The 54795-nt window shown below is 73.7% G+C and carries 51 protein-coding genes; 25 read left to right on the top strand and 26 right to left on the bottom strand.

Going from position 1 to position 54795, the window contains the following annotated elements:
- The 4 genes from ACFV61_RS06265 to ACFV61_RS06280 form a co-directional block, all read right to left on the bottom strand.
- The coding region (locus ACFV61_RS06265; protein ID WP_380490379.1) for an ADP-ribosylglycohydrolase family protein at window positions 1–208 on the bottom strand (208 nt) is incomplete at its 3' end.
- Window positions 209–283: 75 nt separating this feature from the next.
- Window positions 284–871, bottom strand: coding sequence for a TetR family transcriptional regulator (locus ACFV61_RS06270; protein WP_380337134.1), 588 nt, complete (start codon window positions 869–871; stop codon window positions 284–286).
- 75 nt (window positions 872–946) lie between these two features.
- On the bottom strand, window positions 947–1960 hold the full coding sequence (locus ACFV61_RS06275) for an aldo/keto reductase (protein WP_380490381.1): 1014 nt from the start codon (window positions 1958–1960) through the stop codon (window positions 947–949).
- A 125-nt stretch (window positions 1961–2085) separates the two neighbouring features.
- Window positions 2086–2952 (bottom strand): class I SAM-dependent methyltransferase, encoded by an 867-nt coding sequence (locus ACFV61_RS06280; protein WP_380490383.1) that lies wholly within the window; start codon window positions 2950–2952, stop codon window positions 2086–2088.
- Window positions 2953–3168: 216 nt separating this feature from the next.
- Between ACFV61_RS06280 and ACFV61_RS06285 the strand changes: the two genes are divergently transcribed.
- The 8 genes from ACFV61_RS06285 (at window position 3169) to paaE (ending at window position 11676) form a co-directional block, all read left to right on the top strand.
- Window positions 3169–4500, top strand: coding sequence for a sensor histidine kinase (locus ACFV61_RS06285; RefSeq protein ID WP_380490385.1), 1332 nt, complete (start codon window positions 3169–3171; stop codon window positions 4498–4500).
- The gene (locus tag ACFV61_RS06290; protein WP_380337123.1) at window positions 4497–5156 is read left to right on the top strand and encodes a response regulator; all 660 of its coding nucleotides are present in this window, start codon (window positions 4497–4499) and stop codon (window positions 5154–5156) included. The genes ACFV61_RS06285 and ACFV61_RS06290 overlap by 4 nt, the downstream gene beginning before the upstream one ends.
- A 764-nt stretch (window positions 5157–5920) precedes the next feature.
- Window positions 5921–7321, top strand: a complete 1401-nt coding sequence (locus ACFV61_RS06295; RefSeq protein WP_380490387.1) for a M20/M25/M40 family metallo-hydrolase — start codon at window positions 5921–5923, stop codon at window positions 7319–7321.
- Window positions 7322–7549: 228 nt separating this feature from the next.
- The gene (gene paaA / locus ACFV61_RS06300) at window positions 7550–8698 is read left to right on the top strand and encodes a 1,2-phenylacetyl-CoA epoxidase subunit PaaA (protein ID WP_380490389.1); all 1149 of its coding nucleotides are present in this window, start codon (window positions 7550–7552) and stop codon (window positions 8696–8698) included.
- Entirely contained in the window at window positions 8695–8988 is a 294-nt protein-coding gene (gene paaB / locus ACFV61_RS06305) for a 1,2-phenylacetyl-CoA epoxidase subunit PaaB (protein ID WP_030056311.1), read from the top strand. Before paaA ends, paaB begins: the two co-directional genes overlap by 4 nt.
- Window positions 8989–9001: 13 nt before the next feature.
- A complete protein-coding gene (paaC, locus tag ACFV61_RS06310; protein ID WP_380490391.1) occupies window positions 9002–9919 on the top strand; it encodes a 1,2-phenylacetyl-CoA epoxidase subunit PaaC in 918 nt (305 codons plus the stop codon).
- An 8-nt stretch (window positions 9920–9927) separates the two neighbouring features.
- The gene (gene paaD / locus ACFV61_RS06315) at window positions 9928–10485 is read left to right on the top strand and encodes a 1,2-phenylacetyl-CoA epoxidase subunit PaaD (RefSeq protein ID WP_380490393.1); all 558 of its coding nucleotides are present in this window, start codon (window positions 9928–9930) and stop codon (window positions 10483–10485) included.
- Window positions 10486–11676, top strand: coding sequence for a 1,2-phenylacetyl-CoA epoxidase subunit PaaE (gene paaE, locus ACFV61_RS06320; RefSeq protein ID WP_380490395.1), 1191 nt, complete (start codon window positions 10486–10488; stop codon window positions 11674–11676).
- 48 nt (window positions 11677–11724) lie between these two features.
- On the opposite strand, the gene ACFV61_RS06325 is transcribed toward paaE, so the two are convergent.
- Both ACFV61_RS06325 and ACFV61_RS06330 read right to left on the bottom strand, forming a co-directional pair.
- Window positions 11725–12834 carry an NAD(P)-binding domain-containing protein gene (locus tag ACFV61_RS06325; RefSeq protein WP_380490438.1) on the bottom strand — a complete coding sequence of 370 codons (1110 nt, stop codon included), beginning with the start codon at window positions 12832–12834 and terminating at the stop codon, window positions 11725–11727.
- A 182-nt stretch (window positions 12835–13016) separates the two neighbouring features.
- Entirely contained in the window at window positions 13017–13388 is a 372-nt protein-coding gene (locus ACFV61_RS06330; protein WP_063349920.1) for a YbjQ family protein, read from the bottom strand.
- A 122-nt stretch (window positions 13389–13510) separates the two neighbouring features.
- Here ACFV61_RS06330 and ACFV61_RS06335 point away from each other — a divergent pair, with 122 nt between their 5' ends.
- The 3 genes from ACFV61_RS06335 to ACFV61_RS06345 all read left to right on the top strand — a co-directional run bounded on the left by ACFV61_RS06335 (window position 13511) and on the right by ACFV61_RS06345 (window position 15893).
- The gene (locus ACFV61_RS06335; protein ID WP_063349921.1) at window positions 13511–14443 is read left to right on the top strand and encodes a hypothetical protein; all 933 of its coding nucleotides are present in this window, start codon (window positions 13511–13513) and stop codon (window positions 14441–14443) included.
- A gap of 98 nt (window positions 14444–14541) precedes the next feature.
- Complete coding sequence (locus tag ACFV61_RS06340) at window positions 14542–15036, top strand: hypothetical protein (RefSeq protein ID WP_208869117.1); 495 nt, start codon at window positions 14542–14544, stop codon at window positions 15034–15036.
- Between the two features lie 113 nt (window positions 15037–15149).
- On the top strand, window positions 15150–15893 hold the full coding sequence (locus ACFV61_RS06345) for an aminoacyl-tRNA hydrolase (RefSeq protein WP_063349922.1): 744 nt from the start codon (window positions 15150–15152) through the stop codon (window positions 15891–15893).
- Window positions 15894–16059: 166 nt separating this feature from the next.
- Here ACFV61_RS06345 and ACFV61_RS06350 read toward each other — a convergent pair whose 3' ends face one another.
- The gene (locus tag ACFV61_RS06350) at window positions 16060–16641 is read right to left on the bottom strand and encodes a DUF2269 domain-containing protein (protein ID WP_380424565.1); all 582 of its coding nucleotides are present in this window, start codon (window positions 16639–16641) and stop codon (window positions 16060–16062) included.
- Between the two features lie 98 nt (window positions 16642–16739).
- Window positions 16740–17513, bottom strand: coding sequence for an SDR family NAD(P)-dependent oxidoreductase (locus ACFV61_RS06355; RefSeq protein WP_380373124.1), 774 nt, complete (start codon window positions 17511–17513; stop codon window positions 16740–16742).
- 439 nt (window positions 17514–17952) lie between these two features.
- Here ACFV61_RS06355 and ACFV61_RS06360 point away from each other — a divergent pair, with 439 nt between their 5' ends.
- Genes ACFV61_RS06360 through ACFV61_RS06370 form a run of 3 tightly spaced genes read left to right on the top strand, consistent with a single transcriptional unit; the run spans window position 17953 to window position 20566 of the window.
- Window positions 17953–18693: a hypothetical protein gene (locus ACFV61_RS06360; RefSeq protein ID WP_380490398.1), complete on the top strand. Its 741-nt coding sequence runs from the start codon at window positions 17953–17955 to the stop codon at window positions 18691–18693.
- Window positions 18694–18728: 35 nt separating this feature from the next.
- On the top strand, window positions 18729–19907 hold the full coding sequence (locus ACFV61_RS06365; RefSeq protein WP_380490399.1) for a sensor histidine kinase: 1179 nt from the start codon (window positions 18729–18731) through the stop codon (window positions 19905–19907).
- Window positions 19904–20566 carry a response regulator transcription factor gene (locus ACFV61_RS06370; RefSeq protein WP_363366990.1) on the top strand — a complete coding sequence of 221 codons (663 nt, stop codon included), beginning with the start codon at window positions 19904–19906 and terminating at the stop codon, window positions 20564–20566. Before ACFV61_RS06365 ends, ACFV61_RS06370 begins: the two co-directional genes overlap by 4 nt.
- Window positions 20567–20694: 128 nt before the next feature.
- Here ACFV61_RS06370 and ACFV61_RS06375 read toward each other — a convergent pair whose 3' ends face one another.
- Genes ACFV61_RS06375 through ACFV61_RS06385 form a run of 3 tightly spaced genes read right to left on the bottom strand, consistent with a single transcriptional unit; the run spans window position 20695 to window position 23155 of the window.
- The gene (locus tag ACFV61_RS06375) at window positions 20695–21441 is read right to left on the bottom strand and encodes a hypothetical protein (protein WP_380490402.1); all 747 of its coding nucleotides are present in this window, start codon (window positions 21439–21441) and stop codon (window positions 20695–20697) included.
- A gap of 23 nt (window positions 21442–21464) precedes the next feature.
- Window positions 21465–22220 carry a hypothetical protein gene (locus ACFV61_RS06380; protein ID WP_380490404.1) on the bottom strand — a complete coding sequence of 252 codons (756 nt, stop codon included), beginning with the start codon at window positions 22218–22220 and terminating at the stop codon, window positions 21465–21467.
- Window positions 22217–23155, bottom strand: a complete 939-nt coding sequence (locus tag ACFV61_RS06385) for an ABC transporter ATP-binding protein (protein WP_380490406.1) — start codon at window positions 23153–23155, stop codon at window positions 22217–22219. The genes ACFV61_RS06380 and ACFV61_RS06385 overlap by 4 nt, the downstream gene beginning before the upstream one ends.
- Window positions 23156–23334: 179 nt before the next feature.
- Between ACFV61_RS06385 and ACFV61_RS06390 the strand changes: the two genes are divergently transcribed.
- Together ACFV61_RS06390 and ACFV61_RS06395 are read left to right on the top strand one after the other, a co-directional pair.
- On the top strand, window positions 23335–24546 hold the full coding sequence (locus tag ACFV61_RS06390; protein WP_380490408.1) for a sensor histidine kinase: 1212 nt from the start codon (window positions 23335–23337) through the stop codon (window positions 24544–24546).
- A 44-nt stretch (window positions 24547–24590) separates the two neighbouring features.
- Window positions 24591–25250: a response regulator gene (locus ACFV61_RS06395; protein ID WP_380490440.1), complete on the top strand. Its 660-nt coding sequence runs from the start codon at window positions 24591–24593 to the stop codon at window positions 25248–25250.
- A gap of 94 nt (window positions 25251–25344) precedes the next feature.
- Here the strand turns inward: ACFV61_RS06395 and ACFV61_RS06400 are convergent, their stop codons facing one another.
- The 3 genes from ACFV61_RS06400 to modA form a co-directional block, all read right to left on the bottom strand.
- The gene (locus tag ACFV61_RS06400) at window positions 25345–26475 is read right to left on the bottom strand and encodes an ABC transporter ATP-binding protein (RefSeq protein WP_380490410.1); all 1131 of its coding nucleotides are present in this window, start codon (window positions 26473–26475) and stop codon (window positions 25345–25347) included.
- A 64-nt stretch (window positions 26476–26539) separates the two neighbouring features.
- The gene (locus ACFV61_RS06405) at window positions 26540–27361 is read right to left on the bottom strand and encodes an ABC transporter permease (protein ID WP_380337236.1); all 822 of its coding nucleotides are present in this window, start codon (window positions 27359–27361) and stop codon (window positions 26540–26542) included.
- Window positions 27362–27432: 71 nt separating this feature from the next.
- A complete protein-coding gene (modA, locus tag ACFV61_RS06410) occupies window positions 27433–28287 on the bottom strand; it encodes a molybdate ABC transporter substrate-binding protein (protein WP_380490412.1) in 855 nt (284 codons plus the stop codon).
- A 151-nt stretch (window positions 28288–28438) separates the two neighbouring features.
- On the opposite strand from modA, the gene ACFV61_RS06415 reads away from it, so the two are divergent.
- Entirely contained in the window at window positions 28439–29308 is an 870-nt protein-coding gene (locus ACFV61_RS06415; RefSeq protein ID WP_380490414.1) for an RNA ligase (ATP), read from the top strand.
- Between the two features lie 133 nt (window positions 29309–29441).
- Complete coding sequence (locus tag ACFV61_RS06420; RefSeq protein ID WP_380490416.1) at window positions 29442–30833, top strand: cytochrome P450; 1392 nt, start codon at window positions 29442–29444, stop codon at window positions 30831–30833.
- A 194-nt stretch (window positions 30834–31027) separates the two neighbouring features.
- Here ACFV61_RS06420 and ACFV61_RS06425 read toward each other — a convergent pair whose 3' ends face one another.
- Window positions 31028–31408, bottom strand: coding sequence for a hypothetical protein (locus tag ACFV61_RS06425; RefSeq protein ID WP_380490418.1), 381 nt, complete (start codon window positions 31406–31408; stop codon window positions 31028–31030).
- A gap of 171 nt (window positions 31409–31579) precedes the next feature.
- Between ACFV61_RS06425 and ACFV61_RS06430 the strand changes: the two genes are divergently transcribed.
- Together ACFV61_RS06430 and ACFV61_RS06435 are read left to right on the top strand one after the other, a co-directional pair.
- Window positions 31580–32368 carry an RNA polymerase sigma factor gene (locus ACFV61_RS06430; protein ID WP_380490420.1) on the top strand — a complete coding sequence of 263 codons (789 nt, stop codon included), beginning with the start codon at window positions 31580–31582 and terminating at the stop codon, window positions 32366–32368.
- A gap of 45 nt (window positions 32369–32413) precedes the next feature.
- On the top strand, window positions 32414–33379 hold the full coding sequence (locus ACFV61_RS06435; RefSeq protein WP_063349937.1) for a hypothetical protein: 966 nt from the start codon (window positions 32414–32416) through the stop codon (window positions 33377–33379).
- Window positions 33380–33509: 130 nt separating this feature from the next.
- Here the strand turns inward: ACFV61_RS06435 and ACFV61_RS06440 are convergent, their stop codons facing one another.
- Window positions 33510–34913, bottom strand: a complete 1404-nt coding sequence (locus ACFV61_RS06440; protein ID WP_063349938.1) for a cation:dicarboxylate symporter family transporter — start codon at window positions 34911–34913, stop codon at window positions 33510–33512.
- Window positions 34914–35154: 241 nt separating this feature from the next.
- Here ACFV61_RS06440 and ACFV61_RS06445 point away from each other — a divergent pair, with 241 nt between their 5' ends.
- The 4 genes from ACFV61_RS06445 (at window position 35155) to ACFV61_RS06460 (ending at window position 41027) form a co-directional block, all read left to right on the top strand.
- On the top strand, window positions 35155–37035 hold the full coding sequence (locus tag ACFV61_RS06445) for an ATP-binding protein (protein ID WP_380490421.1): 1881 nt from the start codon (window positions 35155–35157) through the stop codon (window positions 37033–37035).
- Entirely contained in the window at window positions 37032–37772 is a 741-nt protein-coding gene (locus tag ACFV61_RS06450) for a response regulator (RefSeq protein WP_380490423.1), read from the top strand. Before ACFV61_RS06445 ends, ACFV61_RS06450 begins: the two co-directional genes overlap by 4 nt.
- A gap of 283 nt (window positions 37773–38055) precedes the next feature.
- Window positions 38056–39420 carry a diaminobutyrate--2-oxoglutarate transaminase gene (locus tag ACFV61_RS06455; protein ID WP_380490442.1) on the top strand — a complete coding sequence of 455 codons (1365 nt, stop codon included), beginning with the start codon at window positions 38056–38058 and terminating at the stop codon, window positions 39418–39420.
- Between the two features lie 143 nt (window positions 39421–39563).
- Entirely contained in the window at window positions 39564–41027 is a 1464-nt protein-coding gene (locus ACFV61_RS06460; protein ID WP_380490425.1) for a pyridoxal phosphate-dependent decarboxylase family protein, read from the top strand.
- A gap of 143 nt (window positions 41028–41170) precedes the next feature.
- Here ACFV61_RS06460 and ACFV61_RS06465 read toward each other — a convergent pair whose 3' ends face one another.
- From ACFV61_RS06465 to ACFV61_RS06510, 10 genes are all read right to left on the bottom strand, one after another.
- Window positions 41171–41968, bottom strand: coding sequence for an inositol monophosphatase family protein (locus tag ACFV61_RS06465; RefSeq protein ID WP_063351525.1), 798 nt, complete (start codon window positions 41966–41968; stop codon window positions 41171–41173).
- Between the two features lie 234 nt (window positions 41969–42202).
- Complete coding sequence (locus tag ACFV61_RS06470; RefSeq protein ID WP_380490427.1) at window positions 42203–43423, bottom strand: type III PLP-dependent enzyme; 1221 nt, start codon at window positions 43421–43423, stop codon at window positions 42203–42205.
- Entirely contained in the window at window positions 43420–45189 is a 1770-nt protein-coding gene (locus tag ACFV61_RS06475) for an IucA/IucC family protein (protein WP_380490428.1), read from the bottom strand. Before ACFV61_RS06475 ends, ACFV61_RS06470 begins: the two co-directional genes overlap by 4 nt.
- Window positions 45186–46406: an MFS transporter gene (locus ACFV61_RS06480; protein WP_380490430.1), complete on the bottom strand. Its 1221-nt coding sequence runs from the start codon at window positions 46404–46406 to the stop codon at window positions 45186–45188. Before ACFV61_RS06480 ends, ACFV61_RS06475 begins: the two co-directional genes overlap by 4 nt.
- Window positions 46403–48118: an IucA/IucC family protein gene (locus ACFV61_RS06485; protein ID WP_380490432.1), complete on the bottom strand. Its 1716-nt coding sequence runs from the start codon at window positions 48116–48118 to the stop codon at window positions 46403–46405. Before ACFV61_RS06485 ends, ACFV61_RS06480 begins: the two co-directional genes overlap by 4 nt.
- Window positions 48115–49323 (bottom strand): acetyl-CoA carboxylase biotin carboxylase subunit family protein, encoded by a 1209-nt coding sequence (locus tag ACFV61_RS06490; protein ID WP_380426656.1) that lies wholly within the window; start codon window positions 49321–49323, stop codon window positions 48115–48117. Before ACFV61_RS06490 ends, ACFV61_RS06485 begins: the two co-directional genes overlap by 4 nt.
- Before the next feature lie 241 nt (window positions 49324–49564).
- Entirely contained in the window at window positions 49565–50554 is a 990-nt protein-coding gene (locus tag ACFV61_RS06495) for an ABC transporter substrate-binding protein (RefSeq protein WP_380490434.1), read from the bottom strand.
- 83 nt (window positions 50555–50637) lie between these two features.
- The gene (locus ACFV61_RS06500; RefSeq protein WP_363367028.1) at window positions 50638–51480 is read right to left on the bottom strand and encodes an ABC transporter ATP-binding protein; all 843 of its coding nucleotides are present in this window, start codon (window positions 51478–51480) and stop codon (window positions 50638–50640) included.
- Window positions 51480–52514 carry an iron ABC transporter permease gene (locus ACFV61_RS06505; RefSeq protein WP_063349946.1) on the bottom strand — a complete coding sequence of 345 codons (1035 nt, stop codon included), beginning with the start codon at window positions 52512–52514 and terminating at the stop codon, window positions 51480–51482. Before ACFV61_RS06505 ends, ACFV61_RS06500 begins: the two co-directional genes overlap by 1 nt.
- The gene (locus ACFV61_RS06510) at window positions 52511–53488 is read right to left on the bottom strand and encodes a FecCD family ABC transporter permease (RefSeq protein ID WP_380490444.1); all 978 of its coding nucleotides are present in this window, start codon (window positions 53486–53488) and stop codon (window positions 52511–52513) included. The genes ACFV61_RS06505 and ACFV61_RS06510 overlap by 4 nt, the downstream gene beginning before the upstream one ends.
- Before the next feature lie 263 nt (window positions 53489–53751).
- Between ACFV61_RS06510 and ACFV61_RS06515 the strand changes: the two genes are divergently transcribed.
- Window positions 53752–54552: a (2Fe-2S)-binding protein gene (locus ACFV61_RS06515; protein WP_380490436.1), complete on the top strand. Its 801-nt coding sequence runs from the start codon at window positions 53752–53754 to the stop codon at window positions 54550–54552.
- Window positions 54553–54795 lie beyond the last annotated feature (243 nt).

The following is a 54795-nucleotide window of genomic DNA, read 5'->3' on the forward strand; positions in this document are numbered from 1 at the left end:
GGCGGACGAGGACCAGCGCCATCGCGGTGTCGTCGGTCCAGTGCCAGGGCGACGGGCGGAGCCGGCGGGCGGCCAGCGCGGCGGGCGCCTCGTCGAGCGGGGCCGAGAACCAGCGGTCGCCGAAGGCGTCGCCGAGGGCGAGCCCTTGCAGACTGTCCAGGGCCGGACGGGTCGGGCGGGGCGGAGGGGTCGGATGGGCCGGACGCATGTCGTCCTCCAGGTGAGATCAACCGTGCCCGGCCGTCGGTGCCCGGGTCAGGGGCGCCCGGGCGTCGGAGGTCCGTCACTTGGCGAGCAGGCCGCCGAGGATGAGCTTCCAGAGGGCCTCGAAACGGTCCTCGATGGTCGGCTCGGACCACGAGGACGCGTACGCCGGGTCGTGGAAGGGGCTGGTGGCGTCGAAGACGGCGCGGGCCGTGGAGAGGATGTGGGCGAGCTTGAACTCCTTCCTCTCCATGCCGTCCTGGACGATCTGGGCGATCTGGGTGACCAGGGTGTCGATGTGCGTCTCGACGATGCCGCTGTTCTCCTCGACCAGCACCATGTAGGTGGCGAACAGCTCCGGGTCATCCAGCGCCTTCTTCCGCTTGGCCGCGAACAGTGTCACCAGCCAGCGGTGCAGCTGCTCGACGGCCGAGCCGGGCTCGGTCGAGATGAAGGCGAGCTGGTGGTGCGCCTGGTCGAGCCAGCGCTGGGTGACCGCCTCGCGCAGCGCGGCCTTGCTCGGGAAGTGGCGGTAGACGCTGCTGTGGCTGACGCCGAGGATCCGGGCGACGTCCACGACGGTGGCCTTGGCCGGGCCGAACCGCCGGAGGACGTCCTCCGCCGCGATCAGGATCTGCTCGGCGGTGAGTGTGGTGTCCGTGGTCACGGGGAGGTCCGTCCTTAGGGTCGTGCGGTCGAGGGTGGTGCTGCCGTCCCCGGCCGTCGGGCCGGTTCGGGTTGGTCAGTGCTCGCTGTCCAGGTGTGCCATCTGGGCGGCAGCGTAGCGGTCGCCCGCTGCGGAGCCGGCGGGGACGGCCGCCTCGATGGCCGCGAGGTCGGCCGCGGTGAGATTGACGTCCAGCGCGCCCAGCGCTTCGGTGAGGCGGTCGCGGCGGCGGGCGCCGACCAGCGGAACGACGTCCTCCCCGCGCGAGGCGACCCAGGCGATGGCGACCTGGGCGACGCTCGCCCCCTTCGCGGCGGCCACCGCGCGCAGCGCCTCGACGAGCGCGAGGTTGTGGGCCAGGTTGTCGCCCTGGAAGCGCGGGCTGTGGCCACGGAAGTCGGTGCCGGCCAGGGCGCGGCCCTGGTCCCAGTGGCCGCTGAGCAGGCCGCGCGAGAGCACGCCGTAGGCGGTGATGCCGATGCCGAGCTCGCGGGCGGTGGGGAGGATGGCGTCCTCGATCGAGCGGGAGATCAGCGAGTACTCGATCTGCAGGTCGCTGATCGGGTGGACGGCGGCGGCGCGGCGCAGGGTGTCGGCGCCGACCTCCGACAGGCCGATGTGGCCGACGTAGCCGGCCTTCACCAGGTCCGCGATGGCGCCGACGGTCTCCTCGATCGGGACGTTCGGGTCCAGGCGGGCGGGGCGGTAGACGTCGATGTGGTCGGTGCGCAGGCGGCGCAGCGTGTAGGCGAGGGCGGTCTTGGTGGCGGCGGGGCTCGCGTTGTAGCCGAGCCACTGGCCGTCCGGGCCGCGCTGGGCGCCGAACTTCACGCTGATCTGCACGCTCTCGCGGGTGTGGCCGCGCAGGGCCTCGTGGATCAGCAGCTCGTTGTGGCCCATGCCGTAGAAGTCGCCGGTGTCGAGCAGGGTGACCCCGGCGTCGATCGCGGCGTGGATGGTGGCGATGCTCTCGGCCTCGTCGGCCGGGCCGTACAGGTCGGACATGCCCATGCAGCCGAGGCCGAGGGTGGAGGTGACCGGTCCGGAGTTGCCGAGGGTGCGCTGTGTGGGGCGGGAGGTCGTGGCCACGGGGACTCCAGGGGTGGGTGTGGCGATGGGTGGGGTGACCCGGAGTCCACTATGGCACGACAGCGAACAGATTTCAAAATCTGTTCGCTGTCGTCTGTTATCTGTTATCTGAAAGCTGTCGCCTGTTATCTGTCACCCGCCGACCCGATCGGCCGCCCGGCTGCGGTTCTCGTGCGAGAGGGTGCCTCGTCGGCTGCGGCCTCGCCTGCCGGGGGCTCTGGCGGCGAGGTCGGACCCCAGTCCTCCCGTCCGCCCGGTGCCCGGAGCAGGTAGGCGCGGGCCGGCGGCAGGTTGCGCCACACCGTGCGCTCGCCCAGCCCGTACGTCGCCTCGAACCGCCGCAGCAGTCGCACCACTGCCCGGTGGCGGGCGCTCTGCCGGGGCCCCGAGGACAGGGTGCGAGCCGTCGTCGTGCCGAGGTAGCCGAAGTACGTCAGCTCGCCCCCGGGCAGCAACAGCCGCAGGTAGAGGTCGAGGAGGCGGCGCACCTGGGCCGGCTCGAAGTTGGTGAACGGCAGGCCCGACACGATCACGTCGTACCGCTCGTCCGTCTCGCCGGCCCCGCCCGCTCGGCCCGTCTCGTTGGTCTTGTCCTGGGGCAGTTCCTCCACCCGGCAGGCCGACAGTCGCAGGGCGACGCCTGGGCGTCGTGCGGCCAGCACCGGGTCCTCCCGCAACCGGTCGGCGAAGCGCGGGTTCGCCTCGACGACGTGCAACCGGTCGCCCGGGAGCAGTACTTGGGCCAGCCGGCGGGTCACCACGCCCGTCCCGGCGCCGACTTCCAGCACCGAGATCGGCCGATTCGGGCGGCTCGTGGCCGGAACCGTCAGGGCGTTCACCAGGTCCTCGCCGCTCGGTGCCAGCGCGCCGGTGTCGTGGAAGGTGCGCAGGGCCTCGGCGAGGAACAGCAGGTGGTCCCCGGCGGATCGTGAACTACGCTGCGGGCCAAGGGAGTCGAGGTGGGGGCGGGGGCGGAGCTTTTCGGTGGTCATGCCGTCGACGCTAGGTAGCCTGGCCGCACCCCGAATCGGCCGACGAGCGACCCGTACCCCCGACGAAAGTCGAGGGCACGGGTACCTGGGAGAAGGGGGCGCCCGCCCGCCGCCCGCCCGTAGCATCGAGTCGAATCGAGCCGGACGGAGGGACGGGCGACGGACGGACGGAGAGGGCGCGGGGGGAGCCTGATGCGAGAAGACGGGAGCGGCCCGATGCGCACAGGCCTGCTGGGCTGGTACGGCCCGGACCGCCGGTTGTGGAGCGACACCCTGCTGCTGCTCGGCATCCTCGCGCTCACCGCCGAGGAGGGCCTCTCCCAGTGGGTCCACGCCGACGAGCCGTTGCGGCTGCCCCGGACGGTCGTGGCCGCTCTCGCCCCGCTCTCCCTGCTGTTCGCCCGTCGCTACCCGATGGCCTCCGCCGTCCTGCCGGTGCTCACCGGCGGCCTGTTCAACCGCGCCTTTCCCGGACTGTTCAGCGTCTACTACCTCGCCTCCCTCGGCCGGACCGGCCCGGCGGTGGCCGGCGGCGCCCTCATCGCAGTGGTGAGCGCGACCCGAGCCGACTCGCTGGTCGGCTGGGCGGGCACCACCGGATCCCAACTCCTCGTCCAGGCAGCGACCTTGTCCGTCGGCCTGTGGCTGCACGGCCGCCGGGTGCTGATCCGCACCCTGCACGAGCAGGTGGACGTGCTGCGCCGGGAGCGCGAGTTGCGCGCCGAACGGGCCCGGGCCGCCGAGCGGGCCCGGATCGCCCGGGAGATGCACGACGTGCTCGCCCACCGTCTCAGCCTGCTGGTGCTGCACGCCGGGGTGCTGCGCGACCAGGCCCTCGCCGGCACCGTCGCCGCCGACCCGGACCGGCTCACCCACCGCCTCGAACTGCTGCGCACCACCGCCGCCCACTCGCTCGACGACCTGCGCGACGTCCTCGGCGCCCTGCGGGCCGACCCGCCGACAGCACCGGCCGCCGAGGAGGTGCCGGCCGCACCGCCCCGGGCGGAGCGCGTCCCGGCGCCCGCGCTGCGCGATCTCACCGAACTCGTCGGCGAGGCCACTTCGGCCGGGCAGCAGGTCGAACTGGCCCTCGCCGGCGATCCGGAGACCGTCCCCACCACCCACCGGCTGGCCGTGCACCGTCTGGTCCAGGAGGCGCTGACCAACGCCCGCAAGTACGCGCACGCCGCGCCCGTCACCGTCCGGGTCCGTTACGGCGCCCCGGCCACCACCGTCGAGGTCCGCAACGGCCCGGGGGAGGCGTCGCCGAACGGGCCGGGCACCGGCGGCGGGTACGGTCTGGTGGGGCTCACCGAACGGGTCGACGCGCTCGGCGGCCACCTCGACGCGGGATCGGACGGCGGTGGCGGCTTCCGGCTCGCGGCCCGCCTGCCCGCACCGGAGCGCCCGCCGCAGACCGTGCCAGAACCCGTGCCAGGACCAGTGCCTGGGCCCGTCCCAGGACCGGGGCGCGACCCCGGATCCGGGCCTTCCTCGACCCCTGCTCCCTCCCCGACCCCGACCCCGAAGCCGAAGGACGACGCATGATCCGTACGATGGTGGTCGACGACGACGCGCTGGTGCGGCTCGGTCTCGTCGACCTGCTCGCCCAGGACCCGGCCCTCACCGTGGTCGCCGAGGCCACCGACGGACTGCAGGCCGTCGAACTCGCCCGCAGCCAGCGGATCGACGTGGCGCTCATGGACATCCGGATGCCCCGGCTCGACGGCATCGCCGCCACCAGGCGCCTGCGCGAACTGCCCGACGCCCCGCGCGTGATCGCGCTCACCACCTTCGATCTCGACGAGTACGTGTACCAGGCGCTCGCCGCCGGGGCCGACGGCTTCCTGCTCAAGGACACCCCGCCCGCCGAGATCGCGCGGGCCGTCCACGTCGTCGCCGCCGGCCAGGGGATGCTGCACCCGGCGGCCGCGCGGCGCCTGATCGACCGCTACCACCGCACCGGTGCGCCCCGGTCGGTCGCCGCCCGCAATCGGGTCGCCGGGCTGACGCCGCGCGAGACGGACGTGCTGCGCGAACTCGCCGACGGGCTCTCCAACGCGGAGATCGCGGGCGTCCTCGGGATGCGCGAGAGCACCGTGAAGGCGCACGTCAGCCGGATCCTGACCGGGCTGGGCGTCGGCAACCGGGTCCAGGCCGCGCTGCTCGCGCGCGATGCCGGGCTGGTCGAGGACGGCGCCTGAGTCGGAGCCTGCCAGCGGTGCCCTGAGTCGGCGCCCTGCAGTTGGTGCCGGGCAGTGCAGGGCAGTGCAGGGCGGTGCCGTCGTGGCTCGTGTGGTCGCTGGTCCTGCCGATGCCCGACGCCCGGTGGTGCGCACGGTGGCGGGTGGGGCGTCATGTCGTCCGGTGTTCACGCGAGTGTTCCCGGGGCGTCGGACCGGGCTCCCCCTGAGCCGGTCGCGTGCTCCCGGTTCGTACCGCGCGCTGAGCCGTTGTCACCCATCCGGCGTGGAAATCCCGCGCCTTGGCGGTTTGCGCTGCCGAACCCGGGCGGCGGGTCCATGGTGGAGATGGGCGCGATCCGGCGACCGCGCCCGCGCGCCGATCCAGGCCCGCGCGCCGCGCGCCCGCCGCTGTTCTCCGACGGGTGTCCGAGGTTGAGGGCCCGGTCCCGGCACGCTGGGAGCAGGGCCACCTCGCAGGAAGCCGAACGGTTCTTCTAGGCTCACATCTCGGCTTCCCTGCGGCGGTCCGGCCCGTTGCGCCCGCCGTCAGGAAGCCGCCGTCCACGGGGCCCCGGGCGGACCGGGGCCACCGGATCGAGCGAGGAGGACGTAATGCCAAGCACGCCGCCCAGCCGTTCCACCGCACTTGGGCCAGACGGTCCGTTCCGAAGGGCCGGGCACCATCCCGGTCGATCGGCGCGGTCCAGCCGGGCCTGGCAGCCGGGTTGGGGTGGCCGGCCGGTCCGGCCGCTGAATACCGGCAGCGGCCGCGGAGGCGAACGTTGAGTCCCCAGATCGTCGGGTCGCCCGCCGCGCCGAGTGCCGCCGCAGCCCCCGACGGTGACTCCGCCCCCGCGCCCGCCCCTGCCTCGGACCGCGCCCCCGTTGACCTCCCGGCCGCTGCTGACGGTGAGGCCCTCACCGCTACCACCAGCGCTACCACCACCGCTCATGCCACGGCCACAGCCACGGCCACCGTCACAGCCTCGGCCACCGCTGCCGCGACCGCCGCGCTCCCCGGCCTGCCGCAGGCCCTCAGTACTCGCGCCCGTACGCTGGCCGGGGCCGTCCGGCGCCGGTGCACGGACCTGGCCCGGATCGAGTCACCCAGCGGAGACGTACCCAGACTCGACGCTCTCGCCGAGGAGTTGAGCGCCGGGTTCAGTGCCACCGGTGCCACCGCGCGACGCGAGCCCGGGCCGGCCGGCGACCACCTCGTCCTGGATTGGGAGGGGCAGGACGAGACCCTGCCGCACCTGTTGATCGTCGGCCACCACGACACCGTCTGGCCGGTCGGCACCCTCGCCGACTGGCCGGTCACCGAGCAGGACGGTCTGCTCAGCGGCCCCGGCGTCGTCGACATGAAGGGCGGACTCGCCATCCTGGAAGGCGCGTTCGCCCTGCTCGCCGACCTCGGGCAGCGGCCGCACCGCGCCGTCCGGCTGGTCGTCGTCTCCGACGAGGAGGTCGGCAGTCCGGACGGACGGCGCCTGGTCGAGCGCCAGTTGCGCGGCGCGGCCGCGGTCCTGGGGCTCGAACCTCCGCACCCCGACGGCCGGTTGAAGACGGCCCGGCGCGGCAGCACCCGGGTCCGGCTCACCGTCACCGGGCGTGAGGCCCACGCGGGCAACGACGCCCACGACGGGGTGTCGGCGGTCGACGAACTCGTCGACCAGCTCGTCGTCGTCCGCGGCCTCGCGGGACAGCCGGGGACGGAGCTCAACGCCGGTCGGATCAGCGGGGGTTCGCGGGCCAACGTGGTCGCGGGCCGGGCCGAGGCCGAGCTCGGCCTGCGGTTCTCCACCGCCGAGGCACAGCGCCGTACGCTCGACAACCTGGCTCGGCTCACCGCGCTGCGCCCGGGGGCCAGGGTCCGGACCGAGGTGCTGTCCAGCCGCCCGGCGTGGCCCGAGCGCACCGGCAACCCGCTGCTGCGGCACGTTCGTTCACTCGCGGCGGTGCTCGGGCAGCAGCTGGACGGTGGACCGGCGGGCGGTGCGGGGGACACCAACCTGCCGGGCTCGCGCGGGCTGCCGACGCTGGACGGCTTCGGCGCGGTCGGTGCCGGCGCTCACGCCCGGCACGAGCACATCCGGCTCGACCAGCTGGCACCCCGGATCGCCCTGCTGGCCGCGCTCCTCGCCGTACCGCTGCCGAGGCTGCGCGACCGCACGGAGGGTTGAGCGGGCCGCCGACGGCCGGGGGCTATCGGCGAGCAGAGAGCAGAGAGTAGAAAACAGAGAACAGAAGACGGGTGACAAGTAACAGCTAACAGATAACAGCTAACAGATAATGAAATCTGTTAGCTGTTATCTGTTTGTCGCCCGCCCGCCGCCTGCGCCCACCGCCCACCGCCCGAAACCCCGCCCCTCGCCCACATCCCTTGCCATCCCTCCGTCTCGCCGCGCAGAATGGTGCCGACCGAACGGTCAGTCGGTTGGCGCCATGGGCGCCGGCGCGGGACACGAGAGGTGATCGTGGTGACAGCAGAGGTGGCCGAGGCGGTCCCCGCGCAGGCGCAGGAGGACCGGTTCGAGGCGGTCGTCGCCGCCGAGCAGCGGATCGAGCCCAGGGACTGGATGCCCGACGCCTACCGGGCCACGTTGATCCGCCAGATCGCCCAGCACGCCCACTCCGAGATCATCGGCATGCAGCCCGAGGGGAACTGGCTCACCCGCGCCCCCTCGCTGCGCCGCAAGGCGATCCTGCTCGCCAAGGCCCAGGACGAGGCCGGCCACGGCCTCTACCTCTACGCCGCCGCCGAGACCCTGGGTGTCGACCGCGCCGAGCTCACCGAGAAGCTGATCTCCGGCCGACAGAAGTACTCCTCGATCTTCAACTACCCGACCCTCACCTTCGCCGACGTCGGCGTGATCGGCTGGCTGGTCGACGGCGCCGCGATCTGCAACCAGGTCCCGCTCTGCCGCTGCAGCTACGGCCCGTACGCCCGCGCCATGGTGCGGATCTGCAAGGAGGAGTCGTTCCACCAGCGTCAGGGCTATGAGCTGCTGATGACACTGATGCGCGGTACCGAGGCGCAGCGCCGGATGGTCCAGGACGCGGTGGACCGCTGGTGGTGGCCGTCTCTGATGATGTTCGGGCCCCCGGACGCCGACTCGCCGAACACCGCCCGCTCGATGGCCTGGCGGATCAAGCGGCACACCAACGACGAGCTGCGCCAGCGCTTCGTCGACATGACCGTCCCGCAGGCCGAGCACCTGGGCGTCACGCTCCCGGACCCCGAGCTGCGCTGGAACGAGGAACGCGGCGGCTGGGACTTCGGCGAGCCGGACTGGTCCGAGCTGACCAGGGTCATCCACGGCCAGGGCCCGTGCAACACCCAGCGGGTCGAACGCCGCCGGACGGCGCACGAGGACGGTGCCTGGGTCCGTGAGGCGGCCGTCGCCTACGCGGCCAAGCGCCGCGCCGAACAGTCCGCCGAACCCGTGCTGCCCGAACCCGCGCTGCCCGGAGCCGGACAGAACGGAGCCGAACAGTCCGCCGGACCCGGGCAGCCCGGGCGTACGGGCGAGCCCACGGAACAGGAGAACGGAAAGTGACCGAGTCCAAGGCCGGCTGGCCGCTGTACGAGGTGTTCGTGCGCCCCCGACGCGGGCTGAACCACGTCCACGTCGGTTCGCTGCACGCGGCCGACGACCGGATGGCCCTGCTCGCCGCCCGCGACCTCTACACCCGCCGCAACGAGGGCGTCAGCCTCTGGGTGGTCCGCTCGGACGCGATCACCGCCTCCACCCCGGACGAGCGCGACCCGTTCTTCGAGCCCAGCGGGGACAAGGTCTACCGCCACCCGACCTTCTACGACATCCCCGAGGATGTCCCGCACATCTGACGGGGGAACCGCCATGCAGGACCACAGCACGCAGGCCGGCGCCGGCGCCGACCCCGACGACCACGTCTACCTCGGCCTCGCCGAAGCCGCGCCCGGCCCCGAAGGCGAGGGCCGCTGGGCGTACGGGACGGGCTTCGCCGACCCGCTGCTCGGCGTGGACACCGCCGTGCCCGCCGGGGTGGACGGCGCAGACCTCGCCGCCTACTGCCTGATGCTCGGCGACGACGCCCTGATCCTCTCCCAGCGCCTGATCGAGTGGTGCACCCGGGCGCCCGAGCTGGAGGAGGAGGTCGCGCTCGCCAACCTGGGCCTCGATCTGCTCGGCCAGGCCCGCCTGCTGCTCACCCGGGCCGGCCAGTCGGACGGCTCCGGCCGCACCGAGGACGACCTGGCGTACTGGCGGGAGGACCACGAGTTCCGCAACGTCCGGTTGGTCGAGGTCCCGAACGGCGACTTCGCCCACTCGGTCACCCGGCTGTTGCTGTTCGCCACCGCGCGGTGCGCGCTGTACGAGGCGTTGAGCGCGCACCCGGACCCGGTGCTGGCGGCGGTCGCCGCCCGGGGCGTCAAGGAGCTGGCGTACCACCGCGAGTACGCCACCGCCTGGACGCTTCGGCTCGGTGACGGCACGCCGTACTCCTCGGCGCGGATGCAGGCCGGGCTGGACGCGCTCTGGCCGCTGCTGGAGGAACTGTTCACGGCCCACCCGGTGGAGCTGCGGACGGGCGCCGATCCGGCGGCGCTGCGCGAACCGGTGCTGCGCTCGCTCGGCGCCGTGCTCGCCGAGGCCGGGCTGACCGTACCGGACGGGCAGCCGCTGGCCACCGTGCTCGGCCGGGCCGGCCGGGACGGCGTGCACACCGAGGCGCTCGGCCCGCTGCTCGCCGAATTCCAGGTGCTGGCCCGCGCGCACCCGGGGGCGACGTGGTGAGCGCGGCGGTGACGGAGCGCGGGACGGCCTGGGAGGTCGCGGCGGCCGTGCCGGACCCGGAGCTGCCCATGCTGACCCTGGCCGACCTGGGCGTGCTGGCCGAGGTGGAGGTGGACGACGGCGCGGTGACCGCCTGGCTGACCCCGACCTACTCGGGCTGCCCCGCCGTGGCCGAGATGGCCGCCGACGTGGACCGGCGGCTGCGCGCGGCCGGGTACCGGGACGTCCGGGTCCGGCTGCGGTTGGATCCGCCGTGGTCGACCGATCTGATCACGGCCGAGGGCCGCCGCAAACTCGCCGAGGCGGGCATCGCCCCGCCGCGGCCGACCTCCGCCGCCGGCGTGGCCGGCGCGGTCCCGCTCGTGCTCGGTCCCACCCGCACCACCGCCCCCGCCGCCGCTCTGGCCGGCACTGCCGCAGCCGCAGCCGCAGCCGCTCCCGTGCCCTGCCCGCGCTGCGGCGGCGTGGACACGGAGGAGCTGTCCCGCTTCGGTTCCACCGCCTGCAAGGCGCTCTGGCGCTGCCGCGCCTGCCGGGAGCCGTTCGAACGCGTCAAGGAGATCTGAATGCCCGCCGCTTCGCACGCCGCCTCCCCGGCCGACGCCGACGCCCCGGCCGACGCCGCCGCGCACGCTGACGCCGACGCCCCCGCTGAGGCCGCGGTCTCCACGGTGCGCCCCGCCCGCCGCCCGACCTTCCACCGGCTGCGGATCGAGCGGGTCGAGCGGCTCTGCGACGACGCCGTGGCGGTGACCTTCGCGGTGCCGGACGGGCTCGCGGTGGACTTCGCCTTCCGGCCGGGGCAGACCCTGACGCTGCGCAAGGTGGTGGACGGCGTCGACGAGCGCCGCTCGTACTCGATCTGCGCCCCCGTCGGCGGGCCGCTGCGGATCGCCGTCCGGGAGGTGCCCGGCGGGCTGTTCTCCCGGTGGCTGGTGCGGGACGCGGGGCCGGGCGAGGAGGTGGACGTGCTGACGCCGTCGGGCCTGTTCACCCCCGACCTCGGCGTTCCGGCCGAGCACGTGCTGCTCGCGGCCGGTTCCGGCATCACCCCGATGCTGTCGATCGCCGCGTCCGTCCTGGCCGCCGACCGCAGCTCCACCGTCACCCTGCTGTACGGCAACCGGCGCAGCGACACCGTGATGTTCGCGGACGAGCTGGCCGACCTGAAGGACCGCTACCTCGGCCGCTTCCAGCTGGTCCACGTCCTGTCCCGGGAGACCCGTGACGCGGAACTGCTCAGCGGGCGGCTGGACCCGGAGCGGGTGCGGGCGCTTCTGGCGGCGCTGGTGGATGCCGGGAGCGTCGGGCACTGGTGGCTGTGCGGCCCGTTCGGGATGGTCGTCGGGGCGAAGGAGTTGCTCGCCGGGCTGGGCGTGCCGGGCGAGCGCGTGCACCAGGAACTGTTCCACGCCGAGGACGAGCCGGTGTCCGAGCGCCCGGAGGACCGGGACGGCGCGGCGGGAGCGGCCGACGGCCCGCACAGCGAGGTCACCGTCGTCCTGGACGGGCGCGGCAGCACGCTCTCCCTGCCGTGCGACCGCTCGATCCTGGACGGCGCCCAGCGCTCCCGCCCCGACCTGCCGTTCGCCTGCAAGGGCGGGGTCTGCGGCACCTGCCGCGCGCTGGTCACCGAGGGCGAGGTCGAGATGCGCCGCAACTTCGCGCTGGAGGAGAAGGAGCTGGCTGCCGGCTACGTCCTCACCTGCCAGGCCCGCCCGCTCACCGACCGGGTGACGGTCGACTACGACCGCTGAGCGGCCGGCCGCCGCACCCTTCCCCTCCTGCTTCCCCTCCTGACTGCTTCAGACCACGGCCGGGGCGGGCAGCCTGGCCGGATCGCCGAGCAGGTGGACGAGGTCGCTGACGGCGGCGCGACCGGCCCGGTTGGCGCCGATGGTGCTGGCGGACGGGCCGTAGCCGACCAGGTGGACGCGAGGGTCGGCGGTGGCGCGGGTGCCGGTGAGCGCGATGCCGCCGCCGGGGGAGCGCAGCCCGAGCGGGGCCAGGTGGCCGACCTCCGGGCGGAAGCCGGTGGCCCACACGATCGCGTCCACCGTCAGCTCCTCCTCCCCCCAGGCGACGCCGTGCTCGGTGAGCCGGTCGAACATCGGGCGGCGGTGCAGCGCGCCCAGTTCCTCGGCACGCCGGTAGGCGACCGACGGGCCGAGCCCGGTGACGCTCACCACGCTGCGCACCGGCAGGCCCTGCCGGACCCGTTCCTCGACCTTGGCGACCACCGTGCGCCCGTACTCGGGGGTGAACGGCCCCTCGTGGTAGACGGGCGGGGTCCGGGTGACCCAGACCGTCTCGCCGACCGCCGCCACCTCGGACAGCACCTGGATCGCCGAAGCGCCCCCGCCCACCACCAGGACGCGCCGGCCGGCGAACTCCCCGGGGCCGCGGTAGTCGGCGTAGTGCAGTTGGCGACCGGCGAAGTGGCCCGGGTAGTGGGGCAGGAAGGGGCGGGTCCAGGTGCCGGTGGCGTTGATCAGCGCGCGGGTGGACCAGGTGCTGTGGTCGGTCTCGACCAGCAGCCGGGAGTCCGGGCGGTCCGACTCGGCGCGCACCGCGCGAACCGCGACGGGGCGTACGACCGGGAGCGCGTGCCTGGCCTCGTACGCCGCGAAGTACCCCGGTACGACCTCGCGCGCCGGGGCCTCGGGGTCGGGCGCGGGGAGTTCGGCGTCCGGGAGGTCATGGAAACCGTGCACGGTGGCCATCCGCAGGGACGGTGAGCGGTGTGCCCAGGCGCCGCCCGGCGCGGGGTTGGCGTCGAGCACGACGAAGCCGCCGTCGGCGTCCGCCCGGTAGGGGGCGAAGCCGCGGCGGTTGAGGTGGTAGGCGGCGGACAGTCCGGCCTGTCCGGCGCCCACCACCAGGACGTCCACCGCGAGGCCGTCCACCACCTCGATGTCCACTACCAGGGCGTCCGCGTGCCGCTGCCCGCCATTGGTTGCACCGTAAACAGTCACGCCGGTGAAACATTGGGGGTGCGGCGGGTGTTCCCGCGTCTGCGGGTGCTTGCGGTCCCGGGGTGCTTGCCGTCCCGCCGCGTGGCGCCCCGCGCGGGCGACGGGTCAGCTCGGGCGCCGGGTCAGGCGGCCGGGGAGATCACCGCTGCCGTGCCGTAGGCACAGACCTCGGTGCCGACGTCCGCCGCCTCCGTCACGTCGAAGCGCATCATCAGCACCGCGTTTCCGCCGCGCGCCTTGGTCTGCTCGATCAGCCGCTGCATCGCCTCGTTGCGGCTCTCGACCAGGGTCTTCGTCAGGCCCCGCAGCTCGCCGCCGATCAGCGACTTCAGTCCGGCGCCGATCTGGCTGCCGATGTGGCGGCTGCGCACGGTCAGCCCGAAGACCTCGCCGATCACATGATCGACCCGGAAGCCGGGGATGTCGTTGGTGGTTACGACCAGGACGTCGGCGTTCGGGCCCTGCCCGCCGCCGTACTCGTTGATGTCAGCCATGGGCCCATCCTGCCCTGTCGTACGTCCGAGTGATCGAGGCGGGGCCGGGCGATGGCCGAGAAGGGGTCCAGAAGCTGGTTCAGACCGGTGATCGGGCGGCCGAAAGGCCGTACCGTAGCCCCATGGGCGAGCGAAGCGATCATCCACAGGGGCCGGGCGCGGCGGAGGACTCCGGCGCGCAGGAGATCGAGGCGACGGTGGTGCTGGGCCTGCGGATCACCGACTGGCCGGCGCTGCGCGCCGCCGCGATCAGGGCCGTCGAGGAGCTGGTGTTCGAGGGCATCGACCCGGCCGGCCAGCGCCGTGAGCTGCTGCGCGAGGTCTCCGAGGACGCCAACGCGGCGCTCGGCGCACTGCTGCACCCGGACCGGCTGGTGGCCGCGATCCCCGGGGTCGAGGCGATCGGCGGCACGCTGGAGATCAGCGTCACCGAGGACTTCGCGCCGGACTTCGCCGAGCTGTTCCCGCTGGAGGGCGACGAGGACGAGGACGGCGGCGCCGGCGCGGACTGGACCCTCACCCCGCGCACCGCCTGCCTCCTGCACGCCCAGCTGATCGGCCTGGCCGACGCCGCCTACGACGACTTCGACGAGCACGGTGACGACCCGGTCGTCGACGGCGAGGACGCCGACTGGTCGCTCTACGCCCGCCTGCCCCAGCGCACCTGGCGGCTGCACCGGAACTGGCGCCGCGCCATGGCCCGGGCCCTCGACGACCTGGCCGACGACCTCGCGCTCGGTGAATGGCCGCTGCCGCGCTGTCTGGCCGAGGACATCGGGCTGCGGATGGCCCTGGTGGACGCCCGGGCCCTGCTCGGCGCGCAGCCCGAGTCGGTGGCCGACATGATGGGCGACCTGCCGGCCGACCTGTACGACTACGACTGGGACGGCTGCCACGACGAACTGTTCGGCGTCTACGGACCGGACGACGGCGACCCGGAGCTGGGCGCCGAGCAGCGCACCGAGGTGCTGCTGGCGGCCACGCACCCGGAGGGCTGGTTCCTGACGTACGAGGACGCGGAGGCGCGGGACCCGCAGCGCGGCTACCGGCGCTGACCGGCCGCCGGGCTGGTCCGGTCCGGTTTTCGGGCCGGGCTGGGGTGGTTCGAAAGGCTTTTCGGGCGCCGCGACGGGTGGGCGACTAGGCTGCGGGCATGTCCGATACGTCTGATGTGCGTGCGGGTCCGGCAGGCGGGGACGACCAGGTGTTCACCCGGATCGCGCTCGGCCTGGACGGCGTCCAGGCCGCCCAGCACGGGCGGACGGCCGAGGCGCGGGCCAGCTTCGAGGCGCTCTGGGCGGCGCTCGGCGAGCGGGGCGACGTCTTCCACCGCTGCGTCCTCGCCCACTACCTGGCCGACCTGCAGGACGATCCGCAGGACGAGCTGGAGTGGGACCGGCGGGCGCTGGCCGCCGCCGACTCGCTGACCGCCGAGCGCGCCCAGACCTACGAGTCCGCCCTCCAGGTGCGCGCGTTCTACCCCTCACTGCACCTCAACCTGGCCTCGGACCACCTCAAGCTCGGCGAGCCCGACCTCGCGCGCGAGCAGCTGGAACGCGCCGTGCGCAGCCTGGACGCGCTCCCCGAGGACGCCTACAGCGCGAGCATCCGGTCGGCCGTCGACGAACTGCGGCAGCGGCTGCGTTGAGCGGTGGTGTGCGGTGGTGTGCGGTGGCGGGGGCGGGGGTTGGCAGGGGCAGGGGCGTACGGGCCCCCGGCACCGCGTGATCACCGGGGTGGCGGGGCTGGCATGCTGGACGGGTGACTTCTCCGTTCGACACCCCTGCTCCCGCTCCCGCTTCCGACGACTCCCCGGCCCCGGCGGACCGTGACGCGCGGCCGCAGTACGTGCTGCCGCTGCTCGTCCGGCTGGAGAAGGCCACGCCGCCCGGGCGGACCGACGCGCTGGAGACCTCGGCCCGGGCGGTGCTCACCCTGCTGTCCGACTCGCGGGTGACCGACGCGGACGGCGAGTGGGCGGAGCGGGTCGAGGCCTGGGAGGACGCCCGGATCCGCAAGGTGGTCCGGCGGGCCCGGGGCGGGGAGTGGCGCCGGGCGGGCGAACTGCCGGGGATCACGGTGAGCGGACGGGAGGCCGAGGTGCGGGTGTTCCCGCCGGTGCCGTTGGACGGTTGGCCGAAGGACCTCGCCAAGCTCCAGGTCTCCGGGACGGACCTGGAGGAGACCGCCGAGGTCGGCGCCCCTGAGCCCGGGTTGCCGGTGCTGTGGCTCAACCCGGAGCTGGAGATGAGCGCGGGCAAGACGATGGCGCAGACCGGCCACGCCGCCCAGCTGGCCTGGTGGCGGCTGGACGAGGCGCAGCGCAAGGAGTGGGCCGAGGCCGGATTCGCGCTCGCGGTGCGGACGGCCCCGGCGGAGACGTGGGAGGCGCTGGTCGCCAGCGGTCTGCCGCTGGTCCGCGACGCGGGCTTCACCGAGATCGCGCCGGGTAGCTGCACGGTGATCGCGGACCACCCGGCATTGCGGGGGACTGCTGAGGTCTGAGGTCTGACGTCCGGGAGTCGACAGCTGGCGTCTGGCGTTTGACGGCAGACGGATAACAGCGAACAGCTGACAGATTTCGAAATCTGTCAGCTGTTCGCTTGGAGCGGCGCGTTCGCGCGGCATGGCTTTCTACCGCGGTATCCAGCGAGCTCGGCCCTGGCTTGGCTCACCCGCCACTGGGCCGTGACCGGGCATGGCGGCGTCCCGACGGTTTGGCGACGGAGAGCACGACGTTGGCGACGTACACCGACAGCGCGACGATCGGGATGATCACCAGGTTGTAGCGGGTGAATCCGAGGTGCATGTCCGCGATGGTGCCGGTGGGGTGCTGGTCCATCAGGTGGGCCGCTTCGTGCAGCCGGGCGGTGAGTTCGAAGATCGAGGCGGCGGTGGCGGCCAGGGTGAGCCAGAACTTGACGGCAACCCAGCGGTACCTGAACAGGCGCCAGGGGGTTCCGAGTGCGAGGAGCAGGCCGGTCAGCAGGGAGAGCAGGCTCAGCGGGAGGACCAGCGCGTCGCCGAGGAGCGGCATCGTCCGGTAGGCGCTGCGCAGGGTCTCCGCGCTGTCCGTCAGCAGCCCTGTCGCGCCGAGTGTGAGCAGGCAGAGCATCAGGCCCAGCCAGCTGATCGAGCTGATGATGTGCACGACCACCGCGCTCTTGCGGGCAGTCGGTGAGAGGCGGAAGTTCTTGGGCTGCCGGGTGCCCTGATGGGGCGTTGCCACGGAGGACGCGGCGGGGGTGGTCATACGGGGTCCTTCGGGAGGCGACGGGGGAGGGGGCCTGCGTCAGGCTCTCGTGGCGAGCGCCGTGGTCGCCGGCCTGCGGCTGCGGCCGGCCACCGGCGTCAGAGCATGATGCGCCCGCCGGCCACGTCGATCGTCTGGCCGGTCAGCCAGGACGACGACTCGGACGCGAGGAAGAGCGCGGCGTGAGCGACATCGGCGGGCACTCCTGCGCGGCCCAGCGGGAACTGCCTGACGATCAGCGGGAGCTTTTCGGCGGGTATGCGCCCCTGCTGGCTCTCCGTCATGATGAGGGACGGAGCGAGGCAGTTGACCCGCACGCCGTGCCGGCCCACCTCCTGTGCGACCTGGCGGGTGAACATCAGCACGCCTGCCTTGGCCGCCGCGTAGGAGGCGGCGGCACCGCCGGGAAGCCGCCCGGCGGTGGACGCCATGGTGATGATCGAACCGCCGCCGCGCTCGATCATGCCGGGCAGGAAGGTCTGTACGGCCAGGAAGGTGGTGGTCAGGTTCAGGTCGACCACCGAGTGCCAGTGCTCCAGGCTCATCTGCTCGATCGGCACCGGGTCGCCGCCTCCGCCGACGAACGCGCAGAGCACTTCGATCGGACCGACGGACTGCTCTGCCTGTGCACGCAGCCGTACGAGGTCGGCGGGATCGGTGCAGTCGGCAGTCATCGCGACCGCCGTTCCGCCTGCCGCGCGGATCTCGCCGACCGTCCGGTCGACGGCACTCCGGTCGCGGCCGACGACGGCTGCCTTGACACCGTTGGCGGACAGGGCTTTTGCCGTCTCGGCTCCGATGCCCCGGGATCCTCCGGTGACGAGGGCGGCCTTACCCGCGAGATCGGGATAGGTGGGCAGTGGCGTGGTCATCAGTGTGGCTCCGTGGATTCTCGATTGACGGTCAGTCAGTCGGCTGGCGGGCGGCGTGGCGCCGCCCGTGCCGACCCCAGAAATCCTCGTTGCCGCGCCCGCACGCCGTCGTCGCCCGAGCGGCGACCGTCGGGATACTCCCGCTGTCGTAGCGTTGCGTTTTGGTGGTACGACGCTGGGCGGAGGCTGAAGTGCCGGGCTCAGACCAGTTGCTGACACAGAACAAGGACAGTGCTCTCCCGGCGGCCGAGCCCTTGGCGCGACCCGCGGCTGAAGCACCAGGCCCGTGTGAGGGCGGCCGGTGATCCGGTACCTGCGCGGGCGTACGGCGGAAGCCTTCCTCCGGAGGACGCCCCGGCGCGGCCGGTGCGGTGAACTGAACCGCGCCGGACGTGGGCCTTCCAACCGGCGCCCGTCCCTTGCCTGGAGGCTGTCGACCTTGTCGTCCTTCACCTCGCCCCGTCGGTCGTCCGCGGGAGTGCTCAGCGGCATCCTGTACGTGCTCCTCTTCGTGGCCGGCCTCGTCATCAGCGGCATCACCGCGCCCTCCGGGCCGTTCGCCACCCCGTACTCCAGCGACGACGTGGTGCGCAAGTACCTGCTCGCCGATCCGGCGGCGCTGCACCGCTCGCTTCAGGTGGGAGCCCTGTTCCAACTGCTCTCGGCGCTGGCGCTGCTGGCGTTCGTCCCCTGGCTCACAGAGTTCGTGGGCCGCCACGGCACCCCGGTGCGGGCGGGTGTGGTCCGGGCGGCGGGCGGTGCGTCCGGGGTCCTGCTGGTGCTGTCCGCGAGCGTGGGTTGGGTCCTGTCGCTGCTGGGCACCGCCGCGGACCTGCCGGTGTCCCGCGCCCTCATGGACCTCGCCTTCATCACCGGCGCTGCGCCCGCGATCGGCACGCTCGGCGTGGTCCTGTGGCAGGTGTCGCGCACCGCGCTGATGAGCCGGGCGCTGCCCGCCTGGGTGGCCTGGTCCGGACTGGCCCTGTCCGCCGCGAGCATGTTGTCCCTGCTCTCGCTGGTCGCCGAGCCGGCCACGCTGCTGATCCCGGTCGGACGTTACGTCGGCTTCCTCTGGTTCGTCGCGGTGAGCCTGACGCTGTGGCGTCGGGACGGCGGCACCCCCTCCACGGGCCGGTCGGGTACTACGGTGGGAGTAGCTGCACCCGCACCCGCGAGCTGATGCCCGGGTGTGGCGCGCCGAACTAGCCTTCCGGCATGAACGAGTTACGCCCGTCGTGGAAGCCGCCGTGGAACCGATCCGGCCGGGCGGGCCTGCCCGTGCTCTCGTCGCTGGCCGTCGCCTGCTTCCAAGTGGCGGGCACGGTCGGCGCAGGACAGCGGCAGCCCGACCGCGTCCAGCTCGACGCCCTCGGCTACGTGCTGCTCCTGCTCGGCCCCGCCGCGCTGCTGCTGCGCCGCCGCCACCCGGCGGCGGTCATGGCCGGCACCACAGCGGTCACCATCGGCTACCTGTTCGCCGGGTACCCGTACGGCCCGGTCTTCGTCAGCCTTGGTGTGGCGTTCTTCGTCGTGGTCCAGTGCGGGCAACGGCGGGCGGCCTGGGCCTGCGGCGGCGCCTTCTACGTCGGTCAGCTGCTGATGAGCTACGCGATTCCGTACGACTGGCTGCGGGCCAAGAGCTGGCAGGCCAACGCCTGGCAGGAGTTGGGCGTCGCGGCGGTGCTGCTGCTCATCGCGACCGGTGCGGAACTGGCCCGGGTCCGTCGCGAGCAGTTCGCCGCCGCCGGAGCCGCCGCGGAGGAGGCACAGCGGCGCCGCGTCGACGAGGAGCGGCTGCGGATGGCCCGCGAGCTGCACGACATCCTGGCGCACAGCATCTCGTTGATCCACGTCCAGGCCGGGGTCGCGCTCGAACTCATCGACACCCGCCCGGAACAGGCCAGAAGCGCCCTGGCGACGATCAAGGCCGCCAGCAAGGAGGCCCTGGGCGAGGTCCGGCAGGTCCTCGGCACGCTGCGCGGACCGGGGGCCACCGCGCCGCGCACCCCCGCCCCCGGCCTGGACCGGCTGGACGAACTGGTCGACCAGGCCGGCCGGGCAGGCCTGACCGTCAGCGTCCGTTCCGAGGGCATCCCCGGGGAGGCGCCGACCGCCGTCCAGCGGGCCGCCTTCCGGATCGTCCAGGAAGCCCTGACCAATGTGATCCGCCACTCCGCGGCCCGGACGGCCACCGTGCTGCTCTCCCGGACGGCCGACGGCCTCACCGTGCAGATCGACGACCCGGGCCCGGTGGGCGGCGGCGACGCGGGCGGCTCGGGAGCCGGACTGATCGGGATGCGGGAGCGGGTCGCCACCTTCGGGGGCACCCTGGAGGCGGGCCCGTGCGACGCGGGCTTCCGAGTCCGGGCCCGCCTGACGAGAGGTGACTGGTGATCAGGGTGCTGCTGGTGGATGACCAGATGCTGGTCCGGGCCGGGTTCCGGGCGTTGCTCGACGCCCAGCCCGACGTCGAGGTGGTCGGCGAGGCCGGCGACGGCGAGCAGGCCCTGTGCCTCGCCGTCGAGCTGCGTCCCGACGTGGTGCTGATGGACATCCGGATGCCCCGCCTCGATGGTCTGGAGGCCACCCGGCGGATCGGGGCCGACCCGGAGCTCGGCGGGGTGCGGGTGGTCGTACTGACCACCTTCGAGCTCGACGAGTACGTCTTCGAGGCGTTGCGGTCCGGCGCGGCAGGGTTCCTCGTCAAGGACGCTGAGCCGGCCGAACTGCTCCGGGCGGTCCGGGTCGCTGCCGCAGGCGACGCGTTGCTCTCGCCGGGCGTCACCCGGCGCCTGATCGGAGAGTTCGCCGCCCGCTCGAAGGAGCCGCGGGCGGTCGGCCTTGAGATGCTCACCGAACGTGAACGCGAGGTGCTTGCCCTGGTCGGGCTCGGGCTCTCCAACGAGGACATCGCCCGCCGCCTGGTGGTCAGCCCGCTGACCGCCAAGACGCATGTCAGCCGCGCCATGGTCAAGCTCGGCGCCCGCGACCGCGCCCAACTGGTCGTCCTCGCCTACGAATCCGGCCTGGTCCGCCCCGGCTGGCTCGGGTGACGGATGACAGATGACAGCGAACAGATAACAGATAACAGAGTTCGAAATCTGTTATCTGTTCGCTGTTACTTGTTTGCTGTCATCTGTTTGTTGTCATCGGTTACCGGCCCGCCGCCCGCCGTCGGGCGTTACTCGCCGGAAGCCTGGTGTCGTCGGATCGCCCGCAGCCCGCCGTAGGCGGCAGCAGCCGTCCAGAGGGCCATGATCAGCAGGCCGGTCCAGTGGCCGTAGTGGATGCCGGCCTCGGTCCGGGTGTGCGTCGCGTACAGGCCGGCCCGGTCGGGCAGGAACTGGCCAGCCTCGCGGACGCCGGGGATGGCCGCCAGCCAGGTGGTGCCGAGGAACACCATCGGGCCGAGCAGGCCGAGCGCGGCGCTGAAGTTGCCCAGCATCGTGGTCAGTCCGAGGCAGAGCAGTACCAGCAGCGGGTGGTAGAGCACGCCGGCCACGAAGCTGCGGGCCAGGCCGGGGGTCGACCAGTCCAGTCCGACGGTGGCGTCGACGGCCAGGAACGAGCCCGCCGTCGACGCCAGCCCGAGCAGCAGGCCCAGCCCGGCGCCGAGCGTGAGCTTGGCGCCGTACAGCCGCGCGCGCCGGGGGGCGGCGATGAACGAGGTGCTGATCATGCGGGTGTTGAACTCCTGCCCGATCAGCAGGATCCCGAGGCAGGCCACGGCCACGTGCCCGAAGAGCAGCCCGTAGTAGATCCCGTTGGCCGGGTCCGTGTCGGGGGCCACGGTCTTGGGGTCGGAGGCGGCGCTGACGGCCGCGGTGACCCCGACGGTCAGGAGCAGGGCGACCAGCGGGGCGGCCCACTGGGAGGGCAGGGTGGTGAACTTGATCCGTTCGGCGCGCAGGGCGTGGGCCGCGCTCATTGTCATCTTCCCTTCGTTCGTGGTCACTTGGCGCGCCGCAGGGCGAGCAGGCCGCCGTAGGCCGCGGCGCCGGCCCACAGGGCCATGATCAGCAGTCCGGTCCAGTGCCCGTACGAGACCTGCGGGTCGTCGGCGTAGTGCAGTGCGTACTGGCCGGCCCGGTCGGGCAGGAACTGGGCCACCTGCCGCACCCCGGCCACGCCGCCGAGCAGCGGCGAGAGCAGGAAGACGACCGGTACCAGCAGTCCCATGGCGGCGGTGAGGTTGCCGAGCAGCGCGGTCGCTCCGAGGCAGAACACCACCAGCAGCACCGGGTAGAGCACGCCGGCGGTGGCGCTGCGGACGAAGGCGGGGCCGTCCCAGTCGCCGGGGACGGTGGCCGCGTACCCGGCGAAGGCGCCCGCCGTGCCCGCCGCGCCGACGCCGAGGCCGACCAGTGCGCCGAGCGTGAGCTTGGCGCCGTACAGCCGTCCGCGCCGGGGGACGGCGGTCAGCGAGACGTCGATCATGCGGGTGTTGAACTCCTGGCCGATCAGCAGGACCGCGAAGCAGACCAGCGCGGCCTGGCCGAAGTTGAGCCCGTAGAAGACGCCCACGCCGGGGTCGTCGGTGAGATTGTGCTCCGAGCCGCCGAGGGCCGCACCGATGGCCGTGGTGGTGCCCACGGTGAGCGCGAAGGCGAGCAGCGGGGTGATCCAGAGCGAGTGGAGCGTGGTGAGCTTGATCCGTTCGGCGTTGAAGGCGCACAGGTGGTGCCGGAGGGTCGAGCCGGGGTTCATGCGGTGGCCTCGGCGCGGTACTCGACGCTGTCGGCGGTCATCCGCATGAACGCCTCCTCCAGCGAGTCCTGTTGGACCGCGATCTCGTACAGGACCACGCCGTGTGCGGCGGCGAGCGCGGCGATCTGCTCGGGTTCGGCGCCGGTCACCTCCCAGGCGCCGTCGTCGGCCTCGGTCGCGGTGAGGTTGCCGGCGGCGTCCGACTGCTGGAGCAGGTCGCCGCCGAACAGGGCGGCGAGTTTGGCCGAGTTGACGGCCCGGACGCGGATCCTGGTCCGGCCGTGCTGGTCGATGAACTCGGCGGTGGCGGCGTCCGCGAGCAGGCGGCCACGGCCGATGACCACCAAGTGGTCGGCGGTGAGCGCCATTTCGGTCATCAGGTGGGACGACACCAGCACCGACCTGCCCTCGGCGGCCAGTTCGCGCAACAGGGTGCGGATCCAGCGGATGCCCTCCGGGTCGAGACCGTTGACCGGTTCGTCCAGCAGCAGCACCGGCGGGTCGCCGAGCAGCGCGGCGGCCACCCCGAGGCGCTGGCGCATGCCGAGGGAGAAGCCGCGGATCCGCCGTCCGGCGGCGTCCGTCAGGCCGACCTGGGCGAGCACCTCGTCCACCCGGCGCGGCGCCAGGCCGTTGCTCGCCGCGAGCCAGCGCAGGTGGCCGGCGGCGGTGCGGCCGCCGTGCAGGGCGTGGGCGTCCAGCAGGGCGCCCACCTGCCGCAGCGGCTGGGCGAGTTCGGCGTACCGGTGGCCGCCGACCAGGGCGCTTCCGGCGGTGGGGCGGTCCAGGCCGAGGATCAGGCGCATGGTGGTGCTCTTACCGGCGCCGTTCGGGCCGAGGAAGCCCGTCACCAGGCCGGGCCGGACCTCGAAGGACAGGTCGTCGACGACGCGCCGACCGTCGTACTCCTTGGTGAGGCCCTGGATCTCGATCACGGCCGCGCTCCCCTCTCGGTGCTCCGGTGCCGGGTCGTCCGGCTGGTGGTCACATTCGACCGGAGGGGGCCGTACCGGCGGATCCCGCCGGGGTCGGGAGCCGTCTCCCTCCCGGGAGGGAGACGGCGGCAGGCTCGCGGGGGAGCCAGGGCCGGCCGCTGAGCTGGCAGGATGGTGGAATGCCCAGGATCCTCGCGCCGCTGCTGGCCGGCGCCACGTACGCGCGCCTGCTGCACCTGCTGGTCGGGTGGATCTTCGCGGGCGTCATCCTGATGATCTACCCGGGGACGTACCACAAGGGCCTTGGCGAGATCGTGGTCGCGAGCGCCGCGGTGGACGTCACCCTGCTCGCCCTGGTCGCCCTCGTCCCCGCGACGCGGCGCGCCGAGGGGGTGCAGGCGCGGTTGCTGCTGCTGCCCGACCGTGAGGAGGACATCGCCGCCGAGTCCTCCGGCACCTGGGCGGACCGGCGGCGCACCGCCGGCTGGCTGATCGGGCGGGTCGTGCTCGGCTCGGTGGTGGGGTTCGCGACGGCCTTCGGCCTCACCAGCGGCTACGACCTGCTGACCGGACCGGACTCGTTCTGGTACCTCCCGCTCGCCCCGGTGCTGGTGGTCGGCTACGGCTGGCTGGTGGTGTCCGCCGGTCGCCTCCAACTCGCCATGGCCGTAAGGCTGCTGGGTCCTTCCCCGGCGGAGCGGCTAGCGGAGGCGGAGCTGCGGGCCGAACGGCTTCTGGAACGCAACAGGTTGGCCCGCGAGCTGCACGATTCCATCGGCCACGCACTTACGGTGACGGTCATTCAGGCGGGTGCCGCACGGGAGGTCGGGGACCAGGTGTTCACCGCCAAGGCGCTCGAAGTCATCGAGGAGACCGGCCGCCGGGCCATGGAGGACCTCGAACGCACCCTCGTCCTGCTCCGCGAGACGCCGGAGGGCGCGGCCGGCAGCGGAACGGCCACCGAACAGCCCGGCGTCGACCAGCTGCCCGCACTGTTCGACACCGCCCGGTCGGCCGGGAGCCCGGTCGAGGCGCGGATCGAGGTGTCGGCGGGGGCGCTGCCCGGGGTGCTCTCCCGCGAGTCCTACCGGATCGTCCAGGAGGGCGTCACCAACGCGCTCAAGTACGCGCCCGGCGAGCCGGTCAGCGTCCGGATCGCCGTTCAGGGAGGGCAGTTGGAGCTGCGCTGCGCCAATCGCTCGGCGGTCGGCGGAGCCCCGGCGCGCCTGGCGGGCGGTGCGGCGGGCAAGGGCGGCAAGGGCGGCAAGGGGCTGCGCGGCATCCGGGAACGCGCCACGCTGCTCGGCGGGGAGGCCACCGCCGGGGTGTCGGGCGACGGGGGCGGGGAGTGGGTGCTCGCCGTCCGGCTGCCCCTACGCTTGGGCTCGTGACGAACGATCCTGTGGGCGCCGGACCGGTGAGGGGCGCCGCCGGGATGATCGACATCCTGCTCGCCGACGACGAGGAACTGGTCCGGGCCGGGATGCGGGCCGTCCTGGAGGCGCAGGGGGGCCTGCGGGTGGTCGGTGAGGCCGCCGACGGCGCCGACGCGGTGGCGCTGGCCCGCGCGCTGCGCCCGCACGTCGTCCTGATGGACGTCCGGATGCCGGTGCTGGACGGCCTGGCGGCGACCCGCGAGCTCCTGCGCCCCGGTGCGCCGGGGGAGCAGCCGCCGAAGATCCTGGTCGTCACCACCTTCGAGAACGACGACTACGTCTACCAGGCGCTGCGCGCGGGCGCCGACGGCTTCCTGCTGAAGCGCTCCCGGGCGGCCGAGATCGCGCACGCGGTACGGCTGGTGGCGGCGGGCGAGTCACTGCTGTTCCCGGCCACGATCCGCCGCCTCGCGGCCGGCCACGGCAATCCCGCCGCCCGCGCGACCATGGACCGGGCGGCGCTGACCGAGCGCGAGGCACAGGTGCTGCGGCTGGTCGCGCGCGGCCTCAGCAACGGGGAGATCGCCGAGCTGCTGTTCCTCGGCGTGCAGACGGTGAAGACCCACGTCAGCAGTGTGCTGGCAAAGCTCGGGGCGCGGGACCGCACCCAGGCGGTGATCGCCGCGTACGAGTCGGGCTTCGTCGAGCCGTCGGAGTAGCGCACAGCGCGGCGGGCAGGAGTGGCGTACCGGGCCTGAGCGGCGTAGCGGGCAGGAGCTCGGCGGGGACGCGGGCGGCCCGGCGCTGTCGGGGTCAGGCCGGGTAGGCGTGGGTCTGGGTGGCCTTGACGGAGGCCCAGACCTCGGATCCGGGCGCCAGCCCCAGCTCGGCGACGGCGGCCGGGGTGAGGTCGGCGGCCATCGGCAGTTCGCCCGCGAGGTCGGCGCGTACCTGGTCGCCGTGCAGGTCCAGGCCGGTGACCTCGGCCTTCCACACGTTGCGCGCGCTGGACTGGGGCCGTTCGCGGTGCAGGGTCACGGCGGACGGCGGGAAGGCGACGAAGGCCGGGCCGGACAGCTCCTCGGTGGTGGCCAGGACCGTGCCGGCCGTGAGCGTGACCTGGTGGCCCTCGGCCACGCCCTGGTACAGGTTCAGTCCGACCAGGCGCGCGATGTAGTCGGTGCGCGGCCGCCGGGCGACCTCCGCCGGGCTGCCGGACTGCACCTCGTGCCCTCCCTCGATCACCACCAGCCGGTCGGCGAGCACCATCGCGTCCAGCGGGTCGTGCGTCACCAGCACCGCCACGGCCTCGAACTCGGCAAGATGGCGCCGCAGTTGGGCGCGCACGTCGAGCCGGGTGCGGGCGTCCAGGGCGGCCAGTGGCTCGTCCAGCAGCAGCAGCCGGGGGCGGACGGCCAGCGCCCGGGCCAGCGCCACCCGCTGGGCCTGGCCGCCGGAGAGGCTGCCGGGGCGTACGGAGGCGTGGTCGGCCAGGCCCATCCGCTCCAGCCAGCCGGCCGCCTCGGCCCGGGCGGCACGCTTGGGGCGGCCCTGGCAGCGCGGGCCGAAGGCGACGTTGTCGAGCGCGCTGAGGTGCGGGAAGAGCAGGTAGTCCTGGAACACCACGCCGACGGGACGTTCCTCGGCGGGGGTGTGCACGCGCTGCCCGGGCTCCTCCAACAGACGTCCGTCCAGGCGCAGGTGGCCGCCGGTGAGCGGGAGCAGCCCGGCGAGGGCGCGCAGGGCGGTGGACTTGCCGGCGCCGTTCGGGCCGAGCAGCGCGACCACCTCGCCGGGGGCGGCGGTGAGGGCGAGGTCGAGGGTGAACGCGGCGCGCTCCACCCGCAGCCGGGCGTCGAGGGCGGGTGCAGGCGCAGCCGCGGCGGTGGCGGTGGGGGCAGCGGGGTCAGCGGGGTCAGCGGGGTCGGTCGAGGAGGTGCTCATCGGGGCGGCGTCCAGGGGGTCGGGGCAGCGGTGGCCGGGTTCCGGCCCGGGGCTCGCAGGGCCGTCACGGGGTCGACATCCAGCGGTCGCGCAGGCCGACCAGGACCGCGACGGAGACCACCAGCAGGACCAGCGACAGCGCGATCGCCGCCTCGGGGTCCGATTCCATGGCGAGGTAGACGGCCAGTGGCATGGTCTGGGTGCGGCCCGGGAAGTTGCCCGCGAAGGTGATCGTGGCGCCGAACTCGCCGAGCGCCCGGGCCCAGGCGAGGACCGCCCCGGCGGCGATCCCCGGGGCGATCAGCGGCAGGGTCACCCGGCGGAACGCCGTCAGCCGGGAGGCGCCCAAGGTCGCGGCCGCCTCCTCGTAGCGGGGGTCGGCGGCGCGCAGCGCGCCCTCCACGCTGATCACCAGGAACGGCATCGCCACGAACGCCTCGGCGATCACCACCCCGGTCGTGGTGAACGGCAGCGTGATGCCGAAGGCCGAGTCCAGCCAGGAACCGACGATGCCGCGCCGCCCGAGGACCAGCAGCAGTGCCACGCCGCCGACCACCGGCGGCAGCACCAGCGGCAGGGTGACCAGGGCCCGGATCACCCGTCGGCCCGGCAGTTCGGTGCGGGCGAGCAGCCAGGCCAGTGGGACGCCGAGGACCAGCGAGACCGCCGTGGCCGCCGTCGCGCAGATCAGCGACAGGCGCAGGGCGTCCCAGACGGCGGCGCTGGTGAGCTGCTCGGACAGGCCGCTCCAAGGAGCCCGGACGAGCAGGCCGACCAGCGGCAGGATCAGGAACGCCAGCCCGAGTAGCGCCGGGAGCAGCAGCGTGACGGGGACGCGGTGGGTGCGCCGGCGCCGGCGTGGCAGGGCTTTCGCCGTTGCTGCCATGCCGGGCCCGGTGTCGGCGGTGCGTTCGGTGGTGCGCCCGGTGTCGCTGGTGCGCTTTGTGGTGCGGTCGCTCACGGCGCCTGGAAGCCCGCCGCGGTGAGCACCTGCTTGGCCTCGGGCGACTGGATGTACGCGACGAAGGCGGCGGCGCCGTCCTTGTTCGGGGCCTTGGCCAGGGCGGCGATCGGGTAGTCGTTCACGGCCTTGTCGGCCTCGGGGAAGTCCACGCTGTCGATCTTCCCGGCATCCGCCTTCACGTCGGTCTTGTACACGAGCGAGGCGTCGACCTCGCCGAGCTCGACCTTGGTCAGCGCGCCCTTGACGTCCTGCTCCAGGGTGACCGGGGTGAGGTTGACGTTGGCGGCCTTGAGCGCGGTCAGGGCGGCGGCGCCGCACGGCACCTCCTTTGCGCACAGCGCGACCTTCACGCCGGAGGCGGTGAGGTCGTTCAGGCCCGCGACGTGCTTGGGGTTGCCCTTGGGCACGGCGATGGTGAGCGTGTTCTTGACGAAGGTCTTCGGGTCGCCGCTCGCGCCGCCCGCGTCGGTCACGGTCTTCATGGTGGCCGGACTGGCGGCGGCGAACACGTCCGCCGGGGCGCCGGAGTTGATGCTGGTGGCGAGGCTGGAGCTGCCGCCGAAGTTGAACTTGACCTTGGCACCCGGGTTCGCGGCCTCGAACTTCTTGCCGAGGTCGGTGAACGTCTCCTTGAGCGAGGCGGCGGCGAAGACGGTGATGTCGCCGGTGGCCTTCGGGACGCTGCCGCCACCGGCCGCCGACGAGGCCGAGGAACCCGCCGCCGAAGCGGGCGAGGAGCCGCCGGACTTGCCACCGCCGTCGCTGCCGCAGGCGGTGGCCCCGAGGCTGAGGACGAGGGCCGCCGCGGCGGCGACGGCGAGTCTGCGGGTGGTCGTACGGGTGCTCATCGGGGCTTCCCCTCCAGGGCTCGCGCCGGAAGGGGCGCGGGGTGAGGCCGCAGGTGCGGCCATTACGGTGATCATAGTGCCGCAAATGCGAGTGATAAGTCCTCTGTCGCTTCGCACAGGCGGGGTGTGGCGGGGGTCTCCGCCCGGCTGTGTGAAGGCTCAAACGTGTAGGGACGGCGCCGGGGCGGGAGTGCTGCGCGGTGAGCTGTCCCAGGGCATCGTCTGCCTGCCGACCGCGCTCGCCGGTACCGACCTGGCGGACGCCGCCGGGCGCGGCGAGGACTTCGCCGAGCTGCTCGGAGTCGTCAAGTGGCAGCCCCCGGTACCGACCTCCATGAACGGCGACGTGCTGAGCGCGCCCGACCTGCTGCCCTGGGTGGACATCGAGAACCTCAAGCGCTACCCCGACGTCTTCGAGCCTGGCGAGCCCGTGGTGCTGACCGAGAAGCTGCACGGCAGTTGCTGCCTGATGACGTACACCGCCGCCACCGGCGAGGTCCAGGTGTCGTCCAAGGGCATCGGGGCGCAGGGGCTCTCACTCGTCGAGGACGAGCGCAACCTGTACTGGCGGGCCGTGCGCGCGTATGACCTCCCCGCCGTGGCGGCCCGACTGGCCGAGCGGCTCGGCGCCGAGCGGGTCGGCGTCTTCGGCGAGGTCTTCGGGGCCGGTGTGCAGGACCTGACGTACGGCGCCTCCGGCCGTGCCGAACTGCCCGGCTATGCCGTGTTCGACGTATCGGCTTTGGTGGACGGGCAGCTGAGGTGGTACTCCGCCGCCGAACTGCTCGACGGCGAACTGCCGTTGGTGCCCGAACTGTGGCGCGGGCCGTTCGACCCGGAGACGGTACTGGCCTTCGCCCAGGGCGAGGAGACCGTCTCGGGGCGTGAACTCCACCTGCGCGAAGGCGTGGTGGTCCGGCCGGTGACGGAGCGCTGGAGCCCGGTGGTCGGCGGACGGGCGATCGCCAAGGTGGTCGGTGACGCCTACCTGACGCGCAAGGGCGGCACCGAGTACGAGTGATCCCCGCCCCGCTCCGTCGCGCCCTCCCGTGCGCTCCCGCACGCTTTCGTTTCTTCGCGCGCGCCTTCGCGCCTTCCGTGACTGATGATTCGTCAGTTACGTTGATGGGTCGCCTGTGGAGAATGGAGTGCCGATGACCACCGCCACCGCCCTCATCCCCGGGCCGGCCGGAAACCCCCTGGTCGGGTCGCTGTTCGATCTCACCCGCCGCCCGCTGCGCACCTACCTCGCCGCCCACCGCGACCACGGGGACGTGGTCCGGTTCCGGGTCGGGCCGCCCGGGCTGCGGGTCGAGTTCTACGGGGTGTTCTCCCCGGAGGGTGTCCAGCAGGTACTGGGTAGCGAGGCCGCCAACTTCCGCAAGGAGAACGCCTTCTACGACGAGCTGCGAAGCAGCGTCGGCAACGGACTGCTGACCAGCCAGGACGGCGACTACCAGCGCCAGCGCCGGCTGGTCCAGCCGCTGTTCACCCGCCGCCGGGTGGACGGCTACGCGGGCGCTGCCGCCCAGGAGGCGCGGGCACTCACCGAGCGGTGGAACGCGATCCCGGTCGGGGTCGGGGTCGTGGACGCGGCGGAGGAGATGTCCCGGTTCGCGCTGCGCGCCGTCGCCCGGATCCTGTTCGGCGCGGACGTCGAGGAGGCGGTGGCGGTGGTGGACCGCAGCTTCCCGGTGCTCGGTGAGTACGTCTGGGACCGGGGCTTCGCGGCGATTCGCATCCCGCGCACCTGGCCGACCCCCTCGAACCGGCGCGGTGCCGAGGCCCAGCGCGCCCTGTACGCGGTCTGCGACCGGATCATCGCCGAGCGGGCCGCGCGCGGCGACCTGGACGAGGGCGCGGACGACCTGCTCACACTGCTCGGGCGCGCCCGCGGCGAGGACGGGGAGCAACTCGACCCGGCCGAACTCCGGGACCAGGTGCTGGTGTTCCTGCTCGCCGGGCACGAGACCACGGCCACCTCGCTGGCCTTCGCGCTGCACCTGCTGGCCACGCACCCCGAGCAGCGCAAGCTCGCCCAGCAGGAGGCGGAGACCGTGCTGGCCGGCCGGGAGCCGACCGCGGCGGACCTGGAGTCGCTGCCGTACATCACCCGGGTGCTGAAGGAGTCGATGCGGCTCTACCCGGCGGCGGCCCTGGTCGGGCGGAGGGCGGTCGCCGAGACGGTCATCGACGGGTACGTGATCCCGGCGGGTGCCCAGGTAGTCGTCTCGCCGCTGGTCACCCACCGGCACCCGGAGCACTGGCCGGACCCGGAACGCTTCGACCCCGACCGCTTCCTGCCCGAACAGGAGAAGGAGCGGCACCGCTACGCCTGGTACCCGTTCGGCGGCGGTCCGCGGGCGTGCATCGGGCAGCACTTCGCGATGCTGGAATCGGTGCTGAGCCTGGGCGTGCTGCTGCGGGACTTCGAGATGGAGGCGGTGGACGAGCGGGTGGCGCTCGCCCAGGGCATCACGCTCCGCGCGGCGAGCCCGATGCGGATCCGGGTGACGGCGCGGGGAGCCGCGGGGCTCGCCGGGTAACGGCTGACAGCCTGCAGCGTTCAGATTTCAGCGGACAGATAACAGAAGATGAAATCTGTTATCTGTCATCTGTTTGTTGTCATCTGTTCGCCGCCTCTCCGGGCATGCGACCGGCCGGCGCCCGCCGGGGTACGGACATGCAGCGGGGGCGCCGCCCCGGCGGGACGGCGCCCCTCATCGGTTCTGTCGGTGCCTCAGCCCCGGCTCTGGAACACGATCTTGGTCCAGCTGGAGCCCGGGCAGTTGCCCCAGACGTCCCAGGCCTGGGATCGGGCGCCGATCCACAGGCCGGTGGTGCTCGTGCCGTTGGCGCAGTAGGTGATGGTGCGCAGCTCGCCCGAGTAGACGTTGCAGTAGCCCACCCAGCGCCACCCGTAGTCTGCGGTGATGACGCAGTGGTAGGAGGCGGCGGCCACCTCGGGCGAGGCCCCGATGGCGCCGGCGGTGATGGTCTGGTCGGCGGCGGCGGCGGTGGGCGCGGCGGCGGCGGGCAGGGCGGTGGTGCCGAGCACGCCGAGGGCGGCTGCGGCGGCCATCCCGAACGTGGCGATCTTCCTGGCGATGCGACCTCGCATGGCGGTTTCTCCTCGCTCAACGGTACAGATCGGGCGGTGCGTCCCCGGCCGTCCGGATCCACGGGGTGAGTGAATTCCGGCTTCCTGTCCGGCTGATGACGTATTGCGCACGAATGACTGCGGACAGTGAGACGACGGCCTATGATGTGACCTGTGTCACAGGCTTTTTCGATGGGTCGTGACCTGCCCAACTGGGCTTTCGGAGTGCCGATTTCCGGGGAGAGCGGCATGGCGGAATGCGACGGTCGGTGTGGCGGCGGACGCGGGAGCGGAGGCGGGAAGGACTTCGGTCCGAGGCCCGCCGATCGTCAATCGGCCGATTTCAACCGGGTGTTCACGGAAATGCTGCCGAGGCTCCACCGGGCGGCCGCTTCGCTCACCGGCGGGCTCGCCGCCGGGGACGTGGTGCATGACGCGTATCTGCGGATCGCCCGCAGGCCGGAGCGGTTCCTGAGCCATCCGCAGCCCTACGCCTACGTGTTCACCACGATGGCGAACATCCTGCGCGACCAGTGGCGCCGGGAGCGGCGGAGGGTCGTGCTGCCCGATCCGTCCGAGACGGCCGAGCGGGAGCGGGACCGGCCGCCGGTCGAGTCGCCGTCGGGCGGGATGGTCGAGCTGCAGGCGCGCTGGGAGGTGCTCCGGCTGCTGGGCTGCCTGACCTCGAAGCAGGCCCGGGTGGTGGTGCTGGTGGATCTCGACGGCTACACCGTCGACGAGGCCGCCGAGCTGCTGGGCCTGCATCGCAGCACGCTGGCCGTCACCCGTCGCCGCGCCCACGGGAAGCTGCGCGCCGTCCTCGCGCGGGAGCGGGAACATGAGCGGGAGGGCGAGCGGGGCGATCGGCCGGGGCCCGCCCCCGCAGAGGCGCCCGGCGCGGCGCCCGGCGTGGGGTCCGATGAGGGGCCCGGCGCAGGCCCTGGGGCGGCGCCCGAAGCGGCTCCCGACGCACCGAGCTGACGCTAAGTCAGCTGATGCGCCACCCCGGCCCGTACGCTGAAAATCGTGATCACGTACGAGGACCACCGCCTCCGCGCCCTGGCTGACGACGGCCGCTGGCCCGAACTGCTGACCGCCTACCGGCAGGGCCGGGCGGCAGCCGTGGAGCGCGCCGGGGAGGAGCCCGCGGCGGCGCTGACCGCGCCGCTCGGCCACCTGATCGCCTACTCGGCGCCGCCGGAGCTGTCCGTCCGGCTGTTCGACCGGGACGGCGGCCCGGGCACGGTCGCGGGGGTCGCCGACCATGACGCCGGTCCGCTCTGGGAGGTGCTGGCGACTCGGCATTCCTGGCTGCGGCTGGCTCCGCTGCTCGTCCCGGCCCCGGTGCGCCGACTGGTCGCGCAGACCAGGGTGCTGCTCGGCGAGGACCTCTCGTACGGGGCCGAACCCGACCCGGAGGGCATGCCGCTGCTGCTGGCGCCCTGGGAGACGGCCGGATGGGACGAGGGGGCTCGGGTGCGCCAGTACCTGCCCTGCGGGGGCGCGCGCAGTGCGCTGCTGACCCTGCCGGCCAGCCGGGAGGGTCTGGGCGAGGTGGTGCTGCCCGCGCCGGGCGTACGGCTGGGCGGGCAGCGGGCGACCCGGGCGCTGGCCGCGCTGGCGGACTGGGCGGAGGTGGTCTGCGTCCGGGGCCCGGCGCCGCAGGCGGCCGCCCAACTGGCCCGTAGTTCCCGGGTCACCGGCGGGTACCTGCCGTTCGCGCTGGTCTACCCGGCGCTCGTGCAGGCCGCCGTCGTGGACCGCGGGCGGGGCTCGGCGCACGGACGGCTGGCGCTCTGGCGGGCGCTGGTCGCGATGGCCGGCGCGGAGGGTACGGACGGGCCGGACCGGGCGGAGGTCGACGCGCTGGTGGCCCGGATGCGCTGCTTCATCTGGCACGAGCCGGCCGCCGGGCTGCGCCATCTGCACGTCGCGCTGGAGGACCCGGCCTGTGGCCTGGCCTGGGCGGTGAGCGGCTCCGAGGACCTGTGAGGACCTGCGAGGACCTGCGAGGACCGGTGAGGGCCTGTGGCGAAGGCCCGCCGGACATGCGGAACCCCCGGTCCGGCGCCGTTTCCGGGGGAGGTGGTGGCGCCGGACCGGGGGCGTATGAGGGGGCCGCTCAGGCGGCCGCGGCCGTGCCGCTCCGGACGGGGTCGGCTTCCGGAGCCGCCGGGACGGCCTCGGGGGCCGCGATCGGCCCGCCGTGCGTGTCGACCAGGGTCCGCTCGTCGAACGGCTCCTCGCCGGCCAGCACCCGCTGGGCGCGGTCCGCGTCGAGTTCGCCGGTCCAGTGCCCGATCAGGACGGTGGCGACGGCGTTGCCCGCGAAGTTGGTGAGCGCGCGGGCCTCGGACATGAAGCGGTCGATGCCGACGATCAGGCCGACCCCGTCCACCAGAGCGGGCTTGTGCGACTGCAGTCCGCCGGCCAGGGTGGCCAGCCCGGCGCCGGTGACCCCGGCCGCGCCCTTGCTCGCGATCACCATGAACACCAGCAGCGAGAGCTGCTCGCCGATCGACATCGGCTTGTCCATCGCCTCGGAGATGAAGATCGACGACATGGTGAGGTAGATCGCGGTGCCGTCGAGGTTGAAGCTGTAGCCGGTCGGCACGGTGATGCCGACGACCGGGCGGCTCACGCCGAGGTGCTCCATCTTGGCGATCAGGCGGGGCAGCGCGCTCTCGGAGGAGGAGGTGGAGAGGATCAGCAGGAACTCGCGGCCCAGGTAGCGCAGCAGCGCGAACACGTTGACCCCGGCGACCAGTCGCAGCAGCGCGCCCAGGACGACGACGACGAACAGCACGCAGGTCGCGTAGAAGCCGATCATGATGACCGCGAGGCTCTTCAGCGCGGCCGTGCCGGTCGCTCCGACGACGGCGGCCATCGCCCCGAAGGCGCCGATCGGCGCGACCCACATGATCATCGACATGACCCGGAAGACCAGCCGCTGCACGTGCTCGATCCCGCGCAGCACCGGGGCACCGGCCGGGCCCATCGCCTGGAGGGCGAAGCCGGCGAGCAGTGCGACCAGCAGGGTCTGCAGCACCTTGCCCTCGGTGAGGGCCGAGAACGTGGTGGTGGGGATCATCCCGAGCAGGAAGTCGGTCGTCGACTGGGCGCCGCCGGCGACGGCCTGGGCGTGGCCGGACTTCGCGAGCGCGGCGGTCAGGTGCAGGCCGCCGCCGGGCTCCAGCAGGTTGCCGACGGCCAGACCGATGGCCAGCGCGACGGTCGACATGACGAGGAAGTAGCCGAGGGCGAGGCCGCCGACCTTGCCGACCTTGGCGGCCTTGGTCACCGAGCCGATGCCCAGCACGATGGTGCAGAAGATCACCGGGCTGATCATCATCTTGATCAGGTTGACGAAGCCGGTGCCGACCGGCTTCAACTCCACGGCGAAGCCGGGGGCGGCCAGCCCGACCACGATGCCCGCGACCACGGCGGCGATGACGGAGAGGTAGAGGTAGTGGGTCCGGTCCCTGCGTCTGGATCCCCCCGCCGGTGCGGCTCCAACGATCGACATCTGCGGCTCCTTCGCCGTGCGGTCCTGGCGGCCCCGGGTGGTGGGCCGCTCTGACTATCGGGCCTGGGCGTGACGGAGGTCACGTTTGCGTTCATAGAGTTCACGGCCGGGCGCGACCGGGCGCAGCCGGGCCGCGGGGGTGCGACTGGGCTGCGGGACGTTCGTCGACGGGCAGTCGACAGGCCGCCGACCGGTCGCGGGCCCCTGGGGGACCCCGGGGGCGTGGTGCACACTGGCAGGCATGTCCGTGCGCACCGCCCCCACGCCCCCGCGCCGACGGCTCCCGGCACCCCGCGGGCTGGTCCGCAGCTTGGCCGGGCAGCTCTTCGTCGTTCAGGTGGTCATCGTCGCCGCCGTGGTGGCGGGCGGCGCGGTGCTCGCGTACCTCTTCACCGCCGACCGGGCCGAGGACGCGGCCCGCCGCCAGGTCACCGCCGTCGCCCACGCCGTCGCCGACTCGCCGTCCGTGCGGGCCGCCGTCACCGCGCCGGACCCGACCGCGGTGCTCCAGCCGTACGTCGAGCAGGTGCGGGTGGACACCGGCGTCTCCTTCATCACCGTCATGGACACCGAGGGCGTGCGCTGGACCCACCCGCTGCCCGAGCAGATCGGCAAGCGCTTCCTCGGGCACATCGACTGGGCACTCGCGGGGGAGACCCGCAGCGAGACCTACACCGGCACGCTCGGACCGTCCGTGCGGGTGGTCACGCCGGTACTGGACGACCGGCACCAGGTGATCGCGCTGGTCAGCGCGGGCCTCACGGTGGAGTCCATCTCCGCGCAGTTGAGCGGCCCGCTGCTCGCCCTGGTCGGGGTGGCGGTGGCCGCGCTCGGGGTCGGCGGCGTGGGCACCTACCTCGCCAACTCCCGGCTGCGGCGGCACACCCACGGCATGGGGCCGGCCGAACTCAGCCACCTCTACGAATACCACCAGGCGACCCTGCGCTCGGTGCGCGAGGGGCTGGTCCTGCTGGACCGTGCGCACCGGGTGGTGCTCTGCAACGACGCAGCCCGCGAACTGCTCGGACTGGAAGGAAACTTGGAGGGTCGTCTGATCGTGGAGCTGGGGCTGCCGCGGGCGCTGGTCGCGGCCGTGCTCGGCGACGAGCCGGTCCGGGACGAGGTGCACCTGACCGCCGAGCGGGTGGTGGTGCTCAACACCTCCACCATCGGCACCGGCCTCGGCCTGGTCGTCACCCTGCGCGACCACACCGAACTCCAGTCGCTCAGCGGAGAGTTGGACTCCGTGCGGGGCTTCACCGAGGCCCTCGGGGCGCAGGCGCACGAGGCGGCCAACCGGCTGCACGCCGTCGTCTCCCTGATCGAACTCGGCCGCCACGAACAGGCGGTGGAGTTCGCCACCGCCGAGCTCGCGCTCGCCCAGCAGCTCACCGACCGGGTGGTCGCGGCGGTCGGCGAACCGGTGCTGGCCGCGTTGCTGCTCGGCAAGGCGGCCCAAGCGGCCGAGCGGGGAGTGGAGTTGACCCTCACCGACGACAGTCGGATCGACGACGGGCTGCTGCCGCCCGGGCTCTCCTCGCGGGACCTGATCACCGTCCTCGGCAACCTGATCGACAACGCCGTGGACGCCGCCATCGCCGGAGCCGCGCAGAGCACGGTGGCGCCGGAGGTCACCGTCACCGTGCGAATCGACGCGGGTGGTGGCGGTGCGGGCGATGGTGGTTCGGGCGATGGTGGTTCGGGCGACGGTGGTTCGGCGGGCGGTGGTTCGGCGGGCGGTGGTGTGGCGGGCGGCGACGTGGCTCCGGGTGGGGGCGGTTGCCTGCTACTGCGCGTCGCCGACACCGGGGCGGGGATCGACCCGGCCGCCGTCGAGGACGTGTTCCGGCGCGGCTGGAGCACCAAGCAGGACGGGCGCGGGCATGGTCTCGGGCTGGCGCTGGTGGCCCAGGCCGCCCGGCGCAACGGCGGCAGCGTCGCGGTCGGGCGTGACCGGGGTGCGGTGCTCACCGTCCGGCTGCCGCTCGCCGGGCTGCCGGCACGACCCGGTGAGCGGCAACCGGGGCAACCGGGGCGGCCGGAGCAACTTGGGCGGCCGGAGCAATTCGGCCAGGCAGGGCAGCCGGGGCAACCGGGCCGGCGGGAAGGGGCGTCGCGATGACCGAGGCGACCGCCGCTCCGGGGATCTCCGTGCTGGTCGTCGAGGACGACCCAGTGGCCGCCGCCGCGCACACCCTCTACGTCGAGCGCGAACCCGGCTTCCACGCCGCCGGGACGGTGCACAGCTGCGCCGACGCGCTGCGCTTCCTGGACCGCGCCCGCGCTGCCGGGAGGCCCGTCGACCTGACCCTGCTCGACCTCTACCTGCCGGACGGCCATGGCCTCCAGCTCTGCCGCTCGCTGCGCGCCGCCGGCCACACCACCGACGTCATCGCGGTGACCTCGGCCCGCGACCTGGCGATGGTGCGGCAGGCCGTGTCGGCGGGCGTGGTCCAGTACCTGCTGAAACCGTTCAGCGCCGCCGCCCTGCACGATCGCCTGGAGCGCTACGCCCGCTACCGCGACAGCCTCGGGCGCACCGGCGAGGCGACCGGGCAGGACGAGGTCGACCAGGCGTTCGCCCTGCTCCGCACGCCCGAGCGCAGCAGCCTCCCCAAGGGCCTGAGTGCGCCCACCCTGGACGCCGTCGCCTCCGTGCTGCGCGAGACGGCGACGGGCCTGTCCGCCGCCGCCGCGGGCGCCGCCGCCGGGGTCTCGCGGATCACCGCGCGCCGCTACCTCGAACACCTCGTCGACACCGGGCGGGCGGTGCGGGAGCCGCAGTACGGGAGCGTGGGGCGGCCGGAGCTCTGCTACCGGTGGAAGGGCGGTGGGGCGGCTCCGGGTCGGCGGGGGTGAGGGCCGTGACCTTTTCGCCGGTCGCTCGTTGGAAGGACCGGGGGCGGTTCACTCACTCGGGTGGTTCTGGGGGCCCCTGGGGTATCCCGCCAGGCCAGGGGCAGTAAAGTTAGGCTTACCTAACTTCTTCTGGGGGTTTGCCTTGTCGCTCGCCGCCGTTCCCGCCCAGGCCCCGGCCTCCTCCTCCGGAGATGTCGGAGCCGCCGGAGCCGCCGGAGCCGCCGGAGCTGTCGAAGCCGCTGGTGTCGCTGCAGCCGCCGGTGCCCCGGCCTCCGGCGAGGCCATCCTGCGTCGCCAGCGCGTACGCGAGTCCGCCGCCCGTACGTACGCCCGGTCCTTCCCGATCGTCCCGGTACGGGCCCACGGCATGACCGTCGAGGGCGCCGACGGGCGGCGCTACCTGGACTGCCTCTCCGGCGCCGGGACGCTCGCCCTCGGGCACAACCACCCTGTGGTACTGGAGGCGATCCGCCGCACCCTCGACAGCGGCGCCCCGCTGCACCTGCTCGACCTCGCCACCGCCGAGAAGGACGACTTCACCAGCGCCCTCTTCGAGAGCCTGCCCGCAGACTTCGCCGCCGGCGCCCGGATCCACTTCTGCGGGCCCGCCGGCACCGACGCCGTCGAGGCCGCGCTCAAACTGATGCAGACCGCCACCGGCCGGTCCGGCGCGCTCGCCTTCACCGGTGCCTACCACGGCATGACCGCCGGAGCCCTCGCGCTCACCGGCAACGTCGCCGTCAAGGAACCGCTGCCGAGCGGCGGCGAGGTCGTCCGGCTGCCCTACCCGTACGGCTACCGCTGCCCGTTCGGCGTCGGCGGCGAGGCCGGCGCCGACCTCGCCGCGACCTACGTCGAACGGCTGCTCGACGACCCCTCGGGCGGGGTCGTCCCGCCCGCCGCGATGATCCTGGAAGCCGTCCAGGGCGAGGGCGGCGTCGTCCCCGCGCCCGACGGCTGGCTGCGCGAGATGCGCCGGATCACCGCCGAACGCGGCATCCCGCTGATCGTCGACGAGGTGCAGACCGGCGTCGGGCGCACCGGGGCGATGTGGGCCGTCGAACACAGCGGCATCGTCCCGGACGCCATGGTGCTCTCCAAGGCCATCGGCGGCAGCCTGCCGCTCGCCGTCGTCGTCTACCGGGAGGACTACGACGGCTGGCGCCCCGGCGCCCACACCGGAACCTTCCGCGGCAACACCCTCGCCATGGCCGCCGGCGCCGCCACCCTGCGCCACGTCGCCGCCCACGGACTGGCCGAGCGCGCCGCCGTCGTCGGCGAGCGGATGACCGCCCGGCTGCGCGGGCTCGCCGCCGAACTGCCGGTGATCGGCGACGTGCGCGGGCGCGGCCTGATGCTCGGCGTCGAACTCGTCGACCCCGCCGCCGAACCGGACGCCTGCGGGGCCCGGCCGGCCGACCCGGCGCTCGCCCGCCGGGTCCGGGAGGCCTGCCTGGCGCGCGGGCTGATCGTCGAACTCGGCGGGCGCCACGACGCGGTGCTGCGACTGCTGCCGCCGCTCACCATCACCGACGAGCAGGTCGCTGCGGTGCTCGACCGGCTCGCCGACGCGATCGCGGCTGCGGCGGCCGTCGATTCCGCCGCTGTGGCGAGCCCTGTGGCTCCCGCGGCCCGGGGCGCCGAATGAGCGCGGGGCGAGGGGGCAGTGGCGGTTCAGGGGAAGGCTCGGGAGGAGGTTCGGGCGCCCGATCCGGGGCCCGTGGTGACTCCGGGGCCGGGGCCGGGGATGGTTCCGGCGCCGCCGCCGGACTGCCCGGCGGGCCCGCCCCGTTGGACGCCCTCGCGGGCGGCATCGGCGGGCCCGGCGCGCTCGGACCGCTGCTGGCCACCGTCCTCGACGCGCTCGACCACGGCATCGCCCTGCGCGGCGGGCCGCTGCCCGCAGGCAGCCCGGCCGAGCTCGGTGCGCTGGTCGCCGACGGCCTGGCCGGCGCCCACGGGCCCGGCGCGCTCGCCCGCCTCACCGAACTCCTCGCCTACGGCGCCGCCGACCCCGCCGACCCGGCCTGCGCCGCCCACCTGCACTGCCCGCCGCTCGCCGTGGCCGCCGCAGCCGACCTCGCGGTCAGCGTCCTCAACCCCTCCCAGGACTCCTGGGACCAGGCCCCCGCCGCCACCGCCCTGGAGACCGCCCTCCTCGCCGAACTCGCCGCCCTGGTCGGCTACGACCCGGCCCGCGCCGCCGGCGTCCTCACCTCCGGCGGTACCGAGTCCAACCTCATGGGCCTGATGCTGGCGCGGGACCAGAAGCTGGACGGCATCGTCGAGTTGGACGGCATCCCGGCCGGCGTCCGGCCGTGCATCGTCGCCTCCGAGGCCGCGCACTTCTCCGTCCAGCGCGCCGCCGCCCTGCTCGGGCTCGGCGAGCGCGCCGTCACCACCGTCCCCGTCGACCGGCAACTCCGGATGGAACCAAAGGAGTTGGAGCGGACCCTGGCCGAGGCCAGCTGGGCCGGACGCACCCCGATCGCCATCGTCGCCACCGCCGGTACCACCGACACCGGCGGCATCGACCCGCTGCACGTCGCCGCCGACCTGGCCGGCCGCTACGGCGCCTGGCTGCACGTCGACGCCGCGTACGGCGGCGGCGCCCTGCTCTCCGACCGGCTCGCCCCGCTCCTCGACGGCATCGACCGCGCCGACTCCGTCTCCCTCGACTGGCACAAACTCGGCTGGCAGCCCGCCGCCGCCGGCGTCTTCCTGGTCCGCCGCACCGAGACCTACGTCTCGCTCGCCCGCCGGGCCGAGTACCTCAACCCCGTCGACGACGAGCAGGCCGGCTACCCCAGCCTGCTCGGCCGCTCGCTGCGCACCACCCGGCGGGCCGACGCCTTCAAGCTCGCCGTCACCTTGCGCACCCTCGGTCGCGACGGGCTCGGCCGACTCGTCGACGCCTGCCACGAACTCGCCCGGTCCGCTGCCGAGGCCGTCCGCGCCGAACCGTCGCTCGAACTCCACGCCGAACCCGCGCTGACCGTCCTGCTGTTCCGCTACCGGCCGCCGGGCCTGACCGACGAGGCCGCCGTCGACGAACTCAACGGCAGCCTGCGCCGGTTGCTGCTGCGCACCGGGCGGGCGGTGGTCGGGCGGACCGAACTCCCGGGCGAGGGGCCCGGCCGGGTGCGGCTCAAGCTCACCCTGCTCAACCCGCACGCCACGGAGGGGGAGGTCCGTGCACTGCTGCGCGAGGTGGTGGACGCCGGGCGGAAGGCCGAGGAGGACCGGGCCGGCTAGGGGCGTGCTGCGGGGGATCGGTCATCGCCGGGGAGTCGGTTGTCGTCGGCCGCCCGGCGCCCGGGCAGGCCCCGTTCGAGACCGAGGACCAGGGCGCCGATTCGTGACCGCGACCGGATGACCGTGGTGGCGGTGGCGGTCCGTCAGTCGCTCAGGAGGAGGGTGCGGGTGAGCTCCCAGGTCTCCGGGTCGGCGGCGACCAGCAGGCCGTTCTCGCAGCCGGGGGCCTCGGGGCGGTAGGGGGTGCCGTCCAGCCGGGCGGACACGCCGCCGGCCTCGGTGACGAGCAGGGAGCCGGGGGCGTGGTCCCAGGGGAGGGTGCGCCAGTAGAGGAGGAAGTCGAAGCGGCCCTCGACGACGTCCGGGTACTCGATTCCGGCCGCGTGCCGGCCGGGGGAGACCTCGCCGAAGGCCGACTCGTTGGCCTGTAGGCGCCGGCGGTGTTCCGGGTCGAGGTAGCGGCTCTTCACGGATCCGCGCAGCTTCGCGGCGTCGCGCGGTGCCGGCGGCCGGGTCAGGCGTACGCCGTCGCGCCAGGCCCCGGAGCCCAGTTCAGCGCAGTAGGCGGTGGCGGTGGCGGGCTGCCAGATCCAGGAGGCGACGGTCTCCCCGCCGCGGACGAGCGAGCACATCACGGCGTACTCGGGGCGGCCGGCGACGAAGTTGGAGGTGCCGTCGACCGGGTCGACCAGCCAGGCGGCGGGCTCGTCGTGGAGGGCCTGGGCGAGTTCGGGGTCGGCGGAGACGGCCTCCTCGCCGACCACGGGGATGGGCAGCAGCTCGCGCAGGCGGCGGGCGATGATCGCCTCGGCCTCGCGGTCGGCGACCGTCACGATCTCGCCGGGCGCCTTCTCCATCACCTCGCCGGCGGCCAGCGCACGGAAGCGCGGCTCCACCACCTCGGCCGACGCCTCGGCGAGTATCTCCGCGACCTTGTCCATCAGCACGTTCGCGCTCCCTTCGCTGCCTACCACTGTCGCACGAGTGTGCGGAGGTGACCTGCGGCGACCCCTGGGGCGGGCGGGGCCCACGGGTGGGGTCCGGCGCGTGGACGGGCGGGCGGCGGGGCGCGAACAGGAGGCGGAGAACAGATAACAGCTGACAGATAACAGATTTCGAAATCTGTTATCTGTCAGCTGTTATCTGTTACCTGTCGACCGTCATCCGGGGTGCCCTCAGCCGCCCAGGTAGTGGAACCCCGGGCGCGGGTGCATAAGGAACTCGTGGTGCGAGATGTTCCAGGCGTACGCGCCCGCCATCGCGAACAGCACGCGGTCGGCCGCCCGCAGGCCGTCAGCGTCGGAGGCGGCCCGGGCGAGGACGTCCTTCGGGGTGCAGAGCTGGCCGGCCAGGGTGGCGCGGCCGGTGGCGACGGCGGGGCGCGGCCACGGATGCGGCCAGGCGTCGACCGGGAGCACCTCGAAGGGCTGGGAGTGCCCCCGGGTGGCGGGGGTGCGCAGGTGGTGGGTGCCTCCACGGACCACCGCGAAGTCCTCGCCGTGGCTCTGCTTCACATCCAGCACCTCGGTCGCGTACCAGCCGCAGTGGGCGGTCAGGGCCCGGCCGGGTTCGATCCGCAGGGTCAGGCCGGGGTGGGCGTCCAGCAGCTTGGCCAGCCCCTCGCCGAAGGCCGTCCAGTCGAAGTGGTTCGCCGGGTCCTCGTAGTCCACGGCCATCCCGCCGCCGACGTTGACCTCCGCCAGCGGGAAGCCGTGCCGTTCGGCCAGCGCGGCCGACCAGGCCACGATCTGCTCGGCGACGGCCAGTTGCTCCGCCGCCGCGAGCCCGCTGGCCAGATGGGCGTGCACGCCGCGCAGGCGCAGTTGCCGTCCGAGCGGGTCGGGGCCGGTGCCGGGGCCGTCGCCGGTGAGCTGGCGCACGCACTCCTCGGCGCGGTCCGGGTCGAGCCCGAACGGCGTCGGCCGCCCGCCCATCGCGAGTGCCACCGCGTCGAGCGCACCGGTGGCGACCGGCAGGTTGACCCGTAGCAGCACGTCGACCACCGTGCCCGGCCGGTCCGCGAGGACGGCGTCGAGCCGGTGCAGTTCCTGCTCGCTCTCGATGTGCCAGCGGTGCACCCCGGCGTCCACGGCGGCGGCGATCTCGGCGGGCGTCTTGCCGGGGCCGCCGAAGGCCAGCGGTGCGTCCGGTACGGCCGCCCGCACGTGCGCCAACTCGCCTCCGCTGGAGACCTCGTAGCCGTCGACCGCGTCGCGCAGCGCGGCCAGCAGCGGCGCCTCCGGATTGGCCTTGGCGGCGTAGTACAGCTCGACCCGCGCGGGCAGCGCGGCCCGGACGGCGGCGGCGTGCGCGCGCAGCGCCGCCAGGTCGTAGACGTAGGCGGGCAGGGCGTCGGGTGCGAGGGCGGCGACGTGCCGGCGGACGATCTCGGTCATCGGGCGGCGCTCCCGAGAGAGAGGGGGGCGGAGGTGCGGGAGGCCTGGGCGAGGACGGATCCGGCGAGCGGCGAGGGCAGGCGGACGTAGCCGGCCTGCCGGTCGGCCTTGCGCTCCCAGCGGGTGAGCAGGTTGGCCTTGGCTGGCAGCGGCACGCCCGCGAGCAGTGCCCGCAGCCGGGGCGGCCGGCCGTGGCCTGCCGCGTACTGCTCCAGAGTGTCCCGGACCACCTGCCACAGGGCGCCCTCCAGCTCGGGGTGGCGGTCGGCGAGGGCGGCGAGCAGTTCGGCGACGTGGTTGACCAGCAGGCAGTAGACCACCCGGTCCCAGCCGCGCTCGGCGTCGTACGTCATGGGCCCGGCGACCTCGGGCGGGAGGGCGGCCAGGATGTCGGCGTTGTGCTCGGGGACGAGCTTGGTGCCCTCCAGATCGCGGAAGAGCACCTGGGTGGGGTGCCCGGTGGCGTCTACGCCGATGAGCACGTTCTGCAGGTGCGGTTCCAGCACCACGCCGTGGTCGAAGTAGGCGGCGAGCACGGGCGGGATGAGCAGCCCCAGATAGGCCCGCCACCAGTCCAGGGCCTGGTGGGCGTCCGAACTCCCCTCCAGCAGACGGGAGATGTGGGCGGAGCTGGTCGGGTGCTCGTCGGCGACGGCGGCGGCCAGCAGCGGGGTGACGCCGGGTCGCAGCACGCCGCCGAAGCCCTCGCGGACGATCAGGCCGAAGCCCTCGTAGAGCGCCTGGTCGGGTCGGCCGTCGGCACCGGGTAGGGCGAGGGTGCGGAACGCGGGCTCGCGCAGCATCGCCGCGTCGGGGAAGCGCCGGGCGAGGTCGGCGAGGGCGGGGGCGAGCAGCCGGGTGAGCGCGACGGCGCCGGTGAGTTCGTAAGCGGCGTTCTTGCGCAGGCAGTTGGTGATGCGCACGTTGAGGCTGAACTTGAGGAAGGCGTCCGCGCCGTGGAGGGTGCGCACCGAGGCGGTGGCGGCGAACTCCTCGCCGCGCGGCCCGAGGTCGAGGATGTCACCGCGGTCCAGGGCGTCGCGCAACAGCGGGTGATCGCCGATGAGTTGGTACTGCCAGGGGTGGGCGGGCAGCAGACGGTAGCCGTCCGGGACGTCGCCGAGGCCGTCCAGCAGGGCGCTCGCGCTCTCGTCCAGGGACTGCTCGGCGATCAGTTCGGTGCGGACGGCGAGGTGGCGCAGCGGGAACGCCGCACGGGACTCCGGGGCGTACCCGCGCCAGTCCCCCCGGGCGGCGGAGCGGGACTTGGGTGCCGGGTGGAAGCGGTGGCCGAACAGCAGGGCCTGCTCGGACTCCAGGTAGCGGTCCGGTCCGGAGGCTGGGCGGTCGACCAGGCTCTGCCGGAGGCCGTCGTGGCTGGAGGTGACCTGGCCCAGGAACTCCTCGTTCACCGTGCCGGTGCGCAGCTCCAGTTCGTCCTGTACGTGTTCCGCCAGCTCGCGCCAGTCCAACTCCGCCCAGCTGCCGCCTCGTTCGATCTCGACCGGGCCGGTGAAGCGGTGCGCGCCGAGCAGCGAGGTGCGGCGCAGGGCGATCCGCAGCAGGGCGCCGCGCCGGGGCAGGCGCAGCAGCAGGCGGCCGTCGGCCACGGCGGTCTGGTGCTCGGGGGCGGAGACTTCGCGCAGCAGGCAGTTCAGCAGGGTGTGGGCCACCGCGTCGTCGGCGGTGGGCAGTTCGTGGCTGATCGGCTCGTGAGTGATCGGCTCGTGAGTGATCGACTTGTGGGTGATCGGCTCGGGGGTCATCGGCGACTCCAGCGCTGGCGGAGGGACGGGAGGGAGAATGCGGTGGCCGCGACGGCGGCCAGCAGGGCGGCGGCGGTGCCGGCCACCACGGGCGCGGCGGCGCCGAACTGCCCGTTGGCCAGCGCTGCGACGGCGCCGGCGGCGACGGCGCCGCCCTTGGAGACGAGTTCGAGCGTGCCGAACATCCGCCCGGGCGCGCGCCCTTGGGCCGCTCCGGCGGCGAGTACGGCGAGGCAGACCAGGCCGAGCGTGAGCCCGGCGCCGAGCAGCAGCCGGACGGCGACGAAGACCGGGAGCGAGTACGCGACGGCGTGCCCGGCCAGGCCGAGCGCGACGAAGCCGAAGCCGAGCGCGATGCCGGTGTGCGGGCGGGCGTGGAACAGCGTGTGGATGCGCGCGGCGAACACCAGGTAGCACAGGTGCGGTAGGGCGAACAGCACGCCGGTGGTGGTGCCGGAGACGCCGGGCAGCCGTTGCTCGGCGAGCGAGATGAGATAGGGGAAGGAGATGACGGTGGCGAAGACGAAGACGAACTCGAAGACGTAGAGCGGGAGAAGCGGGGCGGCGGGTGCCCGCTCGACGCGTCCCTCCGACACGGGGGCGGCCGCCGGACGGTCCGGCTCGGGCAGCAGGGACAGCAGCAGTGCGGCGGCGAGCGGGAGGACGGCCATCACCAGGTACTGGCGGTGCGGGTCGATCCACGGGGACAACGCACCGACCAGGATCGGCGCGGCCACCAGGGCTGCCCGGGCGCTGCCCTGCATCAGGGTGAGTGCGCGGGACAGCCGCGGCCCGTCGAGGGCGGCGGCGAGGTAGCCGTTGGTGGCGGCGAAGGTGCCGCCGAGGAAGCCCTGGAGGACCAGTGCGAGGGTGAACGCGGGCAGACTGCCGGCGGCTCCGGCCAGCAGGAAGGAGACGGTGAGCCCGAGTTGGGCGCGTAGCAGCAGCCGCTTGCGGCCGTAGCGGTCGGCGAGCCGGCCCCACAGCGGTGCGCCGAGCGCGCTGAAGACCGTCGGGACGATGTAGAGCACACCGGCCCACCGGGCCTGCGGATCGCCGAGCGTGGGCAGGATCGCGGTCAGGTACGGCGGCAGGCCCAGTGCGGCGAAGGAGGCGACGAAGTAGCAGGCGGCGACGGCGTGCACCTGGCGGCGGCCGAGTCCGCCGGAGTGGTCCGTCCCGTGGCCGGAGCGCTGTGGAACGGTCTCCACACTCACCGGGCGATCCCGTTCGCCAGCAGGTAGTTGGGGCCGCTGGTGTAGTGCTTGTTGATGTCGGCGGCGCCCGAGCGCTGCTTGCTGAGCAAGGTTCCGGCGCTGACCATGGCCTTGACCGGCAGGCGTTCGGCCTCCAGCAGGTCCGTCCGCAGCGGCTCGCCGGCCGGCCCGATCCGGTCCACCGCCTCGGCCAGGCGCTTTCGCAACAGTGTGAGTACGTCAGTGAGTTCGGCGCGACGGTGCTCGGCGAGGCCGAACGCGAGCGCGCCGGTGCACAGGTGTCCGGTGATGGTGGTGAACAGGTCGGTGAGCGCCCGGTCGTCGTCGCCGAAGATCCGGGCGTCGTCGAAGTCGGCCCGGGTCGGGGCGAGTTCGCCGAGGCGGGCGGTCATTCGGGCGGTGTGCACGCGCGGGCCGTCGTCGTCCTTGTAGAGCAGGCGCAGTCCGTCGTCGTCGAGTACCAGGGAGGTGTTCTGCTGGTGCGACTCCAGCGCTATGCCGTAGTCGAACAGCGTGGTCTGCCAGTCCAGCAGGAGTTCCAGCAAGGAGTCGTAGAAGGCGAGTTGGTCGCCGTCGTGGAAGCGGTCGGCGAGGTGGTCGAGCACCAGGCGACCGCCGGGCGCGGGGGCCAGCAGGGCGGCCAGCGGGACGGTGACGGCCCGCTCCAGCCCGGCGGGGTAGCGGCGCAGCAGGACGGCCAGCAGCTCGTGGCCGGCGTGCGCCCAGGTCTGCTCGTCGGCGTGCAGGACGCGGCCGGCGAAGCGCGGCTCGCGGGCCAGCACGGCCTCGATCAGGCGCTGGCCGGCGGCGCCGTCGAGCAGCGTGCCGGGCTTGATGGTGCGGCGGTTGAGCCGGCCCAGCGAGGCGGTGGCGAGCGGGAGTTTGAGGTGGCAGGCGGGGTCGTCGGCGACGGCGACGGTGCGCATGGAGAGCGTCGGCACGACGGTCAGGTACGGCCGCTCGGCGAGCACCGCGCGGCCGGCCAGGCCGACCGCCTCCAGCGCCTCGTCCAGCGGGGCGCCGACGGTGAGGGGGTGGACCGGCAGGGTGGTCCAGCCGTCGCCGGGGCAGGCGTCCGCAAGGCCCAACCAGGCCGGAGTGGGCCACCAGCTCGGGAGCGGACGCCGGCCGTGGGTGGTGAGGGCGTCGGTCGGGACGGCCAGCCAGCGCAGCTCGAATGCGGGATGGAACTCCGGTGCATAGGAGTTCAGTTGGGGTTCGGTGAGGCCGGCGCGCCCGCGCGCGGTCGGGTAGACGGGGTGGTCGAGGTAGGCGGCCAGGGTGTCGTGGCCGAGGGCGGCGGCCAGGCCGGTCCAGTCGGCCGGGTCCTCGCCGTACAGGTCGGTGAGCCGGGCGTGCACCTCGGGCCGTGCGCGCTCGTGCAGTTCCATGGTGGCGAGGGTCTGGCGGCACTCCTCGGCGAAGGCGGCCCAGCCGGGCCGGTCCTCGGGCTCGGCCAGACCGGCCAGGGCCGCCACGATGGCGTCCAGACCGGTGAGTCGGCGCCCGGCCAGCTCCAGCAGGGGCAGCCGGGCGGCGTACTCGCACTGGAAGCCCTCGGCGGCGACGGGCAGGGCGAGTTCGGCGTCCGCGACGGTGAACCAGGGGCCGTCCGCGCGGTCCTCCACGGCGCCGCGGGAGCGCAGGCCGAGGACGTCCTCGCGCAGTAGGGCGGAGAGCACCCGCAGGGTGAGCTGCTCGTCGGCGGTCACGGGGTGATCTCCCAGCGGTTGGCGGCGCGGAACCGGGCGACGGCCGCGTCCACGGCCTCCTGATCGGCACCGATGGCCCACATCACGCCCAGGTAGTCGCGGTTGGTGCGGTAGTGCTCGTGCCGCTCGCCGAGCGGGCGCAGCGGGCGGTAGGCGAGCCGGACGCCGTCGCGCTCCTCGTCGTACGGGCCGGGGGCGGCGGTGAGGAGGCCGGCCCGGTCGGCGCAGACCACCTCGTTGCGGGCCCGGCGCGGGGTCGCGGCGCACTGCGCGCCGAGGTCCGCGGGGAGTTCCCGGCCGAGGTGGGTGGCGAGGATGTGCTCGAAGAGCGGGACGCCGAGGATTTCGGCGAGCATCAGGTCGCACTGGTCGCCGATGGCGCGGTAGTTGACCTCGATGATCCGGGCGCGGCCGTCCGGCTGCACGACGAACTCGGTGTGGCAGGCGCCGAGTCCGATGCCGAGCGCGTCGAGTTGGGCGAGCACCTGCGCGACCACCTCGGCGGGGTGCGCGGGGACGAACTCCAGTACCTCCTCGATGAAGTCCGGCGGCGGGGAGAGCTGCGTGCGGAAGCCGCCGAGGACGTGCCGGCGGCGGCCGTCGCCGAGGGTCTCCAGGGTGCACAGCCGGCCGTCCAGGAACTCTTCGACGACCAGCGTCGCGCCGGCCCGGCGGTGCTGGATCTCCCGGCAGCGGAGGGCGAGTTCGGCGGCGTCGGCGACCAGTGTGACGTCCTCGCTGGCCACTCCCTCACGGGGTTTGACCACGCAGGGGAACGGCGGCTCCAGCTCGGCCGGGTCCTGCCCGGGGGCCAACTCGGCGGACCAGACGGCGTCCTGGCCGGTCAGGGCGAGGTGGCGGCGCAGCTGGCCCTTGTCCTTGGCCCGCAGCGCGGCCTTCCAGTCCTTTGCGGGGAGGCCGAAGTACTCGGCGGCCAGGGCGGTCTGGGTCTGCAAGTGGTCGCTGTTGCTGAACACCGCGTCGGGCGCGTGATGGCGGGAGACCAGGCTGATCACGGCGCGGAAGTCCCGGACGTCGCACTCCAGCACCTCGGGTGCGGTGAACGGGAGGTCGGCGTAGGCCTTCCGGTGGGGTCCGGCGTGGTCGGTCAGGACGGTGACGTCGAGCCCGAGCCGGGCGGCGGCGGGCAGGAAGCCGGCGGTGACCGAGTCGGTGGGGTTCAGGGCGAGCAGGTAGAGCCGCATGGGGTGGTGGTCCTTGAGGGTGGTGGCGGACGAGAGCGACGGCGGGCGGATCACGGGGCACGTCGGGAGGGCGGCGAACAGATGACAGGCGACAGCTGACAGATAACAGATTTCGAAATCTGTTATCTGTTTGTTGTCATCTGTCATCTGTTCGTTGTCGGCTATTCGGTGGCGGCTGCTGCTGTGGCCGCCACCGCCACCGCCACCGCTACCTCGTCCGCCCGCCGTCGTCCGTCGGCGGTTACTTGGGTGCGTCCACGCCCGCGGCCTTGGCGATGTCGCCGAGCATGGCGTCGGCGGCCTGGACGCCGATGCCGGACATCCAGGTCTCGTCCGGGACGTTGAAGACCTTGCTGTTCTTGACGGCGTTCAGGCCCTGCCAGACCGGGGTCTGCTGGACCTCGCTCTCCTTGGTCTTGGACGGGTCGTCGGCGGTGGTGACGAACACCAGGTCGGCGTCGGCCTGGTTGATCTGCTCGGCGCTCACCTCGACGATGTTCTTGTCGACGTCCTGGGCGGCCGGGCGGGCCAGGCCGACGTCCTTGAGCACCACGCCGCTGTAGGAGGCCTTGGCGTAGAGGCGGGTCGGTCCGGCCACGAAGCGGACCACCGAGGCGGTCGGCATGGCGCCGCCGTTCTTCGCCTTGATCGCCTCGCCGAGCTTTGCGGCCCGCGCCTGGTAGTCGGCGAGCGCCTTCTTGGCCTCGTCCTCCTTGCCGAGCGCCTGCGCGTAGAGGGCGAGGTTCTCCTTCCACGGGAACCCGGTGGTCTCGGCGAGCACGGTCGGCGCGATCGCGTTCAGCTGGTCGTAGACCTTGGCGTGGCGGACCTTGGAGGAGAGGATTAGGTCGGGCTTGAGGGAGGCGATCAGCTCCAGGTTCGGCTCGTTCATCGGGCCGACGTCCTTGGTGTCCTTGATCTTGTCCTTGAGGTAGTTCGGGAACCCGCCCTCGGTCTTCATGTGCGGCGACACCGCGCCGACCGGCGTGATGCCGAGCAGCGTGACGTCGTCCAGCTCGCCGCTGTCCAGCACCACGACGCGCTTGGGCTGGGCCTTGATCTGGGCCGTTCCGGCGGCGTGGGTGACGGTGCGCGGGAAGCCGGCGGAGGCGCCGGCGCTCGCGGAAGCGGCGTCCCCGCTCTGCTTGGTCCCGCCGTCGCTGCCGCAGGCGGCGAGCAGCGTGGTGGACAGGGCGACGGCGAGGACGGCGACGGGGAGGCGGCGGTTCATGGGGTTCCTTGGATCGGGTCGAGCGGGTGTCGGGGGTGAGGAGCGTCGGGGGTGAGGAGCCCGGGGGGGGGGGGCGTCAGCGGTCAGCGGTCGGCGGCGCGCGGCCGGGTCCGCGCCCGGGGGACGACCAGCGGCGTGCCGGTCTCCGGGTCGGGCACCACCCGGCACGGCACCTGGAACACGGCCTCGACCAGGTCGGCGGTGAGGACCTCGGCGGGCGGTCCGGCGGCGGCGAGCCGCCCGTCCTTGAGCACCACCAGGTGGTCGGCGTATCGGGCGGCCTGCCCGAGGTCGTGGAGCACCATGACGACGGTGCGTCCGGCCTCGGCGTGCAGGTCGGCGACCAGGTCGAGGACGTCGAGCTGGTGGCGCAGGTCGAGGAAGGTGGTCGGCTCGTCGAGCAGCAGCAGTTCGGTGTCCTGGGCCAGCGCGAGCGCGATCCAGGCGCGTTGGCGCTGCCCGCCGGAGAGCCGGTCGACCTGCTGGTCGCGCAGTTCGGCGGTGCCGGTCCGGGCGAGGGCGTCCTCGACGGCGGCCTGGTCGGTCTTGGACCACGGGCTGAGCATCCGCTGGTGCGGGTACCGGCCGAGCCGTACCAGCGCCTCGACGGTGATCGCCTCGGGGGTGACCGGCTGCTGCGGCAGCAGGCCCATCCGCTTGGCGAGGGCCCGGGCTGACATCCGGTGGATGTCGGAGCCGTCCAGGGTGACGGTGCCGGCGGCGGGGTCGAGCAGCCGGACCAGTCCGCGTAGCAGGGTGGACTTGCCGCAGGCGTTGGGCCCGACGATGGCGGTGACGGCGCCGCCGGGCAGTTCGAGGTCGAGCCCGTCGACGATCGTGCGGTCGCCGTAGCGCAGGTCGAGGCCGTGCGCGGCGAGCCGGTTGGCGGTGGTGGTGACGGACTCGACGGTCGTCGTGGGCGTCATCAGTTGCTCCTCTGGGGAGGCCGGCCCTGGCGGATCATCAGCGCCAGGAGCCAGGGCGCGCCGAGCGTGGCGGTGACGGCACCGACCGGCAGGCCGTGGACGGGGATCACGTGGAGCACGAGGAGGTCGGCGGACAGCAGCAGGACGGCGCCGGTGAGCGCGGTGAGTCCGAGCGTGCCGAGGGTGGGCGGCCCGGCGAGCAGCCGGACCAGGTGCGGCACGGCGAGCGCGACGAACGCGACCGGGCCGGTGAGGGCGGCAGCCAGCGAGGCGAGGGTGATGCCGAGCAGCAGCAGCCAGAGCCGGTCCCGGCCGGGGTTGAGGCCGAGGCCGCCGGCCGAGTCGTCGCCGAGGTCGAGGACCGAGATCCGCCGCTGGCAGAGCAGCACGGCCAGGGCGGTCAGCGCGATGGCGGTGCCGCCGATCCAGACCTCGGTCCAGTTGCGGCCGTAGAGCGAGCCGGTGGTCCACTGCATCGCGGAGGAGGCCAGCTCGGCCGGGAACCGTACGATCATCAGGTTCACGGCGGCGGCGAGGCCCTGCTGCACCGCCAGGCCGACCAGCACCAGCCGGGTGACGGCCATCTTCGACCGCCAGGCGAGGCCGCCGAGCAGCAGCGCCGCCAGCAGTCCGCCGCCGAGCGCGGCCAGCGGGATCAGCTGCTGGGAGGCGCCGGTGGCGAGCATCAGCACCGCGCCGAAGGACGCGCCGCCGGTGACACCGATGGTGTCGGGGGAGGCCAGCGGGTTGCGGAAGAGCCGCTGGAGCATCGAGCCGGCCATCGCCAGCCCGGCCCCGGCGATCAGCGCCGACACCACCCGGGGCGCCCGGAACTGCTGCACCACCAGGACGTTTCCGGGTTCGCCCTGCCCGACCAGGGCGCGCAGCGCGTCCCATCCGGACAGGCTCACCTGTCCGGTGCCGAGCGCGACGCCGGTCAGCACCACCAGGACGACGGCGGCCAGCGCCGACCACGCGGCGGTGCGGGCCCGGCGGCGGGCGAGTGTGCCGACGGGCACGGCGAGCGCGGTCACCGGGCCACCTTCCGGGCCAGTACGGCGAGCAGCGGCGCGCCGAGGAAGGCGGTCACGATGCCGACCTCGATCTCGGAGGGGCGCACCACGAGCCGTCCGAGCACGTCGGCGGCGAGCAGCAGCAGCGGACCGGCGATCAGGCAGCCCGGCAGCAGCCAGCGGTGGTCGTTGCCGAGCAACGGGCGGACCAGGTGCGGCGCGGCCAGTCCGATGAACGCCACCGGCCCGGCGACGGCCACCGCGCTGCCCGCGAGCAGGACGACGGCCAGCCCGCCGGCCAGTCGGATCCGGGCCACCGGCACGCCGAGCGACTGGGCGGTCTCGTCGCCGAGGGCGAGCGCGTTGAGGGCGGGCGAGATCGCGAACGCGCCCAGCAGACCGAGCACCAGGAACGGCAGCACGGGGGTGAGGGTGTCCAACTGCCGCCCGCCGATCGAGCCGGCCAACCAGAACCGGGCCTCGTCCAGGGTGCGGTGACTGGCCAGCATCAGCGCGGAGGTCCAGGAGGTGAGCACCACGGTGAGCACGGTGCCGCCGAGCGCGAGCCGGACCGGGTCGAGGTCGCCGCCGCGCCGGGACATCGCGTACGCGGCGACCGCGGCGACGGCCGCCCCGGCGAAGGCGAACCAGACGTACTCGACGGGCCGGGTGAGGCCCAGCGCGTAGATCGCGGCGACCACGGCGAGGCTCGCGCCGGCGTTGACGCCGAGGGTGACCGGGGAGGCGAGCGGGTTGCGGGTGACGCCCTGGGCGACCGCCCCGGCGACGCCGAGCGCGGCCCCGACGGCCAGCCCGATCACCGTTCGCGGCAGGCGAAGGCCCGTCACCACATCGGCGTCGCCGCCGTGGGCGGCCCCGGTGAGGGCGTCGGCCACGGTGGACAGCGGGATGGATCGGGAGCCGAGCGCGAGGCTCAGCGCGGCACACAGCACGAGCGCGCCCACACCGGCGATCAGCAGCAGGGGCCGCTGGATCGTCGACGATCGAGGCGTCGCCGGGGCTGTGGTGGCCGGCGGGTCGGTTCTCAACACGAGTCGAGATCTTAGGTTAGGTTTGCCTAACTTCGTCAATCTCGGGTCGTCCGGTCCGATGTCGGGCCGTTCGCCGCAGCGCCACCCCCGCCCGGGTGTCGCGGGTGTCGCGCCGCCCGGCCCTGCCCCGGGCGGTGCGTGTCCTGAGGCGTTGTAAGGTGAGCCTCACCTTATTCGATCATGCGGAGTCGATCCACGGAGCGCCGATGATCCCCGGAACACCCCTGCCCGTCGCGCCGACGTCCACCCTGCCCGGCGACTACCGGCGCCTGCGCGAGCTCTGCCCGGTGCTGGAGCTGCGCCTGCTCGGCGCCGGCGAGCCCGACCCCCGTGCCGCCGACGGCTGGTACTCGGGGGCCGAACTCGCCGCCGACAAACGGGCCCTGGCCGCCGTCCTGGCCGGCGAGGAGGAGCGCATCGCCGCCGAACACGGCCGCGCCCCCCGCCCGCACGTCACCGCCTCCAGACTGCTGCACCACTACGTCTGGTCCGCGTGCCTGCTCATCGCGGGCCCCTGGCACCTCGCCCGGAAAGTCCCCCTCGTCGCCCCCGCCGACCTCTGGCTGCACGCCCCCACCGGGGACCTCGCGCTGCGCCCGCGCGGCCACGTCACCCTCCCCGGCGACGACGAACTCCGCGCCGAACTGCGGGCCGCCGTGGTCGCCCACGTCGAGCCGGTGCTCGCCGCCTTCGCCGCCCCCAGCCGGCGCCGCGACCGCGCGCTCTGGGGCATGGTGACGGACGACCTCGCCTCCGCCGTCTGGTACCTCGGCCGGATGCTCGGCGAGGAGGATGCCGCGGTCGTCGCCGCCGAGGCGGTGCTGCCCGGCGGCACCCTCCCGCTGCCCGGCGCCGCCGACTTCCGCCGCCTGCACACCCCCGACGGGCGCGGCCACCACACCCGTACCCGGCTCGGCTGCTGCCTCTACTACGCCGTCAAGCCCGAGGCCGCCGCCTGCCTGACCTGCCCGCGCACCAGCGACGAGGAACGGCTGCGCCGGTTCTGAGGAGTCCGTCCGAGGATCGCCGTCGGGGGGATCGTCGGGGGGAGTTGGGGGATCGTTGAGGGGATCGTCGGGGGCGGTTCGTTGATGCTCCTATGGGTTGTCAAGCGGTGGTGAGCCATTCGCGGTAGGCGTTGGCGAGGTCGTCGTTTCGGCGGGTGCCGCGTTCGAGGGTGGAGATGGTGGCGGGCCAGACGCCGAAGTGGTTGGCGACGGCGGTGAGGGTGATGTTCTTGGCCTGGCGGG

This window comes from Kitasatospora sp. NPDC059817, from assembly GCF_042731835.1.
Classification (GTDB): Bacteria; Actinomycetota; Actinomycetes; order Streptomycetales; family Streptomycetaceae; genus Kitasatospora.

Coding starts and splice junctions, on each gene's coding strand:
- ACFV61_RS06330 (WP_063349920.1), bottom strand. CDS start 13,388: ATGGCTGACATCAACGAGTACGGCGGCGGGCAGGGCCCGAACGCCGAC.
- ACFV61_RS06470 (WP_380490427.1), bottom strand. CDS start 43,423: ATGACCGAGATCGTCCGCCGGCACGTCGCCGCCCTCGCACCCGACGCC.
- paaE (WP_380490395.1), top strand. CDS start 10,486: ATGCCCGCCGCTTCGCACGCCGCCTCCCCGGCCGACGCCGACGCCCCG.
- ACFV61_RS06285 (WP_380490385.1), top strand. CDS start 3,169: ATGCGCACAGGCCTGCTGGGCTGGTACGGCCCGGACCGCCGGTTGTGG.
- ACFV61_RS06430 (WP_380490420.1), top strand. CDS start 31,580: ATGGGTCGTGACCTGCCCAACTGGGCTTTCGGAGTGCCGATTTCCGGG.
- ACFV61_RS06495 (WP_380490434.1), bottom strand. CDS start 50,554: ATGAACCGCCGCCTCCCCGTCGCCGTCCTCGCCGTCGCCCTGTCCACC.
- ACFV61_RS06335 (WP_063349921.1), top strand. CDS start 13,511: ATGGGCGAGCGAAGCGATCATCCACAGGGGCCGGGCGCGGCGGAGGAC.
- ACFV61_RS06350 (WP_380424565.1), bottom strand. CDS start 16,641: ATGACCACCCCCGCCGCGTCCTCCGTGGCAACGCCCCATCAGGGCACC.
- ACFV61_RS06340 (WP_208869117.1), top strand. CDS start 14,542: ATGTCCGATACGTCTGATGTGCGTGCGGGTCCGGCAGGCGGGGACGAC.
- ACFV61_RS06400 (WP_380490410.1), bottom strand. CDS start 26,475: ATGAGCACCTCCTCGACCGACCCCGCTGACCCCGCTGACCCCGCTGCC.
- ACFV61_RS06515 (WP_380490436.1), top strand. CDS start 53,752: ATGATCCCCGGAACACCCCTGCCCGTCGCGCCGACGTCCACCCTGCCC.
- ACFV61_RS06390 (WP_380490408.1), top strand. CDS start 23,335: ATGCCCAGGATCCTCGCGCCGCTGCTGGCCGGCGCCACGTACGCGCGC.
- ACFV61_RS06450 (WP_380490423.1), top strand. CDS start 37,032: ATGACCGAGGCGACCGCCGCTCCGGGGATCTCCGTGCTGGTCGTCGAG.
- ACFV61_RS06290 (WP_380337123.1), top strand. CDS start 4,497: ATGATCCGTACGATGGTGGTCGACGACGACGCGCTGGTGCGGCTCGGT.
- ACFV61_RS06375 (WP_380490402.1), bottom strand. CDS start 21,441: ATGAGCGCGGCCCACGCCCTGCGCGCCGAACGGATCAAGTTCACCACC.
- paaA (WP_380490389.1), top strand. CDS start 7,550: ATGGTGCCGACCGAACGGTCAGTCGGTTGGCGCCATGGGCGCCGGCGC.
- ACFV61_RS06355 (WP_380373124.1), bottom strand. CDS start 17,513: ATGACCACGCCACTGCCCACCTATCCCGATCTCGCGGGTAAGGCCGCC.
- ACFV61_RS06465 (WP_063351525.1), bottom strand. CDS start 41,968: ATGGACAAGGTCGCGGAGATACTCGCCGAGGCGTCGGCCGAGGTGGTG.
- ACFV61_RS06280 (WP_380490383.1), bottom strand. CDS start 2,952: ATGACCACCGAAAAGCTCCGCCCCCGCCCCCACCTCGACTCCCTTGGC.
- ACFV61_RS06380 (WP_380490404.1), bottom strand. CDS start 22,220: ATGAACCCCGGCTCGACCCTCCGGCACCACCTGTGCGCCTTCAACGCC.
- ACFV61_RS06395 (WP_380490440.1), top strand. CDS start 24,591: ATGATCGACATCCTGCTCGCCGACGACGAGGAACTGGTCCGGGCCGGG.
- ACFV61_RS06445 (WP_380490421.1), top strand. CDS start 35,155: ATGTCCGTGCGCACCGCCCCCACGCCCCCGCGCCGACGGCTCCCGGCA.
- ACFV61_RS06490 (WP_380426656.1), bottom strand. CDS start 49,323: ATGCGGCTCTACCTGCTCGCCCTGAACCCCACCGACTCGGTCACCGCC.
- ACFV61_RS06440 (WP_063349938.1), bottom strand. CDS start 34,913: ATGTCGATCGTTGGAGCCGCACCGGCGGGGGGATCCAGACGCAGGGAC.
- ACFV61_RS06425 (WP_380490418.1), bottom strand. CDS start 31,408: ATGCGAGGTCGCATCGCCAGGAAGATCGCCACGTTCGGGATGGCCGCC.
- ACFV61_RS06500 (WP_363367028.1), bottom strand. CDS start 51,480: ATGACGCCCACGACGACCGTCGAGTCCGTCACCACCACCGCCAACCGG.
- ACFV61_RS06475 (WP_380490428.1), bottom strand. CDS start 45,189: ATGACCCCCGAGCCGATCACCCACAAGTCGATCACTCACGAGCCGATC.
- paaC (WP_380490391.1), top strand. CDS start 9,002: ATGCAGGACCACAGCACGCAGGCCGGCGCCGGCGCCGACCCCGACGAC.
- modA (WP_380490412.1), bottom strand. CDS start 28,287: ATGAGCACCCGTACGACCACCCGCAGACTCGCCGTCGCCGCCGCGGCG.
- ACFV61_RS06405 (WP_380337236.1), bottom strand. CDS start 27,361: ATGGCAGCAACGGCGAAAGCCCTGCCACGCCGGCGCCGGCGCACCCAC.
- ACFV61_RS06420 (WP_380490416.1), top strand. CDS start 29,442: ATGACCACCGCCACCGCCCTCATCCCCGGGCCGGCCGGAAACCCCCTG.
- ACFV61_RS06365 (WP_380490399.1), top strand. CDS start 18,729: ATGAACGAGTTACGCCCGTCGTGGAAGCCGCCGTGGAACCGATCCGGC.